The sequence below is a fragment of the Tenacibaculum sp. AHE14PA genome (assembly GCF_019278465.1).
GTDB classification, from domain to species: Bacteria; Bacteroidota; Bacteroidia; order Flavobacteriales; family Flavobacteriaceae; genus Polaribacter; species Polaribacter bernardetii.
The window spans coordinates 1-57671 of the sequence record NZ_CP058983.1 but is presented as its reverse complement, the minus strand read 5'-3'; the positions used below and the strand labels follow the sequence as shown (position 1 = coordinate 57671).

Genomic DNA, 57671 nt, shown 5'->3' with positions numbered 1-57671 from the left:
AAAACATTATTAGTTATATCTGGATTGATACTAACGGCATACGGTGTGTATAAAGTTATAGCACCTGAAGCAACAGTAGATATTGGTATTGCAGAATTTAACTCTCAAGACAATAAGAAGGCTTATATTTCTTTAGCTGTTGGTATAGCTATACTAGTCATTTCTGGTTTTGTAAAAAAGAAATAAGTAAAAACTGCAACACATGGTGTTGCTTTTTTTTTGTTATTTTATGGAGCAACTTTTGTAAATATCCTCATAAATAGGTAATATTTTTTCTAAGGAAAATAACTTAATATGTTCTTTAGCATTTTCTTTAAACTTATTTAAAACTACATCATCTTTTAGTATTTTAATAGCATTTTTAGCCATATCATCCACATCACCTAAATTACTTAAATACCCGGTTTCACCATGAATATTTACTTCTGGTAAACCTCCGCAATTGGTTGAAATAACTGCTGTGCCGGCTGCCATAGCTTCTAACGCTGCTAAACCAAAACTTTCTGTTTCTGATGGTAATAAAAAAACATCCGAATAACACAGTATTTTAGCAACTTCATTAGAGTTACCCATAAATAATACTTTATCTTCAATGTGTAGTTTTTTTGCTAATTTCTCAGCTTTTAAACGCTCAGGGCCATCTCCTACCATTAATAATTTTGAGGGTACTTCTTTTTGAATTTCATTAAAAATTTTAATCACATCATTGGTACGTTTCACTGGGCGAAAATTACTAACATGCGTTATTATTTTTTCTTCTGGTGTAGCTAAAGCAATCCTTTTACATTCATCTTGATGCGCTTTATCATATTTATCGCCATCAATAAAGTTATAAACTACTTTAATATCTTTCTCGATATTAAACAAACGTAAAGTATCTTCTTTTAAACTCTTAGAAACAGTGGTTACTTCATCTGATTTATTTATACTAAACTCCACAGCTGTTTTATAAGTTGGGTGACTACCCACTAAAGTAATATCTGTACCATGTAATGTGGTTACTACTTTTATGGATATACCTTTGTCTTCTAGCATTTTTTTAGCCATATACGCTGCATAAGCATGCGGAATAGCATAGTGTACATGTAAAACTTCTAGTTGATGTTTTTCAACTACTTCTACCATTTTACTAGACAATGCTAATTCATATGGCTGATATTGAAATAGTGGATATTCTTCTAAAACTACTTCGTGAAAATGTAAACGGTGCGAGAAAAAATCTAATCGAACAGGTTGATTATAAGTTATAAAATGTACTTCGTGTCCTTTATCTGCAAGTGCCATACCTAACTCTGTTGCCACTACTCCACTTCCTCCAAATGTAGGATAACATACAATTCCTATTCTCATATTTATGTTTAATTATTACAGCAAGATTACTGACGTAAATTTACGGTATTACTTACGCTTATTTGTGAATAAAAACATAAAAAAAACGTCATTACGAACGAAGTGAAGTAATCTTATAACTTAAGATTGCTTTCATACTTCCTCGCAATGACGTTTATAATATAAACTCTGAGTTTATTTTTTTAATAGTCTCCTAGTGTTTCTGGGTTTTGAGCCAATGAAGAAGCTAATTGCTCATCATTTGGTGCCTTACCATGCCAAGCATGTGTGTTCATCATAAAATCGATACCGTTACCCATTTCGGTGTATAATAACACACAAACTGGTTTTCCTTTACCTGTACGAGATTTTGCATCTGCCATTCCACTTAAAATAGCTTCCACGTTATTTCCCTCTCTTACTTCTAATACATCCCAACCAAAAGCTTCAAACTTTGCTTTTAAGCTTCCCATTGCTAGTACTTGATCTGTTGTACCGTCAATTTGTTTTTCATTTACATCAATAGTTGAAATTATATTATCAACTTTTTTTCCTGATGCATACATTGCTGCTTCCCAGTTCTGACCTTCTTGTAATTCACCATCACCATGCAATGTGTATACAATTTTATCATCTCCGTTTAACTTCTTTGCTTGCGCAGCACCAATAGCCACACTCATACCTTGTCCTAATGATCCTGATGCTATACGAATACCTGGTAGGTTTTCGTGTGTTGTTGGATGCCCTTGTAAACGAGAATCTAATTTTCTAAATGTTGCTAACTCTGCAACAGGAAAAAAACCACTATGTGCTAAAACACTATAATAAACTGGCGATATATGTCCGTTTGATAAAAAAAATAAATCTTCGTTATTTCCGTCCATTTTAAAATCAGTAGAATAATCCATGATTTCTTGGTATAAACAGGTTATAAACTCTGCACATCCTAAAGATCCTCCCGGATGCCCTGAATTTACTGCATGTACCATTCTTACGATATCTCTACGAACTTGTTGTGTAAAATCTTGAAGCTGTTGTGTTGTTGGCATTGTTGTTTTGTTTTGTATGAGCAAAAGTAACTGTTTAGAAAACAATTGCCAATTACTTTATTTAAGTTTTTTGCTTTTTCTTTTTTGCGGCAGGAAATAACACATTATTCAAAATTAAACGATATCCTGGTGAAGTTGGATGTAAATCTAACTCCGTTTTAGGATCTCCTACTCTATGCTGATAATCTTCCGGATCATGACCTCCATAAAAAGTAAACATACCTTTTCCTTTGGTTCCGTGAATATATTTACCTTCTCCGTTGGTTTTATTTTCTCCTAAAATCATTACGGTAGATTTAACAGTACTACGATCAAAAGAAGTTGTTTGTCCCATAAATGCTTTTACCAATTGTGTGTGATTTTGCGTTAACATGGTTGGCACTTGATCCCATTTTGCTGAAAACTCTCCTAATGTAAAATAATCAACCTCTTTTTTAATTCTGCGTTTACGAGTCATATCAATAGACGAAAACTCGTAAGTTGTTGGATTACGAATCAATTCAAAATCTTTAAAAGCAAAGGTTTTATTAAAATCTATTTTAGATTGATAATTTGGTTCTGAAGCATCGCCATCAAACATTCCTTCTGCAATATCTACTCCATCTGCAGCCAAGGCAATATCAAAACTATCGGTTGCAGAGCACATGGCAAACATAAATCCGCCACCAACTACGTAATCTCTAATCTTTTTTGCTACTGCTCTTTTTTCTTCTGATACTTTAGTGTAGCCTAATTTTTTAGCCAGTGCTTCGGCATCTTTTTTCTGTTGAATATACCAAGGTGCCGTTCTAAAAGCACCGTAAAAACGACCGTACTGACCAGTAAAATCTTCGTGATGTAAATGCAACCATTCATACAGTAGTAATTTATCATTTAATACTTCTTCATCATAAATTACATCAAACGGAATCTCCGCATAAGACAGTACCATTGTTACAGCATCATCCCAAGGCATTTTTCCTTTTGGTGAATACACGGCTATTTTGGGCGCTTTTTCTAAAGTTACTGCTTCTTGATTTTTTGAAGGCGATGAAATTTCTTCTAAAATTAATGCTGATTTAGCATCTGAGATTATTCGATAAGAAACTCCGCGTATTTTACATTCTTTTTCTACAGATTCATTGTTTTCTATTAAAAAAGCACCTCCATCGTAATTTAACAACCATTTTGCTTTTAACCCGTTTTGCAACGCGTAATACACAATTCCGTATGCTTTTAAATGATTTTTCTGATTTTCATTACTCATCGGAACATAAATAAAAGATGCCCAAATTGAGTTTGAAAAAAGAATAAAAGTAAGTAGATATAATATTTTCTTCATAATTAAAAACTAAAATACACAATTACTCAGTAGCAATTGTGTATTTATTATAATTTATAAATTGTTTAAGTTTTAAAACGGAACATCATCATCACTTGGTCCGAAAGCATCTTCTGGTGATGCAAAATTACTAGAAGCTACATCAGTATTAAATCCAGATTCTGCACCTGAGTTCATACTCGATTGAAACTCACTACTAATACCTTCTTCTAAATCTGAGAATAAAGCTAAATGCCCTGTAAATTTTAAACGGATATTATCCATTCCCCCGTTACGGTGTTTTGCAACAATAAATTCTCCTTGCCCTTCACATGGTGAATGATCATCATCATCCCACTCTGTCATACCATAATATTCTGGTCTAAAAATAAACGATACAATATCTGCATCCTGCTCAATTGCTCCAGATTCACGTAAATCTGATAATAACGGACGCTTAGAGCCTCCACGAGTTTCTACCGCACGAGATAACTGAGATAATGCAATAACCGGTATACTTAATTCTTTTGCTAATGCTTTTAAGTTACGCGAAATAGTTGATATTTCTTGTTCACGGTTTCCTCCTGCTCCACCAGCGGTCATTAATTGTAAATAATCAATTACAATAATTTTTACATTGTGTTGCGATACTAAACGACGTGCTTTTGCACGTAAATCGAAAATTGAAAGTGCCGGAGTATCATCAATAAAAATAGGAGCATCAGAAAGTCTTTTAACCTTTACATTTAGCTGTTCCCATTCATGTGGTTCTAAATTTCCTTTACGTAGTTTTTCTGATGTTAACCCTGTTTCAGAAGAAATCATACGCGTAATTAACTGTACTGATGACATCTCTAATGAAAATACCGCCACTGCATGATTAAAATCAATCGCCATATTTTTAGCCATCGAAATTACGAAAGCAGTTTTTCCCATACCTGGACGGGCTGCTATAATTATTAAATCGGATGGTTGCCACCCCGATGTTAGAGCATCTAATTTAGTAAACCCGGTAGCCAAACCACTCATTCCTTCTTTACCAGAAATCTCTTGTATTTTACTAATAGATTGTTGCACTAAAGAATCGGCTCTTTCAGCCCCTTTCTTAAGGTTTCCTTGTGTTACTTCGAATAATTTACCCTCGGCATCGTCTAATAAATCAAAAACATCAACGGTTTCGTTGTAAGCACTTTCTATTATTTCAGATGAAATTGTAATTAATTTTCGCTGAATATATTTTTCTAATATAATTCTTGCGTGAAACTCAATATGCGCCGAAGAGGCTACTTTTTGAGTTAAACCTATTAAGAAAAAATCACCTCCTGCTAAATCTAATTTTCCATTTTTCTTTAACTGATTAGATACTGAAAGTAAATCAATCGGTTCTGAATTTTGAAAAAGTGTATAAATAGCATCATACACCTCTTGGTGCCTTTTATCATAAAAAGAATCAGGCTTTAGGATATCAATTATCTCATCGATACCTTTTTTATCAATCATCATTGCACCTAAAACAGCTTCTTCTAATTCTAAAGCTTGTGGTGGTAATTTTCCTTTTTCAAGGCTAATAATTTTAGCCTTGTCAGTTTTAGTTCCTCTAAGAGATTGAGTTCTTTCCATAACTGCAAATGTAATTTTTTAAGCTGATATTTCTAGGAGCTATCTTTAACTTTCTTTATGCACAATTTTTGTAAACAAAACTGTTATTAACTTGTTGATAACGTACTAACTTTCTTATTTTTGATGTTATGGAGTACAATAAAAAACAGCTTATAATAGCTTTAACTTTACCTTTTCAAATATTATTTGTGCATTTCTTTAGCCAAAAACCTCAATGGGTAGAGCAATATTATAGCACAGGAATATATCCTTATATTTCTAATTTTTTTCGTTTTATTTTAGGGTGGATTCCTTTTTCATTTGGTGATTTTTTAGGTTTTTTATTGATATTCTTGTTCATTAAAGCTATTTATCAATTAATTAAAAACCGATTTAAAAATAGTATCCTGTTGCTTCTAAAGTTTATAACGACTTTATCTATTGTTTATTTTTGCTTTTATGTTTTTTGGGGATTCAATTATTTTCGCGAGCCTTTGGCTAAAAATTTAGGCTTGCAACAATCAACATACACAACCGAACAGTTGGTTGAAACTACGCAACAAATTGTGTTAGAATTGAATAAAACACATTTACAAATTACCAAAAATGATTCTGTAAAAGTTATCGTTCCTTATTCTCAAAAAGAAATTTATCAATTAGCTACCAATGGCTATAAAAACTTAGCTTTTATGTATCCGCAGTTAGCCTATAAAAACCCGTCTATAAAAAGCTCTTTAGTAAGTTTGTTTCAATCTTATAACGGTACCGCAGGTTATATAAATCCGATTACAGGCGAAGCACAAATAAATGATATGATTCCTAAAACCGGATATCTATCAACGACCTGTCATGAAATGGCGCATCAAATTGGTTGGGCTGCAGAAAATGACGCAAATTTTGTTGGGTTCTTAGCTGCTATTAAAAATGACGATTTATACTTTAAATATTCTGGATACAGAATGGCGTATAATTACTGTATCGGTCAAATTTATAGGCGAGATAAAAAGTTGGCATCAGAAATTAAGAAAACGGTAAATATCGGCATTTACAAAGATTATAGAGATAGTTATTTACATTGGAAACAATTTAAAAATCCTATTGAGCCTTATTTAAAAAAAGGTTATAATTCTTATTTAAAGGCAAACAATCAATCAAAAGGAATAAAATCTTACAGTTATGTAGTAGATTTGTTAATCGCTTATTTTAAACATCAGAAATAGAAAAAAAATGAAAAATATCGTAACTGTTTTAGTGTTAATTTTAATGATTTCTTGTAATTCATTTCCCGATTTAAAAGAAGAGTTTCCTTGTAAAGAAACTAGTTTTTATGATAATCTTAAAAAAAGTGAAGACGTTAGAAATATGTTTAGTGTACAGTTTCCAGAAAACTGGAAGGTAAACTTATATTATGACAATACTAAAACATCCATCTATGCTGCCGATACAACTATTAGTGTAACAAAAACAACACTTATGGATGTTACTTTGGTGCATAAAACTATTTTTTTAGACAATACTTTTAAGCAGAAAATTACGGATGACAATAAAAAAATGGGCTTATCAGAAATTAAAACAAATGATGTAAATATTCTTAACAAACCTTCTTATTACAGTTATGCTGAAGGAAAAAAAGGCAATTATTCGTATCATATATTAAACACATTTACTAAAATAAACGATGACAACTTCTTACATATTAAAACTGAGGTTTATGGAGACTCTTTAGTAGATGAACGAATTTGCAAAGCCCTAAATTTAATTTACAAAACACAACTGAATTAGTTACTTTTGAAATGCTAAAAATTACAACAATGAACAAACAACATATCATCAATCGATTTATAAAATATGTAACTATTGATACTGAAAGTGACCCAAATAACCCCGCTTTTCCGAGTACCGAAAAACAATGGGATTTGGCAAGAGTTCTTGAAAAGGAATTGGTAGAAATAGGAATGGAAGACGTTGATTTAGACGAAAACTGTTACCTAATGGCTACGCTTCCTAGCAATTTAGATTACGAAGTGCCAACTATTGGTTTTGTGGCACATATAGATACAAGTCCTGATTTTACTGGTGCGAATGTAAAACCACAAATCCATGAAAATTACGACGGAAAAGACATTATTTTAAACAAAGAGCAAAACATTGTATTGTCTCCTGATTATTTTGATGACTTGTTACAATACAAAGGGCAAACTATCATTACTACTGACGGAACAACACTATTAGGAGCCGATGATAAAGCTGGTGTTACCGAAATTGTTTCTGCGATGGAATATTTAATTCAGCACCCAGAAATTAAACACGGTAAAATTAGAGTATGTTTTCCTCCGGATGAAGAAGTTGGTAAAGGTGCTCATATGTTTGATGTTGAAAAATTTGGAGCTAAATGGGCGTACACCATGGATGGAAGTCAGATTGGTGAGCTAGAATATGAAAATTTTAATGCAGCTGGTGCTAAAATTACAATAAATGGTAAAATAGTTCACCCAGGATATGCAAAAGGAAAAATGATTAACTCGATGACAATTGCTAGCGATTTAATCAACGCAATGCCTGCGAATGAAGTACCTGAAAAAACGACTGGTTATGAAGGTTTTTTCCATTTACACCACATGGAAGGAAAGGTTGAGCAAACAGTTTTACAATATATTATTAGAGATCATGATATGGAGTTGTTTAAAAATCGTAAGCAAGCCATGTTAGATTTAGTTTCGGTAATGAATACGAAACTAGGTAAAGACTTAATTGAAATTGAAATTAAAGATCAATACTACAATATGAAAGAAAAAGTAACTCCGGTTATGCATATTGTTGATATTGCTGAAGAGGTTATGAATGAAATGGGAATTAAACCATTAATTAAACCAATTAGAGGTGGTACAGATGGTTCTCAATTATCTTACAAAGGGTTACCTTGCCCGAATATTTTTGCAGGCGGACACAACTTTCACGGACGTTACGAATATGTACCTGTTGAAAGTATTTTAAAAGCTACCGAAGTAATTGTTGGTATTGCAGAAAAAGTATCGGTAAAGTTTAAATAAACTTAAGTATATAAAAAACAAAAAACTCTAGCTAATGCTAGAGTTTTTTTTACGATATTATCTACCCCTACAGAAAATATCGTAAAGATTGAAATAAAGCCCCTTAATTCTTTATTTCATTACAAAAATGACACTTTTTTTGTGTATAAATGAAAGGAAAAACACCTTTTATTAAATATAAAACACTTAAATACAACACACGTTACTACTTATAACTTATACAAAGCGAAAGCTCTAATGCTATGCACTAGAGCTTTCTTACAATGATATTATCACCCCTTATAGAAAATATCATTCAATTTGAAATAAATCCCCTTATTTTTATTTCACTACAAATATGTGATTTTTATTAGTATCTTTTTTAGGAAAACCACCTTTTACCCCCTGATAAAACCCTTTTTTTTTACAAAAAAACTAGATTTGTATATTTTTTATAAATAATTTGCTGAAAAAAATTGCTTCTCTACATTTGGTGCTTCTAATAACTAATAAAATGAATAGAGAAGAATTAATAAATTTAGCAACAAAGCACGGATCACCTCTTTATGTATATGATACCGAAAGAATAATACATCAATATAAAACTATTACAAGTGCTTTTTCTAAAGTTAAAAATTTAAAGATAAACTACGCTGTTAAAGCATTATCTAACGTTAATATCTTAAAGGTTTTTAATACATTAAAAAGCGGACTAGATACCGTTTCTATTCAAGAAGTTAAACTAGGTTTACATGCTGGTTTTAAACCCAAGGACATAATTTATACACCAAACGGAGTTTCTTTACAAGAAATTGAAGAAGTAGCTAAATTAGGCGTTCAAATTAATATTGATAATTTATCTATACTTGAGCTATTTGGACAAAAACACCCAAAAGTGCCTGTTTGTATTCGCATAAACCCACATATTATGGCTGGTGGAAATAGTAATATTTCTGTTGGACATATCGATTCTAAATTCGGAATATCAATTCACCAAGTTCCTCACATAAAAAGAGTTGTTGAAAATACCGGAATGCGTATTAATGGTATTCATATGCATACTGGTTCTGATATTTTAGATATTGATACTTTTTTAAGGGCTACCGAGATTTTATTTGATGTAGCCAAAAAATTTAAAAATATTGATTTTATTGATTTTGGTAGCGGATTTAAAGTCCCTTACAAAAAAGATGATATTTCAACTGATATTATTGAGTTAGGAGAAAAATTATCTATTAGATTTAATGAGTTTTGCAAAGAGTATGGTAAAAACATTGCTTTAATGTTTGAACCTGGAAAATATTTGGTGAGTGAATCTGGTTATTTTTTAGCAAAAGTTAATGTTATAAAACAAACAACTTCTACTGTGTTTGCTGGTATTGACAGTGGAATGAATCATTTAATTCGTCCGATGCTTTACAATGCATATCATCATATAGAAAATCTCTCTAACCCGAAAGGAAGAGAACGTTTTTATAGTATTGTAGGTTATATATGCGAAACTGATACCTTTGGCTCTAACAGACGAATTAATGAAATATCTGAAGAAGATATTTTGTGTTTTCACAATGCCGGTGCTTATTGTTATTCAATGGCTTCTAATTACAATTCAAGATTTAAGCCTGCAGAAGTTATGATTTATAAAGGTAAAGATTATGTTATTAGAAAAAGAGAAACTATGGATGATATTCTAAGAAATCAAGAAGAAGTTAAACTATAAAAAAACTCTGATCTTAACAGATCGGAGTTCATCTAAAATATAATCAACCCCTCAAAAGACTATATTTTAAAGTACTGTAATAAAGTCCCCTAACTTTAATTACAGTACAAATATCAACAATTCTTATAGTAAAACCTGTAGGTAAATCTCCTTTTTTAGCATTAAATCTATTCAACTCTTTTTTGTCATAGGTTTTTAACCATAAAAAAAGCCTACTCGAAATGAGTAGGCTTCTTATTATAATTGTTTTAAAGTATTACTATTCAGCAACAACTTCAAAAACGATATCAGCAACAACAGCTCTGTGTAAACGAACAGCAGCGTTATATTTACCTAATCTTTTTACACTACCTCCAGTAACTTTGATATATTTCTTATCAATTACAGTACCAGCTTTAGCTAAAGCTTCAGCAACATTAATGTTGTTTACTGAACCAAATAACTTATCACCAGAACCTACTTTAGAAGTAATTTTTAATTCGTATCCTTTAATAGTTTCAGCTATTTCACTAGCGTCTTCTACTAATTTAGCTTCTTTAAAAGCACGTTGCTTTAAGTTTTCAGCTAATACTTTTTTAGCTGAAGAAGTAGCTAATATTGCATATCCTTTAGGAATTAGGCTGTTACGACCATAACCATTCTTTACAGTTACAACATCGTCTTTAAAACCTAAATTTTCTACGTCTTGTTTTAGTATCAATTCCATGTCTCTACTTCTTTATTATTTTAATAAATCACCAACGTATGGCATTAAAGCTAAATGACGAGCTCTTTTAATAGCCTGTGCAACTTTACGTTGATATTTTAATGATGTTCCTGTTAAACGTCTTGGTAAAATTTTACCTTGTGCGTTTACTAAATACATTAAGAAGTCTGCATCTTTATAATCGATGTACTTAATATCGTTCTTTTTAAAACGACAGTACTTTGCTTCTTTTTTTGTTTCGATATCAAGCGGAGTTAAGTAACGTACTTCACCTTGCTTGTTTCCTTTTGATTGTTGTTCTATTGTAGTTGACGCCATTTCTTACTTTTTTGCAGATTTAACACGTTCTCTTCTTTTTTCAGCCCACGCTTCAGCATGCTTGTCTAACCTTACAGTTAAATAACGCATAACACTATCGTCTCTTCTGAATTCTAATTCAAAAGGAGTAATAGCATCTCCAGCTACTTTGTAGTCTAATAAGTGGTAAAATCCACTTTTTTTCTTTTCAATTGGGTAAGCTAATTTTTTTAAGCCCCAATCTTCTTTAGAAATCATTTCTGCACCTTTAGATAGTAAGTAGTCCTCAAACTTCTTTACTGTCTCCTTTATCTGAGTTTCAGATAAAACGGGATTCAAAATGAAAACAGTTTCGTAATGATTCATAATTAAATTGTTTAAAATTTATTTTAAGTTTGCAAATATACTGTTTTTCATCGGGTAAACAATCTATTGCTGCTAAAAATAATATGTGTTTTTTTATGTATTATTGTAATTAAACTAATTTCATGCAAATTCCTGATATCCCTAACTTAATTCACTACGCTATACCTTTTTTTATACTAACGGTTATTATTGAAGTAATAATTACAGTTAAGGTTAAGCTAGAAGGTTACGAATTTAAAGATGCCGCTACTTCTATAACAATGGGTTTAGGTAATGTAGCTATTGGTTTAATTACCAAAGGTGTTGTATTTGCTATTTTTACTTTATTATACAATTACAGAGTATTTACAATACCTTTTATATGGTGGTCGTGGATTCTCTTATTATTTGCTGAAGATTTTGTGTATTACTGGAATCATAGAATCGCACATGAAAGCAGATTGTTCTGGGCAAGCCATGTAGTGCACCACTCTTCTACCAAATATAATTTAAGTACTGCTTTACGCCAAACTTGGTCTGGGAGCTTTTATACCTTTATTTTTTGGGCTCCGTTAGCGCTTATTGGTTTTCATCCGTTGATGATTTTAACACAAATGAGTATTAGTTTACTATATCAATATTGGATTCATACCGAGCTTATTAAAAAATTACCTAAATGGTTTGAAGCTGTTTTTAATACACCTAGCCATCACAGAGTACATCACGCTACGAATCCACAGTATTTAGATAGAAATCATGCTGGAATTTTTATTATTTGGGATAGACTCTTCGGTACTTTTGAGCCTGAAGTTGAAAAACCTGTATACGGATTGGTTACCAACATAAATACCCATAACCCTATTAAAATAGCATATTTAGAATGGTATAACCTATTAAAAGATGTTTTTACAAGTAAAACATCTTTAGGTAAAAGAATTTTATATTTTTTAAAACCTCCTGGATGGAAACACGACGGATCAGGAAAACTTTCTGGTGATTTACGCCAGGAATGGGAAGAAAACAAAAAAGGAGAAGTTTAAAACTTCTCCTTTTTTGTTAATTAATATCAAATCGCAATCCTAATGAAAGATTTCTTGTTTCCGTATTTTTAAACAACGGATTCAAATCATATTTTGCGTATAATCCGCAACTTTTATAAGCAAAATAAGCACTTAATCCGTAATTAATAGTATTTGTATTAAAGCTGGCTTTTTGAAGTTCTTCTACATTTACTCCTTCTGCATTTTTGTATTCTAAATATTGACGGGTCCCTAATTTAAAACCAAAGAAACCTCCTAGTCCAATACGAACAGCTTTATGTGTTCTATCAACAACTTTATTATCCGCATATTTTTTATTTTTTGATAAATCGAATTCTAAATGCATCGGAAAAGTCATTTGTACATGACGCAACCTACTTTCACTTAACTTATTTGGATGTTCAATTAAAACCGTTTCGTTTCCGTTTACACTATGATACATATTATTTTCAGCTCTTAAATTATTCCAAAGAAAAGAAAGTCCGTATTTAAAATATGTTTTTGAGGGTTGTTTAGAAATTCGTGTTTTCCAGGTAAAACCAACTTCATAAAAATGCGATTGCCAAAACTTATAATCCGAATTATTTAATGAATTAAATTCATTATTTGTTAAAACATTATTTACACCCATTGCAAAAACAAATTGAGTTGTTGTTCTCTTACTTTTTCTATATTTTCTTTTCTTTTTTCCTTTTTCAGACAAACTTAACTTAAAAGTTGCCCCTCCTATTTTAAAGGTATTTTTCTCATCAACATCATCATTACTTACAACTTTTCCTTCAGTTTTATCTTGTACTAATTGTTGCAATATTTGTTCTTGAAAACTTACATGTTTTTCAATTTGCGAAGCATGATATACTGCTGCTTCCTTTTTTAAAGAAGTAGCTTGAGTATTTGTTAGTTCATTTTCTGTTAATTTAAAATTGATTTCTTTTATTTTAACTTTTAACGAGTCTTTTTGTTCTTTTGTTATTTTATCTATTTTTCTAGATATTTTTTGCACTTCGTTTTCAAATGTTTTTACTTGAGATTGGGCAATAGTTGTTACTAACAACACTAAAAGTAGTATTCTTTTCATGGTTTTAAGTTTTAAATTAAACGGTAAAATTGGTTAATTTTAATTATCGATAATTGGTAAGCGCTTATTTATTTCTATCTGCAATTGCAACAATTACATCTGACATTTTTGATTTAAATTTCTGCATAAAGTTTTGCTTAAAATCAGCTTCTTCAATGTCGTACTCTACTTCTGCTAAAATTGTTTCAGGGTTTATTTTTAAGTTAGATCTTCTCAATTCTTTCTGAATCGTATCCAACATATCTTTTCTTTTTATTCTATAGGCAGCGTAATATTCTTTTACTTCTTGTTGTGAATGCGTTACAGCAAACAATAAAGCATCACTATTAACCTTTATTCTTGGTCTTACAACTTTATTTTTTTGAATATTTACAACCGATATAACTTCTCTTTTCCCATCTATTAAAGCATCTTTTTCTTTATCTAAAGAAATCTTTTCTAGAATTGCAATTACACTTTCTGTAGCCCTTCTAGACTTCTTAACTACCAGTTTTTCAATTCTTTTTGATGGAATTTCGTTATCTATAACTGTTTTATCTTTATTAACAATAGCTTCTTCAATTGGCGATATTTCATGTAAATTAATATCCTTTATTTTTAGCGTATCTAAAGAAGCGTTAACTATTGTTTTTTCGATATTCACAATATTATCATTGCTTTCGTAAAAAAAAACAATACCAATTAACACCGCAATACTAGCAGCATAACTTAAATAGATAAATCGTTTCCTTTTTTTCTTTTGTTGCTCTTTATCTAACTGAACACTCAAACGTTCCCAAGCTGATATTGATGGATTTATTTCTCTATCCTTTAACTTATCAGCAAAATGTGTATCTATATTATTTTTCTGCATTTTTAATCTGATTTGTTGTTATATAACTTTCTTGCAACCATTTTCTCGCTTTAAATAATTGCGATTTAGAGGTTCCTTCAGTAATATTTAATTTTTTTGATATTTCAGAGTGCTTGTATCCTTCGATAGCATATAAATTAAAAACTAGTTTATATCCTTCAGGTAATTTGTCTATTAATTTTTGAATATCATCTACCGAAGTATTCTCTAAACTTTCGGTAGCTGCATCATTAAAAACAAATTCTTCATCTGTTAATTGAATAGGATTTTTTTTACTCAAATACGTAAGACATGTGTTAACTATAATTTTACGAATCCAGCCTTCAAAACTTCCTTCATTTTTAAAAGTGTGTAATTTTGTAAATACTTTTAAAAACCCTGAAAGCATTAAATCTTCCGCATGATGTATATCTTTTACATATTGCCTGCAAACACCTAACATTTTAGGCGAATACTGTTCAAACAACAACTGCTGAGCTTCTCTATTTTGCTCGCTTGCTCTTTTTATTAGTACAGCTTCTTTTTTATGTAACTGGATAATTTTCAACTCAAATTGTTTATTTACTTGTCTACAAATATAAAGACTAGAAGATTGTAAAAAAGGTTGCCTGAAAACAAAAAAAATCTCCGACTTTATAAAAAAGTCGGAGATTCAAATATCATATTGAATGATACCTCAGGGGGACTTATATATTATAAAGTCTTATTACCTCTGAATTACACTACAAATATATCTTTTAAAATCTGTACTAGTTAGAGGAAAAACACTCAACATATTATAGTCTTACCACTTTTTTATTGTTATAAATCTACCTTACAAAAAGTAAAATAGTAAATAAAATAACAGCTTTAATATCATATAATGATTAATAATAAACATTTCTGATGAAAACTTGCTCAGTAAAATACTTTACACTATTTTTATTTTGAAACATATCTAATAAAAGAGCTTTAAGCGTATGAGTTATAATGCAACGATAGAAGAAGAAAACAAAGAAATAGCCCACAGATATAAAGATTTATTAAAAGGAACTTACCAAACATTATCCGAAGAGGATAAAAAACTAATACGTAAAGCGTTTGAAATTGCTGTAGAAGCACATTCTGAACAACGTAGAAAAACTGGCGAGCCATATATTTTTCATCCAATAGCAGTTGCTAAAATTGTTGCTTATGAAATTGGTTTAGGAGCTACTTCTATTGCTGCTGCCCTACTTCACGATGTTGTTGAAGACACACATTATACAATTGATGATATGGAGCGCTTATTTGGCGAAAACATAGCGCGTATAGTTAGTGGGCTTACAAAAATATCTAGCTTAAAAAAAGAACAAGATTACTCGATACAAGCAGAGAATTTTAGAAAAATGCTTTTAACCTTGCATGATGATGTACGGGTTATTTTAATAAAAATTGCCGATCGTTTGCACAATATGCAAACAATGGATGCAATGCCGCCTCATAAACAAGTAAAAATAGCTTCTGAAACTTTATACATATATGCACCTTTAGCACACCGATTAGGATTGTATAATATTAAAACAGAACTTGAAGATTTAGGTTTAAAATATACAGAACCTGAGGTTTATAAAGATATTTTAATCAAAATTAAAGACAGTAAAGAAGAACAACAAAAATATATTGACACCTTTACAGGCATACTTAACGAAGCTTTAGATAAAGAAGGTTTTAAATATGAGATTAAAGGTCGTTTTAAATCAATTTTTTCTATTAGACGAAAAATGCGAAAACAAAACGTAAGCTTTGATGAAGTATATGATAAATTTGCTATTCGTATTATTTACGAACCAACTTCTGATGATGAAAAATTTGATGCTTGGAAGATATACTCTATCGTAACCGATTTCTTTAAACCCAACCCTGCGCGTTTACGTGATTGGATTTCTCAACCTAAATCAACAGGTTATGAAGCATTACACATCACAGTTATTGGGCCGCAAGCAAGATGGGTTGAAGTACAAGTTCGTTCTGAAAGAATGGATGAAATAGCCGAAAAAGGTTATGCAGCTCACTTTAAATACAAACAAGGAGAAGTACAAGAAAACGGGCTTGAAGGCTGGTTAAATAAATTAAAAGAAACTTTAGAAAATCACAGTGCAGATGCTGTTGATTTTGTTGAGGATTTTAAACTTAATTTGTACGCTAAAGAAATATATGTTTTTACACCAAAAGGTGATTTAAAATCATTACCAAAAGGCGCTTCTGCGTTAGATTTTGCTTTCTCTGTACATACTGATGTTGGTTTAAAATGTCGTGGTGCAAAAGTAAACGGAAAATTAGTTCCTTTAAGCTATGCTCTAAAAAGTGGAGATCAGGTTGAAGTACTTACAGCTAGCAACAACAAACCTAATGTACGTTGGTTAGATTTTGTTTTAACCGCAAGAGCGCGCACCAAAATTAAATCGGCCTTAAATGCAGAAGAAAAAATAATTGCAGAAGAAGGTAAGGCCATTTTATTAAGAAAATTACGCCATTTAAAAATAGGTTCAGGAGAAAAAGTTATCAACGAACTTGCTAGTTATTTTGGTTTAAAAACGAGTTTCGATTTATTTTTTAGAATCGGTAACGGTGCTATTGACAATACCCAATTAAAAGAGTTTGTTTCTCAGAGAAGTGGCCTTATTATCGGCTTTATTAAAAATACTTTTCGTAGAAATCCTTCAAAAGGAATTTCCGAAAAAGAAGAAGTTACCCATAAATACGATGCTTTAGTTTTTGGTAAAGACGAACAAACATTAGATTATACATTAGCAAAATGCTGCTCTCCTATTCAAGGCGATACCGTTTTTGGTTTTGTTACGATAAATGAAGGTATAAAAGTGCATAAAAACAACTGCCCTAATGCCATTTCTTTACAATCTAATTATGCGTATAGAATTATGCCTGCAAAATGGATAGATTCTACCAAGCAAGAGTTTACGGCTGTTATACTTTTATCAGGGATAGACAATAAAGGTATTGTGAACAACATTACGCGTCTTATTTCTAATAGTATGGATGTTTTTATTCATAGTATTAATATCTCTGGAGATCATGGTGTGTTTGAAGGTAAACTCTCTTTAAGTGTTAAAAACAGAGCGCAGTTAAATAAGCTAATCGATAGTATGAAAAAACTAGAAGGAGTACAAAAAGTTGAGCGTGTTAATACAATGTAAATATCATTTTAATATCCTTGTTTTTTTATCAATAAATAACTGTAAATTTGTCCGTCCGTAAATTTTTAAATAACAATGAGTAATTCAGCCGAAAATCAAGAAATTGTAAAAAAAGTTTTCACTACTTTTTTAGAAGAAAACAAGCATCGTAAAACGCCAGAGCGTTATGCTATTTTACAGGAAATATATGTTGCTGAAGAACATTTTGATATAGAATCTTTATATATTAAAATGAAAAATAAAAACTATCGTGTAAGTAGAGCAACGCTTTACAATACGATGGATTTACTTTTAGACTGTGGACTGGTTCGTAAACATCAATTTGATGGGCAATCAATGGCGCGTTACGAAAAAAGTTATTTCGATAAGAATCATGATCATCTAATTATGACAGACTCTGGTGAAGTAAAAGAATTTTGCGATCCAAGAATTCAAATTATCAAAAAAACTATTGAAGATGTTTTTGATATAGATATTCACAACCACTCTCTTTATTTCTACGGAACAAAACGAAACACAAAATAACAACAACAACAAACACACTTAATAACACACTAAATGGCAGTAGATTTATTACTCGGATTACAATGGGGAGACGAGGGAAAAGGTAAAATCGTAGATGTATTAACAGGAAACTATGATATTATTGCACGATTTCAAGGGGGTCCAAATGCTGGTCACACCTTAATTTTTGATGGTAACAAACATGTTTTACACACAATTCCTTCTGGAATTTTTCACAAAACCGCTTTAAACGTAGTTGGTAACGGTGTGGTAATTGATCCCGTTATCTTTAAAAAAGAATTAGAAAATTTAGACGTTCATAAAATCGATTATACTTCTAAATTATTAATTTCTAGAAAAGCACATTTAATTTTACCAACTCACCGTTTATTAGACGCTGCTTCTGAAACTTCAAAAGGAAAAGCTAAAATAGGATCTACTTTAAAAGGAATTGGACCAACTTATATGGACAAAACTGGTAGAAACGGAATGCGTGTTGGAGATTTAGAATTAGACAACTGGAAAGATAAATATCGTGCATTAACAAAAAAGCATTTAAGCATGCTTGATTATTTTAATGTTCAGGTTGAGTATGATTTAGATGAATTAGAAGCTGAATTCGATTTAGGTATCGAAAAATTAAGAACTTTACAGTTTATAGATTCTGAAGAATATTTAAACTCTGCAATAAAAGAAGGTAAAACAATTTTAGCAGAAGGAGCACAAGGATCTTTATTAGATATCGATTTCGGAACGTATCCTTTTGTAACTTCTTCAAATACAACTGCCGCTGGTGCTTGTACTGGTTTAGGAATTGCTCCTAACAGAATTGGCGATGTATTTGGTATATTTAAAGCGTACACAACACGTGTTGGTTCTGGACCTTTCCCTACTGAATTATTTGATAAAGATGGTGAAGAAATGGCTAGAATTGGTCACGAATTTGGTGCAACTACAGGTCGTGCTAGAAGATGTGGTTGGTTAGATTTAGTTGCTTTAAAATATGCTGTTGATGTAAACGGTGTTACAAAATTAATGATGATGAAAGGAGATGTTCTTTCTGGATTCGATACCTTAAAAATATGTACTTCATATAATTATAAAGGTGAAAAAATAACACATTTACCTTATAATATCGAACCTGAAAATATTTCAGTAAATTATACTGAATTTAAAGGATGGAAAGATGATTTAACTAAAATGACTGCTGCAGATCAATTACCTAAAAACTTATTGGACTATGTTGCTTTTATTGAAAAAGAAACTGGAGTTCCGGTAACAGTTGTATCTGTAGGACCCGATAGAAAACAAACAATTAATAGATAAATTTAAAAGGAGCTCATAAAGAGCTCCTTTTTTTGTGCTTTATGATAGAAGAATATTTAGAGAATATAACCAAGCAATTTAAATCGTATAAAGAAGTAGCCGATAAAACTATAGATCAGTTACAAGAAAAAGAATTGCATTTTAAATACAATGAAGAAAGTAATAGCATCGCTTCAATTATAATACATGTTTCTGAAAATATGTTATCGCGTTGGACCGATTTTTTTACTTCGGATGGAGAAAAAGATTCTAGAGATAGAGATGCTGAGTTTGAAATTCAAAATTTATCAAAAGATGAATTATTAACTAAATGGGAAAACGGATGGAACTGTCTTTTTACGGCTTTGAATTCGTTAAATGAAACTAATTTCGAGCAACCTATTTATATCAGAAATAAAAAACATAAACTTATAGAAAGTATTACTAGGCAAATTGCTCATTATCCTTATCATATTGGTCAGATAACTTATGTAGGTAAAATGATTTTAAATGATAAATGGCAAACAGCTTCTATTGCCAAAGGAAAATCAAAAGAATACATGAAACAAGCATTTCAAGAAAATTCAAAATAAAAAAGGGAGCTCTTTAAGAACTCCCTTTTTATTTATATCTTTAAAATCTCTTCTCCGAATTTATGACACAAGGCTAATGTTTCATTTACATCATCAATTGTTGTTTTCGGGTTAATCAAACACATACGTAATACTACTTGTTTGTTTAAAATAGTAGTAACTAAAAGTGCCTCTTTAGAATCCATTACTCTTTTAGAAATCTCTTGATTCAAGCTATCAATTTCTTTTTCTGATAAATTTAATCCAATAGGATTGTATCTAAAATTAATAATAGCCAAAGTTGCAGGAGATATAATTTCCCATGTTCTGCTTTTTCTTAATTGTTTTTCTACATCTTCTGCTAACTTAATATTATAAGTTACCGCTTTCTTAAAAGTATCTAAACCATACGTTTTAATAGACATATAAAATTTTAAAGCTCTAAACCTACGTGTTAATTGAATTCCGTAATCATAAAAGTTTATTTCAGATTCATTTCCTTCAATATCACGTAAATATTCAGGTGTTTCGCTAAAAGTACTGCTTAACCAAGATGAGTCTTTAACTAATAAACAACCTATTTCATAAGGTTGATAAAACCATTTATGAGGATCTACTGTTAACGAATCTGCTCTTTCGATTCCTCGTAAAGCTTTTTCTCCTTTTTTTGCTAAAATTGCTGCTCCTCCGTAAGCTCCATCAATATGAAACCATAAGTTTTCTTCCTCACAAATATCCGCAAGTTCATCTAACGGATCTACAGTTCCTGTATTTGTTGTTCCTGCAGAAGCTATAAAACAAAAAGGCTGTAATCCTTCTAACCTATCTTTTGCTATTGCGTTTTTTAATTTATTGATGCTTATTCTAAACTCAATATCTGTTGGTAAAATTCGAATTTGTTCTTTTTTAAATCCTAAAACACGAATCGCTTTAATATTAGACGAATGCGCTTGATCTGATAAATAAATAACTGCTTTCGAAAAATCATCTCCACATTTAATACGTCGAGCTGTAGCTAAAGCTGTTAAATTTGCCATAGAACCACCACTTGTAAAAATACCTCCACCTTTTTCAACAGGAAAATTAAACATTTTTAACAACCAGTTCATTGTTACAATTTCTAACTCTGCAGCGGCAGGTGACGCTACCCAACCACCAGAAAATATATTAAAACCTGTTGCTAAACTATCAGCCATTGTGCTAATAAAATTACTAGGTCCTGGCACAAATGAATATGCTTTTGGGTGTGAAATAACGGTACTATTAGGAATTACGTTTTCCATAACAAAGTCTAAAACCTCGTTTGCATTCATACCTTTATCAGGTGCTTCTTGCAAAAATAAATTGTCCATTTCTATACGTGAAGCAGAAGTAACTGGTTTTTTATCTTCTAGTGTATCCCAATGTTCAGCAATCAAGTCTACTATTTTATAGCCATAAGACTTCATTTCTTCTAGAGATAAATCAAAATGGGCGCTCATAAAATTCTTTTTAAATGTTTATGCAAAATTAATCATTATAAAAACGACACTCACTTATTCTTCTTATAATTTTATTGATTTATTAAGAAATATGGCAGGTTCTTTTCATTATTTTTGTTGTCTAAAATATTATTACTTTGAAAAATTTATTTCTTATATTTTTTTTATTGCTTGCTATTTCTAATTATTCTCAAGCAAAAAAAATAAAAATACTTTCTACTCAACAAGCAACTGCCGATGAAGAGAAGTATCCTGGAGCAACGATACTTATAGGTAAAGTAAAAATGGAACATGAAGGTGCTACTTTAGATTGCCAAAGAGCATTGCTTTATAAAAAAGAAAATATTTTTAAAGCCTTAGGTGAAGTTGTAATCGAACAAGGTGATAGTATTATTCAATATAGTGATTTTGCCATTTATAATGGAGATACTAAAAAAGCAAAATCTTGGGGAAATGTTGAAATTAATGATAAAGAAATGAAACTTACCACAGATACACTTCATTTCGATAGAGTAAATCAACTTTTGTATTATCCTAACGGAGGAACAATTCGCGATAAAAAAAACACGCTAAAAAGTATTAAAGGAACTTATTTTTTAAAGGATAAAAAATTTACAGCAAAATCTAAAGTTACCGTAGTTAACCCTGAAAACAACTTAGAATCTGATCATTTAGATTATTACACAAATTCTAATTTAGCATACTTATACGGCCCAAGTACGGTTACTAACTTAAAAGATAGTACTAAAATTTATTCTGAAAGAGGTTTTTATGATACCAATACTGATATTTCTTATTTCGTAAAAAATGCCAAGCTCTTTCTAAAAGAACGCACAATATTAGCTGATAGTTTATACTATGATAAACGCAAAGGTTTTGCTTCTGCAACTAATCGTATAAAAGTAATTGATACACTTCAGAAAATGGTTACCAAAGGTAATTATGCCGAATTATATGAAAAGGAAGATTCGCTTTTTATCATCAACAAAGCTGTGGCAATTTCTGTACTTGATAAAGATTCTATGTATGTTGCTGGAGATAAAATTTTATTAACCGGTAAACCTGAAAAAAGAATCGTTAGAATTTTTAGAAATGTAAAAATATTTAAATCTGATTTACAAGGAAAATGTGATTCTATTCACACAAGTCAAACTACAGGACTTACAAGAATGTTTAACAATCCTGTTTTATGGTCTGGTAAAAGTCAAATTACCGGTGATAGCATTCAATTTATTACTGATAAGAAAACAAATAAACTTGATTCTTTAAGAGTCTTACAAAACGCCTTTATGATTCAGAAAGATTCCTTATCTGATGATGATTATAATCAAATAAAAGGACGAAATATTTATGGTAAGTTTCAAGAAAATGATCTGAGAACAATGCTTGTTAAAGGAAACGCCGAATCGTTGTATTATAATAGAAATGATGAATCTCAGCTATTAGAAACAATAACAAAAGAAATAGCTAGTGATATTGAGTTTACTTTAGAAAATAACGAAATTATACAAACAAAATACTTTAAAAAATCCGAAGGAAAGACATTTCCTCCTTCTGAATTCCCTTCTGAAGAAAAAAAATTTAAAGGTTTTATTTGGCGAGAAGATGAACAGCCAAAAACAGTTGAAGACATTTTTATTAAAGATAAAACGACTAATATCACTTCTCCTGAAAAAAATAATTCTGCAGTAAAAAAAGCTAAAAATCAGTTCTTAAAAGAAACTGTAAAAAGACAAGATTTGAAAAAATCAGTAAAACTGAAGCCTTCTTTAAAATCAAAAAAAATAAAATAACAAGAATTAGTGAAAAACGATTTTTTAAAATATCAAGGGCAAACAACTCCTCATCCTTTAGCTATTGAAATTTCTCATGCTAACGGAAGTTATATATACGATGCTAACGGAAAAAAAATGTTAGATTTTGTAGCCGGAGTTTCCGCAAATAGTTTGGGTCATAATCACCCAAAAATTAACGACGCTATAAAAAATCAATTAAATTCCTATACACATGTTATGGTGTACGGAGAATTTATTCAGAAACCTCAGTTAGAACTTTGCAAGGCTTTAGCGAATACGTTACCTGAAAATTTATCTGCTGTTTATTTGGTTAATTCAGGAACAGAAGCAACTGAAGGAGCTTTAAAACTAGCAAAACGTTTTACAGAAAGAAGTGAAATAATAGCTGCCAAAAACGGATATCATGGTAATACCCAAGGAGCTATGAGCGTTTGTGGAGCAGAACAACAAAACCGTGCTTTTCGCCCGTTAGTTCCTGGTGTTAAATTTATTGAGTTTAATAATGAAATAGATTTAAATAAAATCACTACAAAAACCGCTGGTGTTATCTTAGAAACTATTCAAGGTGGCGCAGGTTTTATAGTGCCTAAAAACGATTATTTATCAAAAGTAAAAGAACGTTGTAAAGAGGTTGGGGCTTTATTAATTTTAGATGAAATTCAAACCGGTGTCGGGCGTACTGGTAAATTTTGGGGATTTGAAAACTACAATGTTGTTCCTGACATTATTATAGCCGGTAAAGGTTTAGGCGGCGGAATGCCAATTGGCGCTTTTATTGCTTCTTTTGATGTGATGAGTTGCCTTAAAGAAAATCCGAAATTAGGACATATTACTACTTTTGGTGGACACCCTATAATTGCTAGTGCTGGGTTAGCTACGGTAAAGGAAATTACTTCAACAAACCTCATTGAAGAAACATTAAGAAAAGAAATACTTATAAGGAATAAGTTTAAAAATCATTCTGCTATTAAAGAAATTAGAGGACGTGGATTAATGTTGGCCTTATTAGTTGAATCTCCTGAAATTGCGTCAAAGATTATCTTAAACTCTTTAGAGAATGGCTTAATTTTATTTTGGTTACTTTTTGAAGGAAGCGCCATTAGAATCACACCTCCATTAACTATTTCTGATGAAGAAATTAACGAAGGTTGTGATTTAATTTTAAATGAATTAAATAATCTTTAAACTACTTTTCGCTTCTAAAAATTATATATATTTAAAACAATGCTTTTGCAATTGCCTTGATATTATCACTTTTACCCATAGAGTAATAATGTAATAGCGGCACTCCGGCTTCTAATAATTCTTTAGATTGTTCAATGCACCATTCTACACCAACTTGCCTAACCTCTTTGTTGCTTTTACAGTTATCTAACGAATTAATTAATATTTCTGGTAAATCTATTTTAAAAACTTGTGGTAACAATTGTAAATGGCGTTTTACCGAGATTGGTTTAATTCCTGGAATAATAGGTACTGTAATTCCTATTTCTCTAGCTGCATTTACAAATTCAAAATATTTTTGATTGTTAAAAAACATTTGAGTTACTACATAATCAGCACCTGCATCAACTTTTTCTCTTAACCTCTTTAAGTCGGTTTGTAACGATGGTGATTCTAAATGTTTTTCGGGGTAACCCGCAACACCTATACAGAAATCTGCTTTGTGGTTTGCCTCAATTACTTCGTGTAGATATTTCCCTTTATTTAAATTTTCAATTTGATTTACCAACTCTATTGCATATTGATGGCCATTTTTACTCGCTTCAAAGTATCGTTGATGACTCATCGCATCACCACGCAAAGCCATCACATTCTCTATTCCTAAATAATGACAATCAACCAATAAATACTCAGTTTCCTCTTTTGTAAAGCCTCCACACAAAACATGTGGTACAGTATCAACATCATATTTGTGTTTTATTGCCGCACAAATACCTACTGTTCCTGGTCGCATTCTGGTTATTTTTCTATCCAATAATCCGTTTCCTTTGTCAATATATAAATGTTGCTCTCTAGATGTTGTTACATCAATAAAAGGTGGATTAAATTCCATTAACGGATCTATATTATTATATAAATCTTGAATATTATTTCCTTTTTTTGGCGGAATTATTTCAAAAGAAAATAATGTTTTTCCGTTTGCTTTTTTAATATGTTCTGTTACCTTCATAAAGTTATTATAAAGGCGTATTTAACTATATAAATGATGCCGCAAATAATGATACTGCAAACATTATTAGCAACTGAACTACAAACCTAATTTCTAAACGATACTTTTTCATTTGTTTTTATTTTAGTTTTATTATACTTCAATATTACTGCTGTTTCTTTGCCTGTATCTTATCTAATTTATAACTTATTGTTAATTAAACACGCTCGTTTTTATATTTTTAGTTATTTGTTAGTTATCAGCTATCACTGGATGCAGCCACTTTCTAGCTTTTCCTAACGAGATACCTTTTCTATTTGAAAAATCAAGTATTTGATCATTAGTTATTTTACCTAACCCAAAGTATTTGGCTTGTTCGTTTGCAAAATAATATCCTGAAACTGCTGCTGCGGGCCACATGGCTAGACTTTCTGTTAGTGTTACTCCTATTTTTTCTTCAACCTTTAATAAATCCCAAATCGTTTCTTTTTCTAAATGATCAGGACAGGCAGGATAACCTGGTGCAGGACGAATACCTTTATAAGTTTCCTTTATTAATTCATCATTTGATAATGTTTCATCAGCTGCATATCCCCAATGTTGAGTTCTAACCCTATGGTGTAAATATTCTGCAAATGCCTCTGCAAAACGATCTGCAATTGCTTGTACCATAATTGCATTGTAATCATCTTCTTTTTCTTTATATGTTTTTGCTAGTTCGTCTGCTCCAAAAATAGCCGTACAAAATGTTCCCATATAATCTTGCTTTTCAGCTTCTTTTGGTGCTATAAAATCTGACAAAGCAATACTTGGTTTTCCTTCTCTCTTTTTTAGTTGTTGACGTAAGGTTCTAAAAACAGCAATTTCTTCCCCTTTTTTCTGAATAGAAATATCATCATCATTAATTGTATTTGCTTCAAATAACCCAAATACTGCTTTTGGCTTTAATAATTGTTTCGTAATTATTTTATCCAAAATCACTTTCGCATCTTCATACAATTGCGTTGCCTGTTCCCCAACTACCTCATCAGTTAAAATATCTGGGTATTTACCGTGTAAATCCCAACTTCTAAAAAACGGACTCCAATCAATAAACGGTAGCAACACTTTTAAACTTACTTGTTCTAATGTTTGAATTCCTAATTCTTTAGGCTTTATAATCGATGTAGTTTCCCAATTTATTTTAAACTTTCTTGTACGGGCTTCTTCTATAGAAACATATGCTTTAGCTTTTCCTCTCTTTAAAAACTTTTCACGAAACTCATCATAATCTTTTTTCAATTTCGTTACGTAAGCATTACTTGTTTCTTTATTCAATAAATCACTTACAACAGTAACTGCTCTTGAAGCATCATTTACATGCACTACAGCATTTTTATATTGCGTATCTATTTTTACTGCTGTATGTGCTTTTGATGTTGTTGCTCCACCAATTAATAAAGGAACTGAAAAATCTTGACGCTCCATTTCTTTTGCTAAATACACCATTTCATCTAACGAAGGTGTAATTAAGCCAGATAAACCAATTATATCTACATTCTCTTTTTTGGCAGCTTCAATAATTTTTTCTGGCGGAACCATAACTCCTAAATCTACAATCTCATAGTTATTACAGCCTAAAACTACCGAAACAATATTTTTACCAATATCATGCACATCACCTTTTACTGTAGCCATTAAAACTTTACCTAAAGCTTGTTGTTTTTCTCCTTTCTCTGCTTCTATAAATGGGTTTAAATACGCTACCGCTTTTTTCATTACTCTTGCTGATTTTACTACTTGTGGTAAAAACATTTTCCCTGCACCAAATAAATCACCAACCACATTCATTCCAATCATTAAATGACCTTCTATTACTTGAATTGGTTTTTCAGATTCTTGCCTTGCTTGTTCTACATCTTCAATAATAAATTCATCTATTCCTTTTACTAAAGAATGTGTAATTCTTTCTTGTAAAGGAAAACTTCTCCATTCTAAAACTTTTGTTTCATCTTGTTTTTTAACGCCTTTTACCGTTTCAGCAAAATCTAATAAACGTTCAGTAGCATCATCTCTTCGATCTAAAACTACATCTTCAATATGTTCTAATAAATCTTTTGGAATATCATCATAAATCTCTAACAATGCAGGGTTTACAATTCCCATATTCATTCCTGCTTGAATTGCATAATACAAGAAAACAGAATGCATTGCTTCTCTAACAACATTATTTCCTCTAAAAGAAAATGAAACATTACTTACACCTCCACTTACACTTACGTTAGGCAAGTTTTGACGAACCCAACGAGTTGCCTCAATAAAATCAACAGCATTCTTACGATGCTCTTCCATACCAGTTGCTACAGGAAAAATATTTAAATCGAAAATAATGTCTTCAGATGCAAAACCAACTTTATCTACCAAAACTCTATAAGATCGTTCGGCAATTTCGATTCTTCTTTCATAATTATCGGCTTGACCAACTTCATCAAATGCCATTACAATTACTGCTGCTCCGTAACGTTTTATTTGAGTTGCTTCCCAAATAAATTTTTCTTCTCCTTCTTTTAAAGAAATAGAGTTTACAACACATTTTCCTTGAACGACTTGTAAACCTGCTTCAATAATTTCCCATTTCGAACTATCAATCATTAATGGAACTCTGCAAATATCTGGTTCGGCAGCAATCAAGTTTAAAAAACGAACCATTGCTTCCTTTCCGTCAATTAAACCATCATCAAAATTAATATCAATAATTTGCGCTCCTCCTTCTACCTGATGTCTTGCAACGGCTAATGCTTCATCAAACCGCTCTTCTTTTATCAATCGTAAAAACTTACGTGATCCTGCAACATTTGTACGTTCTCCAACATTTATAAAATTGCTGTTTTCATTTAAAGCTAAAGGTTCTAAACCTGATAGTTTTAAATATTTATCTTGTTTTATTTGCATTTTCTTGGTTGATATTTAGCTGCTAATTCTGCAATTGCAGAAATATGCTCAGGTGTTGTTCCGCAACATCCACCTATAATATTGATTAAATCTTTCTTCAAATAATCTTCAATTTGATCTGCCATTTCTTCTGCAGTTTCATCGTATTCTCCAAAAGCATTGGGTAATCCTGCATTGGGATGCGCAGAAATTGCAAATGCTGTTTTTGATGCAATTGCCTCTAAGTGTGGTTGTAATAAATTAGCTCCTAATGCACAATTAAACCCGACGGATAATAGCGGGATATGAGATACCGAAATTAAAAATGCCTCGGCTGTTTGTCCTGATAAAGTTCTGCCACTGGCATCAGTAATCGTACCACTTAGCATTATTGGAATTTCAATTTTACGCTCGTCTTTTACTTCTTCTATTGCAAATAAAGCTGCTTTAGCATTTAGAGTATCAAAAACAGTTTCTACTAATAAAAGATCAGCACCACCATCTATCAAAGCTTCAACTTGTAGTTTATAAGCTATACGTAATTCATCAAAAGTAACCGCTCTATAACCAGGGTCATTAACATCTGGAGACATACTTGCAGTTCTATTTGTTGGACCAATTGAACCTGCTACGAATCTTGGCTTGCGGGGTTCTCTTGCCGTAAACTCATCTGCTACTTCTTTTGCTATTTTTGCAGACTCATAATTTAGTTCATATACCAAATCTTCCATTTGATAATCGGCCATTGCAATAGTAGTTCCTGAGAAGGTATTCGTTTCTACAATATCAGCACCTGCTTCAAAATATTTTGCGTGTACTTCTTTAATTGCATTAGGTTGTGTTATAGACAATAAATCATTGTTTCCTTGTAATGGTGTTAGATATTCTTTAAAACGCTCTCCACGAAAATCTGCTTCTGTGAATTTATAGGCTTGAAGCATCGTTCCCATAGCCCCATCGAGCACGAGAATACGTTTTTGTATTTCTTTATAAATGTTTGGCATTCCTGATATTGTATTGTAGAAGTTATCAGGAAAAGAGGAAAGTTCTTTCCGTTATCTCTCTTAAGTACTGTTGAATTAGTATTTAAGTAGAATTTAGCACCTTCTTTGTTTGCACAAAGGGTTGCTAAGGTTTCATAGGGTCTAATCCCTCCACCTTTCTTGATAACATTCATATTAAATTAATGAACTAAAGCACAAATAAACAAACTTTTTTTGTTTTTATACCATTTTTTAATAATTATATAAATTAGAAGATAAATATCGGTCACCAATATCACAGATAATTGCGACAATAATACCTTCTTCTATTTTCTCTGCAACTTGAAGCGCAACATGTACAGCACCTCCACTACTCATTCCTCCAAAAACACCTTCTTGACTCGCTAATTTACGTGCCTGATTTCTTGCCTGATTTTCACTTACCTCAATAATTTCATCAACTTTTGATCTATCAAAAATCTTTGGCAAATACTCTTCCGACCATTTTCTAATTCCTGGTATTCTTGAACCATCAGATGGTTGTGCTCCAATAATTTGAATATTTGGGTTTTGTTCTTTTAAATAGGTAGAAACTCCCATTATGGTTCCTGTAGTTCCCATAGCTGATACAAAGTGAGTTACCTCCCCTTCAGTGTCTTTCCAAATTTCTGGGCCAGTGGTTTTATAATGCGCTTTCCAATTATCATTGTTTTCAAATTGATTCAACATAAAGTACCCTTCTTTATATCGTAGCTTTTGTGCTAAATCTCTAGCTCCTTCGATTCCTTCTTCTTTAGATGTTAATAAAACTTCAGCTCCGTAAGCCTTCATTGTTTTAACTCTTTCTTCAGTTGCATTTTCTGGCATTACCAATGTCATATGCAATCCGAGTACTTTAGAGATAAAAGCTAAAGCTATTCCTGTATTTCCACTGGTTGCTTCAACTAAATGATCTCCTTTTTTTATATTTCTTCGGTTTAAGGCCTCAAAAATCATATTATAAGCAGCCCTATCTTTAACACTTCCTCCTGGATTGTTGCCTTCTAGTTTTAAAAACAAGCGCACTCCTTTTTTACTAAGTATATTACTTACCTCTATTAAAGGTGTATTCCCTACAAAGTCGGTTATTTTTTTTGCTTTCATAATTTATTTTTCTTCTAGTGAAACAATTTTATTTTCTGATTGATAGATTACTAAGCTTTTTGGTGGCACTGATTCAGTGACGCATACATTAGCTCCTATTATACTATTTTCACCTATTACAACTTCACCTCCTAAAATAGTAGCATTTGCATAAATAGTTACATTATTTTCTATTGTAGGGTGTCTTTTTGTTTCTGCTAAACTCTTTTTAACTTGAATACCTCCTAACGTTACTCCTTGATATATCTTAACATTATTTTTTATCAAAGTAGTTTCTCCTATAACAATTCCAGTAGCGTGATCTATAAAAAAAGAATCCCCTATAGTTGCTCCTGGATGAATATCTGTACCTGTTACCCCATGCGTGTACTCACTCATCATTCTTGGTAAAATAGGTATGTTTAATTTCACTAATTGATGACTTAAACGGTAAACTGCTATCGCATGAAAGCCTGGATATGCTAAATAAACCTCAGCTAAACATTTTGCTGCAGGGTCTGTTTTTTCAAAAGCAATTGCATCTAAATTTAATTTTTGTCTTATTTCTTTGAATGTTGTTTTATATATACTCCAAATAGTAGTTCTGTCTTTTACTTGTAACTTTTCTGTTATCTTAAAAAACAATTCCGCTATCTCATTTATATTTTCTTGATAATAAATCTCATCAAAAAGTGCGTAAAATAATTTCTTTGTAAACTCTTCTACTGTATCTTTTAAAGTAAGCGTATAATTATTCAATGACATATTACATTTCAGGTGCTAATTCAACTTCTAATCCTTCTAATTCTGGCTTCACTTGAATTTGACAACCTAAACGACTGTTGTTTTTTACATAAAAAGCTTCTGCAAGCATCATATCTTCATCAACTCCCATTTCTGTTAGTTCATGTTCAGATTTCACATAACATTGACACGAAGCACACATTGCCATACCACCACAAACACCAACAGTACCTTCTTCTGCTAATTCGTATGAACGAATTACTTCCATTAAATTCATTGCCATATCTGTAGGCGCTAAAATTTCGTGAAGCACTCCTTCTCTATCTGTTATTTTTATGTTGATATCTGACATTATATTATTATTAAATCGTTTTATTGAATCGCTTTTACAACTGCTTTTGGTGCTTCTTTTTTAGTTCCGTCAAAACCTTCAACTCCACCTACAGTAGTATATTTCATTACATATTTTTTATCTGGATGAATACGTTTATAAGCACTCTGACACATTAAGGTTGCCTCATGAAATCCACATAAAATTAATTTTAATTTTCCTGGATATGTATTTACATCACCAATAGCATAAATACCAGGAATATTTGTTTGGTAGTCTAAAGCATTATTAACCTTGATGGCATTTTTTTCTATCTCCAATCCCCAATTTGAGATAGGTCCTAATTTTGGTGATAAACCAAATAATGGTATAAAATGATCTGTATCAACAATAAAAGGTTCTTCTCCTTTTTTCTCTACAGTAACACCAGTAACATGTTCATTTCCTAAAATTTCTTTTACTTCTGCCGGAGTTATTAAATTAATCTTTCCTAAGTTTTTTAGCTCTTGTACTGTATCCACACTATCTAAAGCTCCTCTAAACTCATTTCTACGGTGAATTAACGTTACTTCAGATGCTACGTCTGATAAAAAGATTGCCCAGTCTAAAGCAGAATCTCCTCCTCCTGATATTACTACTTTTTTATCTCTATATAATTCTGGATCTCTAATAATATACTCAACTCCTTTATCTTCAAAATCAGCAATATTAGGGATCGGTGGTTTACGTGGTTCAAAACTACCTAAACCTCCTGCAATAGCAACTACTGGTGCTTGATGTTTTGTTCCTTTATTGGTGGTTACAATAAAAGTTCCGTCTTCTTGTTTTTCAATGGTATTTGCTCTTTCTCCTAAAGTAAAATCAGGTTTAAACTGTTTTGTTTGTTCTATTAATTTATCAGTTAAATCTCCTGCTAAAATTTCTGGATATGCTGGAATATCATAAATAGGTTTTTTAGGGTATATTTCTGAACACTGCCCACCTGCTTGTGGTAACGCATCTATTAAATGACATTTTAATTTTAACAATCCTGCTTCAAAAACGGTAAATAATCCTGTTGGGCCTGCGCCTATAATTAATATATCTGTATGTATCATTGGTAATCGTATTATCCCTGTGAAATAGGAACGAACTTTAACTCTTTTATTTCTTATTTTATAAAAGTTGTAATCTTTTAACTTATTAAACTTTTTGTTAATTGATTTAACTGTACTACTTTATTTTCAAAACTCCCTTTAATTGTTTTTCTATATTTATTTAAATTCTGAACTAATTCGTTAATGTCTTCTGGAATTATTTCTTCAAAGAATTGTCGTAATCTTTTTGCCGTAGTTGGTGATTTCCCATTGGTAGAAATTGCAATTTTCACATTTCCTTTTGTTACAATACCTCCCATAAAAAAATCACAATATGGTGGGTTATCAGCTACATTTACTAAAATATTCCTTTGTTTGCAGTCTCTATAAACTTGCACATTTACATCAACATTGTCTGTTGTTGCAATAACCATGTGTTTATTTTTTAAAAAAGAGCTATCATATTTAATGTTAATCATTTTTATATCAAACTTATTTGCTAACGCTTCTGTTTCTTCTCTAAAAAAAATAGAAACCATTGTTACTTTAGAATTCGGACTTGATTTTAATAAAAACGTTAATTTTTCTAAAGCGACAAAACCTCCCCCTACAATAAGTATCTCTAATTGTTGGGTTTTTAAAAAAATTGGATATAATTCGTTTTGTTCCATTATACAGCTATTAAATCTCTTGAATATTCTTCTTTTGCCTTTTTTAAAGCTTCTCTATGTTTTACAACTTCGCCTAAAACAATAATTGCAGGGTTACTTAGCTCATTTTCTTTTACAATATCTAAAATAGTATCTACAGTTCCAATACCTACCTTTTCTCTTGAAGTTGTTCCGTCTTGAATTATAGCTACTGGTAATTCATTTTTACCTTCTTTTTGAAATAATGCTACAATTTCAGCTAGTTTCCCCATTCCCATTAACACCACTACTGTAGCTTTAGATTTTGCTGCTAAAGCTACATCGTTAGATAGTTTATGTTCTTTTGTTGTACCTGTAATTACCCAAAAACTTTCTGCACTTCCACGTTTTGTAACAGGTATATTTTGATATGCTGGTACTGCTAAAGAAGATGAAATACCTGGAACCATTGCTGTTTCTATATTAAAAGCTGCTGCAAACTCCATTTCTTCTGCACCTCTTCCAAAAATAAAAGGATCACCGCCTTTTAAACGAACTACATGTCCATGAGTTTTTGCTCTTTCAACAATTAACTCATTTATTTGTTCCTGTTGATATTTATAACAACCTCTACGTTTTCCTACAAAAATTAATTCTGCATTCGGGTTTATAAAATCTAATAACTCTTCATTAACCAAGGCGTCATATAAAACAACATCAGCAGTTTTTAAAACTTTAATAGCTTTTAGCGTAATTAAATCTACATCTCCTGGACCAGCGCCAACAACGGTTAATTTCGGAATCTTATTATACATTACTTACTGCTGTTTTTCTATAAGCATCAATCTTTTTATAAAATGCTTTCGCATCGTTTAAATAGCTCTCTGCAAATATTTTTGTTGGTGCTTCTTTCTTTATTTGATATACAAAATCTTCAAAACTAGTATCTAAACTAACTTTATCGGTAGCTATAAAATGCTCTTGAAAGCTAGTAATAATACCTGCTTGTGTATTTGTTTTTACATTTTCTGCAATTAATAATGCTTTTGCTGTATTAACCAAAGATGTATATGAATGATAAATACTATCAGAAAATAAACCTTCCTTTAATGCTTCTTCTGAATTTGTAATTTTTTCTTCACTTTCAAATAAAAGTGTTGCTATTAAATCAATTACTACTCCTGCACATTCTCCTACTCCAATTGCTTTTACATAATTTTCTGAATGTCCCCAATCAATAAAATCACTTGGCGCTAAGTTTGATGTATCAGATAATCCTTTTAACAAATCATAAAAATATGTTTTTCCTTGACTATCATAATACGCTAAAAAGGTTTCATTTTCTTGCTGATTTGCCTCTACATCATTTAATAAAATACGTAATGCTTCTGGACCTCTTTTACTTGGTACTTTAACTAATTTATCAGAAAAACGCCCTTTTCCATCACCTAAAATACCGCCACCTATTAAAATTTGTAATGCTGGTGCTTGTAAAGCGCCTACTTTTATAGACATTCCTTGAAAACCAATGTGTGCCATATTATGTTGCCCACAAGCATTCATACAACCACTAATTTTAATAGCGATTTCTTTATTATTCAAGTACTTCGGATATTCTTCTTCTAATACCTTTTCTAGTTCTACCGCAATTCCTGTGCTGCTAGAAATTCCTAAATTACAAGTATCAGTACCTGGACACGCTGTAATATCAGCTGTAGAATTATACCCTGATTTTGCAAAACCTAATTTTTGTAGCTCAACATAAAAAAATGGTAATAATGCTTCTTTTACATGGCGAATTAAAATGTTTTGACGTAAGGTTAAACGAATTTCATTTGCTGCATATTTTTTAACTAAATCTGCTAACAAACGTGCTTTTGGTGTGTAAAAATCACCTAAATGAATTTTAAGCCCTATTGCAAATAAACCTTCTTTTTTTTGTTTGATTACATTGGTTTCTTTCCATTTTTTATACGCTGATTCATCTTCAATTTTTACTAAAGGAATTTCGATATCTTGAAAAACAATTGGTTGTTCAAACTCGGTAGTATCTACCTTAAATGTTTTATTCTCTAAAGCATTAACTTCGTCAGAAACTAATTGCAAAAAAGCTTCAACACCTAATTCTTTAACTAAAAACTTTAACCTTGCTTTTGCTCTTTTTGCACGCTCTCCAAATCGATCAAAAATTCTTAAAACACCTTCAATTGTTGGTATTAAAACATCTTCTTCTAAAAAGTCGTAAATAACATCAGCATGTCTTGGTTGCGATCCTAAACCACCACCTAACAACACTTTAAATCCTTTTTTAGTAACTCCGTTTTCAGTTTTTATTTTTGCAATAAACCCTAAATCATGAATAAAACTAATTGCTGTATCATCATCTGTACCCGAAAAAGACATTTTAAATTTACGTCCCATTTCTTGACAAATTGGGTTTCTTAAAAAGAATTTAAACGTAGCATCTGCATACGGCGAAACATCAAAAGGTTCGTTTACATCGATTCCCGCAGTTTCTGATGCTGTAATATTTCTTACTGCATTTCCACAAGCTTCTCTTAAAGTAATATCGTCTTTTTCTAATTGCGCCCATAATTCTGGCGTTCTATCTAAACTTACGTGATGTATTTGAATATCTTGTCTAGTAGTAATATGTAATCTTCCACGAGAATACTCATCTGAAACGTCTGAAATTCTATGTAATTGTTCGCTAGTAACTTTACCGTAAGGTAATTTTATACGAATCATTTGTACTCCAAATTGACGCTGACCGTAAACTCCTCTTGCCAAACGTAAACTTCTAAAACGTTCTTCGTCTATTTTTCCTTCTTTAAATAGTTGGATTTTTCTCTCTAATTCTAGAATATCTTTTTCTACAATTGGGTTTTCTATTTCGGTTCTAAAACTTTGCATTACTCTATATCTTAAAGCTCGTAAGCGTTACTTTTAATTATGTAAGAATTTTTGTTTTGCCAATAATTCTTCTTCTGTTTCTACATGGTTGTCATCTGGTAGACAACAATCTACTGGGCATACAGCCGCACATTGTGGTTCTTCATGAAACCCTATACATTCTGTACATTTATCAGGTGCTATAAAATAATATTCGTCAGATACAGCTTCTTGTGTTTCATCTGCATCTACTTCAATACCATCTTTTAACTTTATACTTCCTGTTAATGAAGTTCCTTCACTATATTTCCAATCTTCAGCCCCTTCATAAATAGCTGTATTTGGGCATTCTGGTTCGCATGCCCCACAATTGATGCATTCGTCGGTTATTATAATTGCCATACTATTCTGAATTACTTAATAAAGCCAACTCCGGCTGTATTATTTGTTTTTGGGTTGATTAAAATAAAAGTTCCATTTGCTTTATTTTTATCATAAGAATCAAAAAATAATGGTTTACTTAATTTTAAAGTTACATCTCCAATTTCATTTAATGTTAATTGTGATGGGTTTTCTTCTGTTCCTGAAAAATCAGTTTTTATAATGGATGATAATGACATTATTTTTGCTTGCACATCGTTTACTCCATGTTTTACATAATACTTATTAGAAGCTTCTAAAGGATCTTTATCCATCCAGCAAATAGTTGCATCTAATTCTTTAGCAACTGTTGGTTGTTCATTTGTTTTCACCAACATATCACCTCTACTTACATTTACATTATCTTCTAAAGTAATTGTTACCGAACTTCCTCTTTTAGCTTCTAAATACTCTTTATCAAAGAAGTGAATACTCTTTATTTTAGATGCTGTTGCTGATGGTAATACGGTTACCGAATCTCCTACAGCTAAATCTCCTCCATAAATTTTACCTGCATATCCTCTAAAATCATGATATTTATCTGTTTTAGGTCGTATAACAGTTTGTATAGGAAAACGTGTTTGAGACTTTTCTTGTAAATCTTCAGAAACTAAACCTTCTAAATGGTCTAATAATGTTTCTCCTTTATACCAAGGTGTATTTTCTGATTTTTTAACAACGTTGTCTCCTTGTAAAGCTGACATAGGTATAAAAGTTAATTTTTGACTTTTATAAGAACTTTTGCCTGCTAAATATTCAATTTCATTTTTTATTTGATTAAATTTTTCTTCTGAAAAATCAACCAAATCCATTTTATTAATAGCTATAACTACGTTTTCAACTCTTAATAGTGTATTTATAAAAAAGTGACGGTAAGTTTGCTCAATTACTCCATTACGTGCGTCAATTAACACAATTGATGCTTGTGAGTTTGAAGCTCCTGTAACCATATTTCGTGTATACTCAATATGCCCTGGAGTATCAGCAATAATAAAACTCGTTTTTGGGGTCGAAAAATAGATATGTGCTACATCAATCGTAATACCTTGTTCTCTTTCTGCAACTAAACCATCTGTTGCTAATGAAAAATCTAAATAATCAAAACCTCTTTGCTTACTTTTTTCTTCAATTGCTTCTAGCTTGTCATCTGTTAATGAGTTAGTGTCATATAAAATACGTCCGATTAAGGTACTTTTACCATCATCTACACTACCTGCTGTTGCTATTTTTAATACATTCATTTGTTTATGCTTTTGGCTCATAGCTATATTTTACTATTTACCTATATTTAAATTACTAAAGACTAAAATGCTTTAGTTAAATGGAAAATTCACTTTAGTGAATTTTAAAAATACCCTTGTTGCTTACGTTTCTCCATTGCTGCTTCTGATCGTTTATCATCTATACGAGCACCTCGCTCTGATATAGTTGATACTTTAATTTCATCTACAACTGTATTTATATCAACAGCATCAGAAAGTACAGCTGCTGTACAACTCATGTCTCCAACAGTTCTAAAACGCACCATTCTTTCTTCTACCTCTTCATTTTCATCTCTATAAACAACATCGTCTTCTGCTGACCATATTAATCCATCTCTTAAAAAAGTAGCTCTTTTATGTGCAAAGTAAATTGATGGAATTTCAATTTCTTCACTTTTAATATATGACCAAACATCTAACTCTGTCCAGTTTGAAATAGGGAAAACACGTACATTTTGCCCTAAATCAATTCTTCCATTTAGCATGTCAAACAATTCAGGACGTTGATTTTTTTCATCCCATTGACCAAAATCATCACGAACAGAAAAAATACGTTCTTTTGCTCTTGCTTTTTCTTCATCTCTACGAGCGCCACCAATACATGCATCAAAACCAAACTCTTCAATTGCATCTAATAATGTTTCGGTTTGTAGCATGTTTCGGCTAGCGTACTTACCTGTTTCTTCTTTTACTCTTCCTTTATCAATATTGTCTTGAACGTTTCTAACAATTAATTCAACACCTAATTCTTTTGCTAAACGATCTCTAAATTCAATTGTTTCAGGAAAATTATGTCCTGTATCTATATGCATTAAAGGAAACGGAATTTTAGCTGGATAAAATGCTTTTTGAGCAAGTCTTACCAATGTTATACTATCTTTTCCTCCTGAAAATAACAATACTGGTTTTTCAAACTGAGCGACTACTTCTCTAAATATATAAATGGCTTCACTTTCTAAAGCGCCTACTTTTATTATTGTACTCATCTTCTAATTCTTTTAAATGTGTAATCCACATTCTCTGTTACTCTCTACTTTTGTTGGGTCGAAATATTTAAACTCATTCGGAAGCTTATTATCGCTTAAATACTCATCTAAATCTTTATCTGACCAGTTATAAAAAGGACTTACTTTTAAAACTCCTTCTTTACTAAATGAAATTACACCAATACTATCTCTAAAAGCTGTTTGTCCTTTACGTAAATTAGTAAACCATATTTCTGGTTGATGTTCAGCCATTGCTCTTTTAAAAGGTTCTAACTTTACTTGTTCTGTAAATTTCTCATGGTTTTCATCTTCTACAGAAGGAAGTCCCATAGTTATATTACGATGAGCCACAGTTTGTTTTGGCACATATAAATGAACATTTAAACTCAGTTTATCAATTAATTCTTCTGCATGTTTATATGTTTGAGGAGTATTATAACCTGTATCACACCAAACAACTTTAATTGAAGGGTTATCTTTAGTTACTAAATGCAAAAGAGCAACTTCATAAGGTCTAAAATTAGTAGTAACTATTGTTTTTTTATTTAATTCAAAAACCCATTCTACAATTTCTTTTGGACTTAATTTTTCTAATCCTTTGTTTAACTCTTCAACATTAAACTCATCTTGTAAACTCATTATTTTCCCCATTTTATTTTGTTCCAAATTCTCTCGTGAAAGAAATACAAAACCATTTTTGTTCCTAATTCTACAGCTCCTATTGAAAAAGCAGTTGTTAACTTCCCTGTAATTATCCAAGAAATTAAAACAGTGTCTATAGTTCCCACAATACGCCAGCTAAATGACTTAACTATACTTCGTATCGGTTTTTCAGATAGTTTATCAATGTTATAATCACTATTTTCTTTTATAAATTGCTCAAGCATTATTTTAATAATATTAAACCTATAGGGTTAGTAGGGTAATTATTTGCAAATATATAATATCCCTTATCATATCAAAGAACATATACTTTTTATTTAAAAATTAATTCTGTATATTAAACTAAATCAGCTAGTGTATTACTGCGAAGAACTTTTAATGTATTATCTCTAACCTGAATCATTAATTTATGAACAGAACAGGCATCTTCATCAGGACAATCACTACATTTTTCATAGTAATTTAAACTTACACAAGGTAACATTGCTATAGGTCCTTCTAGAGTTCTAATAACATCAGTCATTTTTATTTCTGATGGTTCTTTTAACATATAGTAACCTCCACCTTTTCCTTTTTTAGCGCCTAAAAATCCAGCTTTTCGTAAGGTAAGTAATATACTTTCTAAAAATTTATGAGAAATATTTTCGCTCTTAGAGATCGTTGCTATTTGGACTTTATCTCCTTTTTCTTGCCTAGCAATAAATGCTAGCGCTTTTAAGCCGTATTTTGTTTTTTTAGAAAGCATACTACAAAAATACACTTTTATTTAATTGTTAATTCTCTAAAGCTTGTTTTAAATCATTAATAATATCTACTACATTTTCTAAACCGATAGAGCTTCTTACTAAGCCATCTGTAATTCCTACTTCTAACCTATCATCAACACTTAATTTACTGTGTGTTGTAGATGCTGGGTGCGTTACAATTGTTCTTGTATCACCTAAGTTTGCAGACAATGAGCATATTTTAATTGCGTTTAAGAAATTTCTTCCCGCAGTAATACCTCCTTTAATTTCAAAAGCAACAACGTTACCACCTAATTTCATTTGCTTTTTTGCTATTTCATATTGAGGATGTGATTTTAAAAAAGGGTATTTTACTAAATTTACCTTCGGATGTTCTTCTAAAAAGCTGGCTACTTTTAAAGCATTTTCACAATGCCTATCTACTCGAATACTTAATGTTTCTAAACTTTTTGATAAAACCCAAGCATTAAACGGTGACATTGCAGGGCCAGTATTTCTTGAAAACAAATAAATTTCTTTTATTAAATCTTTACGTCCAACAGCTACACCTCCTAAGACTCTTCCTTGTCCATCAATTAACTTAGTTGCTGAGTGCAAAACTATATCAGCTCCAAACTTAATAGGATTTTGTAGGTACGGAGTAGCAAAACAATTATCTATAACCAATAACAAACCATGCTTTTTTGATATCTCACCTAATAATTCTAAGTCAATAATATCAACTGCTGGATTTGTTGGAGTTTCAGCATATAAAATTTTAGTATTTGGTTTAATTAAACTCTCAATTGTATCTACTTCAGTAATATTAAAATAACTAGTTTCAATATTCCACTTTGGTAAATATTTGGTAAATAAACTATGAGTAGATCCAAAAACTGAACGACATGAAACAATATGGTCTCCTGCATTTAACAATGCTCCAAATGTAGAAAACACTGCTGCCATACCTGTTGCGAAAGCATAACCAGCTTCAGCACCTTCCATAGCAACTATTTTATCAACAAATTCTGTAGTATTAGGATTTGAGAATCTACTATATAAATTTTTCTCTTTTTCTTCTGCAAATGATGCTCTCATATCTTCTGCATCATCAAAAACAAAACTAGATGTTAAATATAATGGTGTTGAGTGCTCTGAAAATTGTGAACGTTCTGTTTGTGTTCTAATTGCTATGGTTTCGAAGTTCTTGCTCATATTTGTTAATTTTTTATAGATATTGATTAATCAACATCTAGTATATTTAAATGACGCTTAGTGTCTAATTATTAATTTTTGCTAATCGTAAAACATCACCAAATACACCTCTTGCAGTTACTTCTGCCCCTGCTCCTGCTCCCTGAATTACAATAGGTTGCTCACCATATGATTCTGTAAATATTTCAAAAATAGCATCCGAACCTTTTAAACTTCCTAAAGGTGAACCTACCGGTACCGACACTAATTTAACATCTAACTCTCCTTTTACTTTTGATAAATCGCCATGTAAATCGCCTATATATCGCAACACATGATTTTCTTTTTGAAGTTCTTTTTCATTTTGAAAATGAAAATTTAATTTATCTAAGTTTGCTAAAAATTCTTCAGAAGTAATATTTCTAAATTCATTTGGAATTAAATTTTTAATAGAAATATCTTCAAACTCATTTTCTAAATCTAACTCTCTAGCTAAAATTAATAATTTTCTTGCTACATCATTACCACATAAATCTTCTCTCGGATCTGGCTCTGTAAATCCGCTATCAATTGCTTCTTGTAATACGTTTGAAAACGGAACTTCATCCGAAGAAAACTTATTAAATAAATAACTTAACGAACCTGAAAACACCCCTCTAATACGTGTAATATTTTCGCCAGAATCGTGCAATAATTTAATGGTATCAATTAAAGGTAAACCTGCACCAACATTCGTTTCGTACAAATATGATTTGTTATTAATTTCTAATTTTTTTCGTAGTTTTTTATAGAAATCATGAGATACCGTATTTGCTATTTTATTAGAAGAAACTAAATCGAAACCGTTTTCTATTAATGGTATATAGTTTTCTATAAATTCACTACTTGCAGTATTATCAACAGCTATTAAGTTTTCTAAATGGTGCTTTTTTGCAAAATCTATTACGCTATCAACAATATGAGTTTCCTCATCGTTATTTTTTAAAATTGTTTTCCAATTTTCAACAGCTCCATCACTACTTAACAATACTTTTTTAGAACCTGCTATGGCAAAAATATTTAGCTGTATTTTTTTTCTTTCTAATATAGATTTGGTGTTTTTTATAATTTGATTAATTAAAGTTCCTCCAACTAATCCCTTACCAAATATGGCTATATTTATTTTTTTTGCAACTCCAAAAACTTGCCCATGAATTACATTTAACGCTTTGTGTAATTGTTCTTTTTTAACAACCAAACTTACATTTTTTCCTGAAACTGTATTGTTAAACAATAATGGTACAATTTGATTTTTTATCAACGCATTATACGGATGATGAAACTCACTTAAATCTTGACCTATAATTGATATTACAGCGACATCATCTTTAATTGAAATTTGATTTACATCTTTGGTATAAAAATCGCTTTCAAACTCTTGTTCTAAAGCTTGTACAGCTGCTGTTGCCTTTTCTTTATCAATTACTAAACCAATACCTCTTTCTGATGAACCTTGAGAAATAATACTTACACTAATACCGTTATTACTTAAGGCTCTAAAAATACGTGCATCTACACCTACTTTACCCAACAAACCTCGTCCTTCAAAATTTAGCAATGCTACATTGTCTAAAACCGATAATGATTTTATGCCTTTTGATTTTGATTTAGCAGTGATTAATGTTCCTGAATTATCTTGATTAAACGTGTTTAAAATTCGAAGATTGATGTTTTTTTCTAAAAGCGGTATAATAGTTTTTGCATGTAAAATATTAGCTCCGAAATTTGCTAACTCATTTGCTTCAGTAAATGATAATTCTTCTATTTTCCTTGCATCTGCAACCAAATCAGGATTTGCAGTAAAAATTCCATCAACATGCGTATAATTTTGTAACTCCTCAGCATCTAAATAATTCGCTAATAATGTTGCTGTGTAATTGCTTCCATTTCTACCTAAAGTAGTGGTTTCTCCTTTTAAACTAGATGCTATAAAACCTGTTATAATATTAATAGTATCTCGGTTATGCTTTTTAAAATGCTTTATTACATTTTCTTTAGATATGTTTAAAATTGGTTGTGCATTACCAAAATTTTCATCCGTAATTAACAGTTCTCTAGCATCTGTTACGTTGGCTTTTATCCCTTTTTTATTTAAAAGCACTGAAACTGTTTTGGCTGATAATAACTCACCTTGTGCTAAAACTTCATCTTTTATTTTTTGACTAAAATCCCCTAATAGACTAACACCTTCATAAAGTTTTTCTAAACGAGAAAATTCAGGAGTAAAATCAACTAACGGTGTTAATTGAGATTGTTCATATTTCATTGTTTCGAGTTCATTTTGATAAGGTTTATTTTTTGCAGCTTTTTCTAAAATTTCTTCTAATTGATCTGTAGCATTTCCTCTTGCTGATACAACAACCGCTATATTTTCTTGCTCGTTTACTTTTTTTTCTATAATCGAAATTACATTTGTAATTCCTTTATTCGACAGCGATTTCCCGCCAAATTTTATTATTTTCATTTTGTTATTTTTTGAGTTTAAATTGAATATTGGCGCAATTATTTTTTCTAACTGCTCATATTCAATTAAAAAAGCATCATGCCCGTGAATCGAATTTATTTCATTATACGTAACGTTGGCATGTACTAAAGCTAGCTCTTTTTGAGTTTCTCTATTTTCTTCAGCAGTAAAGAATAAGTCTGAATCTACTCCAATAATGTGAATATCAGCTTCAATTGTTTCTAAAACACTTGAATCATTTTTACCTCTAGTAACATCAATTGTTTTTAATAATTGATTCATTAATTTATAAGATGCTAATTGATAACGTTCTTGTAGTTTATTACCATGGTATAACAACCAACTTTCTACATTAAAAACTTCCGAGTTTTCATTTTTAGAACGATAAAAACGTTCTTTAAAAGATTTAGGAGTTCTGTAACATAACATTGCATGCATACGAGCATCGTGTACAGGATTACTCGAGTTTAATAAAAATTGTTCTTGAATTTGACAATTACCAATTAACCAATCGGTAGCTTTCCAATCGGTTGCTATCGGAATTAAATGTTTTGTTATTTTTGGGTTTAAAACAGCCATTTCCCATGCTATTCCACCTCCTAAAGAACCTCCTATTAAAGCAAATAATTGTTTAATTTTTAATTTTTCTAATCCGATTAAAAATAACTTAGCAATATCTCTTGCTATAAAATCTTTATAATTGTCTATTAAAAAACTATCATGACCATTTCCTGGAATGTTAAAACATAAAACTGAATATTTATTTGTGTCTACTGCCTTATTTTTTCCTATTAAATCTTTCCACCAGCCATTTTTAAAACCTGCTACATTGCTATTTCCTGTTAAAGCATGATTGATTAATACCACAGGTGCAGTTCCTAATTCTTTACCAAAAACCTGATAACTTAATCGTATTTTATTTAGTAAAATATCACTCTCGGTAATAAAATCAATAATATTTATATGTGCTAAATTCTCTGTCAACATTATTTGTTTTTTGATATAAAATCGAATGATTTACATAACCATATTTCCCCTTCAAAGCAAGAATCAAAACATTCGATTTCTCTATGTTTTAAATTTTTGAAAAAGATTCTTTTAAATCATTTATTAAATCCTCTACACTTTCTAACCCTACAGATAAACGAATCAAATCATTCGTTACTCCTGCACTTACTTGCGCTTCTGTACTTAATTGTTGATGGGTTGTACTTGCTGGATGAATAATTAGAGATTTGGTATCTCCAATATTTGCTAATAATGAAAAAATTTTGGTATTGTCTGCTATTTTTTTGGCTGCTTCATAACCACCTTTTACACCAAATGTAACAATACCACTTTGTCCTTTTGGCAAATATTTTTTTGCTAATTTGTTATATGAGCTACTCTTTAAACCAGGATAATTTACCCAAGCTACTTCTCTTTGTTGCTCTAGCCATTTAGCCAAATCTAATGCGTTCTCACTATGTTTTTTTATTCGGATATCTAAGGTTTCTAATCCTTGAATAATATTAAACGCATTTGTAGGACTTAAAGCGCCTCCAAAATCTCTTAGTCCTTCTAAAATTAATTTAAAGGTATAAGAAGCTGCGCCTAAATCATCGTGATATACCAATCCGTGATATCCTGATGACGGCTCTGTAAACTCAGGAAATTTCCCATTTGCCCAATTAAAAGTTCCTGCATCAATAATAGCGCCACCTAAAGAGTTTCCTTGACCTCCAATGTATTTAGTTAGTGAATGAATTACAATATTTGCACCATATTCAATCGGGTTTAACAATGCTGGTGTAGCTACTGTATTATCAACTATAAAAGGAACTTCAGCTTTTTTTGCATGTGCCGAAATTGCTTTTAAATCTAACACATCTAACTTCGGGTTACCTAATGATTCTACGAAAAAAGCTCTTGTATTATCTTGCACAGCTGAAGCAAAATTATGTGGGTTTGAAGCATCAACAAAAGTTGTTGTAATACCCAATCTTGGTAAAGTAACACTTAATAAATTGTAAGTACCACCATATAAACTACTTGATGCTACAATATGATCACCTGCTTTTAACAATGTTAATAATCCTGTTGAAATTGCTGCTGTACCGGATGCAAATACTACCGCTCCAGTCCCACCTTCTAAAGAAGCTAAACGATCTTGTAAGATTTGATTTGTAGGATTGTTTAATCTTGTGTAAATAAATCCTAATTCTTTTAATGAAAAAAGATCTGCTGCCTGATCTGAATCATTAAAAACATATGATGTTGTTTGGTAAATAGGAACTGCTCTTGTTCCTGCCGTTTGTTTTACATCATGACCTGCGTGCAACGCGTTAGTTGCGAATTTTTGTGTACTCATTTTTCTTGTTTTTTTGAGATAATAAAAATTAAAACAAAAGTCAAATGCGTCAAAATTTTGACGAGCCTACTAGAAAAATGTTATGAAGAATGATAGCAATTATAGATGAATAATTACTTTTTGAGTTATCTATCCAACTTTAAATAAATGAATTTAAAATTAAGTAGAATTTAGCACCTTCTTTGTCTTAAACAAAGGGTTGCTAAGGTTTCATAGGGTCTAATCCCTCCACCTTTCTTGATAACATTGTCAATAAGTTATTGAACTTCGTGTCTGCAAATATTCAATTATAAAAAGTTAATATCCTAACTTTTCTTGCTTTTTTTATTCAAAAATATTTTAATCTTCCAAAATAAAAAAGAAAAAAAAACCTAAAAAACTACAAGTCAATACTTTATATATATTATAATAATAAATAAAATATATAAAGGTAACTTCCTATTATTTATTTCTCGTCGAAAGCCTTGAATTTATCGCTCTAGACACTCAAACTTTAATCAAAAGCTATATTATTATGTTTTTTGATAAAAATAAAATACAGAAATAAGAAATATATAGATAGTAATTGCCTCTATTAATAACAGCTTTGCTCATGATTTTGTTAAGGAAAAGCTGCATTCAAGGTTCTAACGCAAAAAACGTTGCAGTTTATTTAGCGAGTCTAAGCTACAAATTTTAGTTCAGAATCTATAATTTCTTTAGGCGTTTTATATCCAATAATTTTTCGAGGTCTATTGTTTAATTTTTCTTGAATAATCATGAGTTGCTTTTTGTTAATTAGATTAAAGTCTGTTCCTTTTGGCAGGTACCTTCTAATGAGTCCATTTGTATTTTCGTTGGTACCTATTTCCCAGGAAGAATAGGGGTGAGCAAAGTAGATTTTCACACCTATTTTTTGAGTTATATTTTCGTGCCTTGCCATTTCTACACCATTATCGTAAGTCATCATTTTTTTTAATATAGGGTTTAATTTATTAAGAATTTTAGAAAAAATTTTAGCTACTTCTCTAGAGTTTCTAGCTTTTAATTTTACAATTAAAGTATAACTAGATTTACGTTCAACGATTGTTCCAATAGCTCATTTTTGATTTTTTACCAATCATTAAATCTCCTTCCCAATATCCAATTTCTTGTCTTAATTCAATATGCTTAGGTCTATTATCAATACTGACTTGGTTGATGATTTTACTACCTATTCCTCTTTTCTTTTTAGTAGGTCTCCTTCGTGATTTTTACGTACAAGTAGATTGATTAGTTTTTTATTTAAACGATCTTGAGATTGCGTATAAATGTATCTATAAATAGATTCATGTGATATTGACATAATTGGGCCATTAGGAAAATCTAGTTTTAATTTTCCTGCAATTTGTTCAGGCGTCCATTGTGATAAAAGTCCTTTAAAAACTTAAATTCTAAGTTTTTTATGAATAGATATTTTATCAGTATTTCTTTTGTTTAAATAGTCGTCTTTAGCATTCCAATTAGCTAATTCTGTAGAGTATTTATCTTTCTCAGTTTGTACCCATTTATTAACTTCTCTAGTGATAGTAGAACGAGATCTATTTAGAGTTTTAGCGATGTAAGATTTAGACTTATTTTCTTTTAAAAGCGTTTCAATTTGAATCCTTTCTTTAAGAGTGAGTCGGTTATTTTTTTTACGTACCATAATAACAAATCTATTAATTTAGATTTGTTGCGTTAAGTTCTTGAGTACGCAAAAGAACGCAGTAATTTACCTTAACTTAAAATAACAAAAGTGGGAGGAAATTTCGAATACTATTTTACCTTAATGAATTATGTACGGTATTAGATTTTTGCCAATTTTTTTTGATTTATAATTTAAACCGCTTTTCTTTGGTTTCTAAGCTTGTACAAATTCAGAAGTTTATTATTCCGCATACTAATTAAAATTCTAATTGTTTTTTTTCCAACAGATATCAATTTAGATGTAATTATTGCTTTAAATTTAGCTTTCTACTTATGCTTATTTATCTCAGTTTTTGTAAAGAAATTTAAATAACAGTTGAGAGAGAACTTAGTTTTTTATTTCTCCAAAAAAAAAGTAACTAAGTAGGTGTGTTTATAATTCATCATAACTAAACTAGTTAAATTTCGCATAAAAAAAAACCTCAATCTAAATATAGATTGAGGTTTAAAAGAAAGGCAACGACCTACTCTCCCACCATTGGCAGTACCATCGGCGCAAATGGGCTTAACTTCTCTGTTCGGGATGGAAAGAGGTGAGCCCCATTGCGATAATCACCTTAAATCGTTCAGTATATTGCAACTGTATAAGTTAACATATTAGTAAAATCATATCGTAAATTATCAAAAGAGTTTGCGTCCCGACCCGAAAGTCGGGAACTATACATAAGCCTATGGGTTATTAGTAATACTCGGCTATGACATTACTGCCTTTACACCTGTATCCTATCAACGTGGTAATCTTCCACGACCCTTTAAAGAAATCTCATCTTGTGGTGGGTTTCGCGCTTATATGCTTTCAGCGCTTATCCCTTCCCAACGTAGCTACTCTGCAGTGCTCCTGGCGGAACAACAGATACACCAGAGGTTAGTTCAACTCGGTCCTCTCGTACTAAAGTCAAATCCACTCAAATTTCTAACGCCCACAGCAGATAGAGACCGAACTGTCTCACGACGTTCTGAACCCAGCTCGCGTGCCACTTTAATGGGCGAACAGCCCAACCCTTGGGACCTTCTCCAGCCCCAGGATGTGACGAGCCGACATCGAGGTGCCAAACCCCCCCGTCGATGTGAGCTCTTGGGGGAGATCAGCCTGTTATCCCCGGAGTACCTTTTATCCTTTGAGCGATGGCCCTTCCATGCGGAACCACCGGATCACTATGCTCTACTTTCGTACCTGATCGACCTGTATGTCTCTCAGTCAAGCTCCCTTATGCCATTGCACTCTACGCACGGTTACCAAACGTGCTGAGGGAACCTTTAGAAGCCTCCGTTACTCTTTTGGAGGCGACCACCCCAGTCAAACTACCCACCACGCACTGTTCTCATTGCTGAGTTAGACTCTAGATAAGCAAAGGGTGGTATTTCAAGGACAACTCCACAACGCCTAGCGACGCCGCTTCATAGTCTCCCACCTATCCTACACATTACTTATCCAAAACCAATACGAAGCTATAGTAAAGGTTCACGGGGTCTTTTCGTCCCGCTGCGGGTAATCGGCATCTTCACCGATACTACAATTTCACCGAGCTCATGGCTGAGACAGTGTCCAGATCGTTGCACCATTCGTGCAGGTCGGAACTTACCCGACAAGGAATTTCGCTACCTTAGGACCGTTATAGTTACGGCCGCCGTTTACTGGGGCTTCATTTCATTGCTTCGCCAAAGGCTAACAACTCCACTTAACCTTCCAGCACCGGGCAGGTGTCAGGCCTTATACATCATCTTTCAATTTAGCAAAGCCCTGTGTTTTTGATAAACAGTCGCCTGGACCTTTTCACTGCGGCCCATCCGAAGATGGGCGACCCTTCTCCCGAAGTTACGGGTCGATTTTGCCTAGTTCCTTAGCCATGAATCACTCGAGCACCTTAGAATTCTCATCCCAACTACCTGTGTCGGTTTACGGTACGGGTTCTTATAATCTGAAGCTTAGAGGTTTTTCTTGGAAGCTTTTAGGCACACTATCAACGCATCCGAAGATTTGTTGTACTATCACACTTCAGCTAGATCTGCGGATTTACCTACAGTCCTAATACCTACATGTTTCAACGAACTATTCCGTCAGTTCGCGGTGCTTTCAATACTCCGTCACCCCATCGCAATTATAAGAAGTACAGGAATATTAACCTGTTATCCATCGACTACTCCCTTCGGATTCGCCTTAGGACCCGACTAACCCTCAGCTGATTAGCATCGCTGAGGAAACCTTAGTCTTTCGGTGAGGGGGTTTCTCGCCCCCTTTATCGTTACTTATGCCTACATTTTCTTTTCTATCCGCTCCAGCATACCTTACAGTACACCTTCGGCGCAAATAGAATGCTCCCCTACCACTTACGTGTCTTTCAACGTAAATCCATAGCTTCGGTAATATGTTTATGCCCGATTATTATCCATGCAAAACCGCTCGACTAGTGAGCTGTTACGCACTCTTTAAATGAATGGCTGCTTCCAAGCCAACATCCTAGCTGTCTAAGCAGTTTCACCTCGTTAGTTCAACTTAACATATATTTGGGGACCTTAGCTGATGGTCTGGGTTCTTTCCCTCTCGGACATGGACCTTAGCACCCATGCCCTCACTGCTGAGTAACATTTTATAGCATTCGGAGTTTGTCAGGAATTGGTAGGCGGTGAAGCCCCCGCATCCAATCAGTAGCTCTACCTCTATAAAATTTTCGCTCAACGCTGCACCTAAATGCATTTCGGGGAGTACGAGCTATTTCCGAGTTTGATTGGCCTTTCACCCCTACCCACAGGTCATCCAAAGACTTTTCAACGTCAACTGGTTCGGTCCTCCACTGTATGTTACTACAGCTTCAACCTGCCCATGGGTAGATCACTCGGTTTCGCGTCTACTACTACTAACTATGGTCGCCCTATTCAGACTCGCTTTCGCTTCGGCTCCGGACCTTAAATCCTTAACCTTGCTAGTAACAGTAACTCGTAGGCTCATTATGCAAAAGGCACGCCGTCACACAGTAAATGTGCTCCGACCGCTTGTAGGCGTACGGTTTCAGGTTCTATTTCACTCCCTTACTTAGGGTTCTTTTCACCTTTCCCTCACGGTACTAGTTCACTATCGGTCTTTCAGGAGTATTTAGCCTTACCGGATGGTCCCGGTGGATTCATACAGGATTACTCGTGTCCCGCACTACTCAGGGTACTGCTATATCTTCTTCGCTTACCTATACGAGACTATCACTCTCTTCGGTTTGTCTTTCCAGACAATTCTAGTTCACTTAGATTCTAATGTCGCAGCCCTACAACCCCAATACTGCCGTAACAGTATTGGTTTGGGCTAATCCGCGTTCGCTCGCCACTACTAACGGAATCACTATTGTTTTCTCTTCCTCCGGTTACTTAGATGTTTCAGTTCACCGGGTTTGCCCCTCTTACGAGGTGATATGTCTTCAACATACCGGGTTGCCCCATTCGGAAATTAACGGATCATAAAATATGTGCTTCTCCCCGTTACTTATCGCAGCTTATCGCGTCCTTCATCGCCTCTGAAAGCCTAGGCATCCGCCATACGCCCTTATTTAGCTTATTGTACTTTTTGCTCTAAATATCTCTATTTAGAACGAGCTCTTTATAATTATTTTTATAAAAAATATTGTGTTAATCTTTCAATTAACTCTCTATCTTGATTTCTTTACGATATCATTTTACCAATATGTCAATGAACATGGCGAATCGCCATTGATAAGTATTTTATCAACTTAAATTCTGCAATACTCTTGGAATAAATTTAATTATCCCTAGGCATTGCCTAGTGGAGAATATCGGAGTCGAACCGATGACCTCTTGCGTGCAAGGCAAGCGCTCTAGCCAACTGAGCTAATCCCCCATTATTAAACTCTAGATTACTATCCAGATTTGAATGTCGAATCCTCTTGTTTCCAGAATTTCCTTTCTAATAACTTGCCTTTTTGTAGTCTCAGGCAGACTCGAACTGCCGACCTCTACATTATCAGTGTAGCGCTCTAACCAGCTGAGCTATGAGACTATAATAGCTTGTTATTAGTGTATTTTAAAATTAACAGCAAAGAGTAAAATTTCCCTTTTGTAACTCACCATCTTTCTCTAGAAAGGAGGTGTTCCAGCCGCACCTTCCGGTACGGCTACCTTGTTACGACTTAGCCCTAGTTACCAGTTTTACCCTAGGTCGCTCCTCTCGGTAACGAACTTCAGGCACCCCCAGCTTCCATGGCTTGACGGGCGGTGTGTACAAGGCCCGGGAACGTATTCACCGGATCATGGCTGATATCCGATTACTAGCGATTCCAGCTTCACGGAGTCGAGTTGCAGACTCCGATCCGAACTGTGATATGGTTTATAGATTCGCTCCTATTCGCATAGTGGCTGCTCATTGTCCATACCATTGTAGCACGTGTGTAGCCCAGGACGTAAGGGCCGTGATGATTTGACGTCATCCCCACCTTCCTCACGGTTTGCACCGGCAGTCTCGCTAGAGTCCTCAGCATTACCTGTTAGCAACTAACAATAGGGGTTGCGCTCGTTATAGGACTTAACCTGACACCTCACGGCACGAGCTGACGACAACCATGCAGCACCTTGTAAATTGCCCGAAGGAAAAACTATCTCTAGTCCTGTCAATCTACATTTAAGCCCTGGTAAGGTTCCTCGCGTATCATCGAATTAAACCACATGCTCCACCGCTTGTGCGGGCCCCCGTCAATTCCTTTGAGTTTCAGTCTTGCGACCGTACTCCCCAGGTGGGATACTTATCACTTTCGCTTAGTCACTGAGTCGAAACCCAACAACTAGTATCCATCGTTTACGGCGTGGACTACCAGGGTATCTAATCCTGTTCGCTCCCCACGCTTTCGTCCATGAGCGTCAGTATATACGTAGTAGACTGCCTTCGCAATCGGTATTCTAAGTAATATCTATGCATTTCACCGCTACACTACTTATTCTATCTACTTCCGTATAACTCAAGTCAACCAGTATCAAAGGCAGTTCCATCGTTGAGCGATGGGCTTTCACCTCTGACTTAATTGACCGCCTGCGGACCCTTTAAACCCAATGATTCCGGATAACGCTTGGACCCTCCGTATTACCGCGGCTGCTGGCACGGAGTTAGCCGGTCCTTATTCTTACAGTACCGTCAAGGTGCTACACGTAGCACGGTTTCTTCCTGTATAAAAGCAGTTTACAACCCATAGGGCAGTCATCCTGCACGCGGCATGGCTGGTTCAGAGTTGCCTCCATTGACCAATATTCCTCACTGCTGCCTCCCGTAGGAGTCTGGTCCGTGTCTCAGTACCAGTGTGGGGGATAATCCTCTCAGACCCCCTACCTATCGTTGCCATGGTAAGCCGTTACCTTACCATCTAGCTAATAGGACGCATAGTCATCTTGTACCTATAAATATTTAATATAAAAGAGATGCCTCTTCTATACATTATGGAGTGTTAATCTTCATTTCTAAAGGCTATCCTCCTGTACAAGGCAGATTCTATACGCGTTACGCACCCGTTCGCCGGTCGTCATCTGTGCAAGCACAATGTTACCCCTCGACTTGCATGTGTTAAGCCTGCCGCTAGCGTTCATCCTGAGCCAGGATCAAACTCTTCATTGTATATTTTAAATAATATTAATGAATAAGTTTCAAAAGAATTTGTTCTAACGAATTAGAACGTGGTTATTCTACTCTTTGTTTACGCTGTCAATTTCAATATTTTCAATGAACTTTTAGGGTATCGCACTCATGCTGTAAAACACTCGTTATAAATCCTAATTTTGTAGAAACGCTAGATTCGAACTAACTGATTTTTATTACCAAATCATTCCAAAATTTCTCTGATCGTTTCGCTTTCTTAAAGCGGTTGCAAATCTATAAACTTTTCTAAAACTGACAAAACTTTTTGAAGCTTTTTTTAAGTTTATTTTTACAACATTTTAATGAACTACTTACCTTAAATCGGACTGCAAAGATACTCTCTTTAATCTGTACTAAACAAGTAATATTTAACTTATTTTTTACACTTTATTAAAACTATCTTAACCAGTATTTTTTATGACCTTTTAAAGCATCTCACTCATGCTCTGTAGCACTCGTTTTCCCCTTAGCGGGTGCAAATATAGATTCCTTTTTCAACATAACAACTACCTTTTTATCCTTTTCTTTTAAGTATTTTTTTTTACCCTGTTCCTTAAACACTTAACTCTAATATTAATCCCATATTTTAGTAGTGTACTATTGATTACTAACTAAAACTAGCTTAAGTTGATAGTGTATTCGCTTATTTTTCAACTTATGTATACTATAAAACTATTCACTATTATGCTCTTTTTTACTTCGCTGATGATTATAAATTATAATAGCACCATGCTAATTTTTCTGAATATTGACTTAATTATAATAGCAGTACTCTTATATACTATTTAAAAAAGTTTGTTTTAAACTCTATAAAGCTTTTGATCAAAAATATTTGATCCTCTTTTTATTCATTTTTCCTTTCCGTATGAGCTCTTTTTGTGATTATAGTATATTCTTTTTTTATTTGAATAATCTATACTCTTATATAGCAGTAATTAACTCGTTTTAAAAACATTTTCTAGGAATTATCTTTGCTTAAAAAAGTGTTTTTTCAATAAGTATTAAGACTGGTTGACCTTTGATGAATTGATAATCTTTTAATTTTACTCTTCACCTTTTACCCTCATACCTTTGCCCATTTTTCTTATTTTTTCATTTGAGTTTAGAGCAAAAAAAAACCTCAATCTATAAAGATTGAGGTTTAAAAGAAAGGCAACGACCTACTCTCCCACCATTGGCAGTACCATCGGCGCAAATGGGCTTAACTTCTCTGTTCGGGATGGAAAGAGGTGAGCCCCATTGCGATAATCACCTTAAATCGTTCAGTATATTGCAACTGTATAAGTTAACATATTAGTAAAATCATATCGTAAATTATCAAAAGAGTTTGCGTCCCGACCCGAAAGTCGGGAACTATACATAAGCCTATGGGTTATTAGTAATACTCGGCTATGACATTACTGCCTTTACACCTGTATCCTATCAACGTGGTAATCTTCCACGACCCTTTAAAGAAATCTCATCTTGTGGTGGGTTTCGCGCTTATATGCTTTCAGCGCTTATCCCTTCCCAACGTAGCTACTCTGCAGTGCTCCTGGCGGAACAACAGATACACCAGAGGTTAGTTCAACTCGGTCCTCTCGTACTAAAGTCAAATCCACTCAAATTTCTAACGCCCACAGCAGATAGAGACCGAACTGTCTCACGACGTTCTGAACCCAGCTCGCGTGCCACTTTAATGGGCGAACAGCCCAACCCTTGGGACCTTCTCCAGCCCCAGGATGTGACGAGCCGACATCGAGGTGCCAAACCCCCCCGTCGATGTGAGCTCTTGGGGGAGATCAGCCTGTTATCCCCGGAGTACCTTTTATCCTTTGAGCGATGGCCCTTCCATGCGGAACCACCGGATCACTATGCTCTACTTTCGTACCTGATCGACCTGTATGTCTCTCAGTCAAGCTCCCTTATGCCATTGCACTCTACGCACGGTTACCAAACGTGCTGAGGGAACCTTTAGAAGCCTCCGTTACTCTTTTGGAGGCGACCACCCCAGTCAAACTACCCACCACGCACTGTTCTCATTGCTGAGTTAGACTCTAGATAAGCAAAGGGTGGTATTTCAAGGACAACTCCACAACGCCTAGCGACGCCGCTTCATAGTCTCCCACCTATCCTACACATTACTTATCCAAAACCAATACGAAGCTATAGTAAAGGTTCACGGGGTCTTTTCGTCCCGCTGCGGGTAATCGGCATCTTCACCGATACTACAATTTCACCGAGCTCATGGCTGAGACAGTGTCCAGATCGTTGCACCATTCGTGCAGGTCGGAACTTACCCGACAAGGAATTTCGCTACCTTAGGACCGTTATAGTTACGGCCGCCGTTTACTGGGGCTTCATTTCATTGCTTCGCCAAAGGCTAACAACTCCACTTAACCTTCCAGCACCGGGCAGGTGTCAGGCCTTATACATCATCTTTCAATTTAGCAAAGCCCTGTGTTTTTGATAAACAGTCGCCTGGACCTTTTCACTGCGGCCCATCCGAAGATGGGCGACCCTTCTCCCGAAGTTACGGGTCGATTTTGCCTAGTTCCTTAGCCATGAATCACTCGAGCACCTTAGAATTCTCATCCCAACTACCTGTGTCGGTTTACGGTACGGGTTCTTATAATCTGAAGCTTAGAGGTTTTTCTTGGAAGCTTTTAGGCACACTATCAACGCATCCGAAGATTTGTTGTACTATCACACTTCAGCTAGATCTGCGGATTTACCTACAGTCCTAATACCTACATGTTTCAACGAACTATTCCGTCAGTTCGCGGTGCTTTCAATACTCCGTCACCCCATCGCAATTATAAGAAGTACAGGAATATTAACCTGTTTATCCATCGACTACTCCCTTCGGATTCGCCTTAGGACCCGACTAACCCTCAGCTGATTAGCATCGCTGAGGAAACCTTAGTCTTTCGGTGAGGGGGTTTCTCGCCCCCTTTATCGTTACTTATGCCTACATTTTCTTTTCTATCCGCTCCAGCATACCTTACAGTACACCTTCGGCGCAAATAGAATGCTCCCCTACCACTTACGTGTCTTTCAACGTAAATCCATAGCTTCGGTAATATGTTTATGCCCGATTATTATCCATGCAAAACCGCTCGACTAGTGAGCTGTTACGCACTCTTTAAATGAATGGCTGCTTCCAAGCCAACATCCTAGCTGTCTAAGCAGTTTCACCTCGTTAGTTCAACTTAACATATATTTGGGGACCTTAGCTGATGGTCTGGGTTCTTTCCCTCTCGGACATGGACCTTAGCACCCATGCCCTCACTGCTGAGTAACATTTTATAGCATTCGGAGTTTGTCAGGAATTGGTAGGCGGTGAAGCCCCCGCATCCAATCAGTAGCTCTACCTCTATAAAATTTTCGCTCAACGCTGCACCTAAATGCATTTCGGGGAGTACGAGCTATTTCCGAGTTTGATTGGCCTTTCACCCCCTACCCACAGGTCATCCAAAGACTTTTCAACGTCAACTGGTTTCGGTCCTCCACTGTATGTTACTACAGCTTCAACCTGCCCATGGGTAGATCACTCGGTTTCGCGTCTACTACTACTAACTATGGTCGCCCTATTCAGACTCGCTTTCGCTTCGGCTCCGGACCTTAAATCCTTAACCTTGCTAGTAACAGTAACTCGTAGGCTCATTATGCAAAAGGCACGCCGTCACACAGTAAATGTGCTCCGACCGCTTGTAGGCGTACGGTTTCAGGTTCTATTTCACTCCCTTACTTAGGGTTCTTTTCACCTTTCCCTCACGGTACTAGTTCACTATCGGTCTTTCAGGAGTATTTAGCCTTACCGGATGGTCCCGGTGGATTCATACAGGATTACTCGTGTCCCGCACTACTCAGGGTACTGCTATATCTTCTTCGCTTACCTATACGAGACTATCACTCTCTTCGGTTTGTCTTTCCAGACAATTCTAGTTCACTTAGATTCTAATGTCGCAGCCCTACAACCCCAATACTGCCGTAACAGTATTGGTTTGGGCTAATCCGCGTTCGCTCGCCACTACTAACGGAATCACTATTGTTTTCTCTTCCTCCGGTTACTTAGATGTTTCAGTTCACCGGGTTTGCCCCTCTTGCGAGGTGATATGTCTTCAACATACCGGGTTGCCCCATTCGGAAATTAACGGATCATAAAATATGTGCTTCTCCCCGTTACTTATCGCAGCTTATCGCGTCCTTCATCGCCTCTGAAAGCCTAGGCATCCGCCATA

45 protein-coding genes, 2 tRNA genes, 5 rRNA genes and 2 riboswitches (1 of these 54 running past the window's edge) are annotated in these 57671 nt (G+C 33.1%); of the genes, 12 read left to right on the top strand and 40 right to left on the bottom strand.

Features of this window, described 5'->3' with window-relative positions; translation table 11 throughout:
* Positions 1-186 carry the 3' portion of a hypothetical protein gene (locus H0I30_RS00255; RefSeq protein WP_218772312.1) on the top strand. It extends 15 nt beyond the left edge of the window, so 186 of the gene's 201 nt are visible here — the last part of the coding sequence; the start codon falls outside the window, past its left edge; it ends in the stop codon at positions 184-186.
* A gap of 36 nt (positions 187-222) precedes the next feature.
* Here H0I30_RS00255 and bshA read toward each other — a convergent pair whose 3' ends face one another.
* From bshA to dnaB, 4 genes are all read right to left on the bottom strand, one after another.
* Complete coding sequence (bshA, locus tag H0I30_RS00250) at positions 223-1350, bottom strand: N-acetyl-alpha-D-glucosaminyl L-malate synthase BshA (RefSeq protein WP_218772311.1); 1128 nt, start codon at positions 1348-1350, stop codon at positions 223-225.
* Between the two features lie 182 nt (positions 1351-1532).
* Positions 1533-2378, bottom strand: a complete 846-nt coding sequence (locus tag H0I30_RS00245; RefSeq protein WP_218772310.1) for a transketolase — start codon at positions 2376-2378, stop codon at positions 1533-1535.
* A gap of 61 nt (positions 2379-2439) precedes the next feature.
* Positions 2440-3699 carry an asparagine synthetase B gene (locus tag H0I30_RS00240; RefSeq protein WP_218772309.1) on the bottom strand — a complete coding sequence of 420 codons (1260 nt, stop codon included), beginning with the start codon at positions 3697-3699 and terminating at the stop codon, positions 2440-2442.
* 72 nt (positions 3700-3771) lie between these two features.
* Positions 3772-5298 (bottom strand): replicative DNA helicase, encoded by a 1527-nt coding sequence (gene dnaB, locus H0I30_RS00235; RefSeq protein ID WP_218772308.1) that lies wholly within the window; start codon positions 5296-5298, stop codon positions 3772-3774.
* Between the two features lie 128 nt (positions 5299-5426).
* Here dnaB and H0I30_RS00230 point away from each other — a divergent pair, with 128 nt between their 5' ends.
* The 4 genes from H0I30_RS00230 (at position 5427) to lysA (ending at position 10026) form a co-directional block, all read left to right on the top strand.
* Complete coding sequence (locus H0I30_RS00230) at positions 5427-6497, top strand: DUF3810 domain-containing protein (RefSeq protein WP_218772307.1); 1071 nt, start codon at positions 5427-5429, stop codon at positions 6495-6497.
* 7 nt (positions 6498-6504) lie between these two features.
* Positions 6505-7059, top strand: a complete 555-nt coding sequence (locus H0I30_RS00225; RefSeq protein WP_218772306.1) for a hypothetical protein — start codon at positions 6505-6507, stop codon at positions 7057-7059.
* Between the two features lie 29 nt (positions 7060-7088).
* Positions 7089-8327, top strand: coding sequence for a peptidase T (gene pepT, locus H0I30_RS00220; RefSeq protein WP_218772305.1), 1239 nt, complete (start codon positions 7089-7091; stop codon positions 8325-8327).
* A gap of 493 nt (positions 8328-8820) precedes the next feature.
* Positions 8821-10026: a diaminopimelate decarboxylase gene (gene lysA / locus H0I30_RS00215; RefSeq protein WP_218772304.1), complete on the top strand. Its 1206-nt coding sequence runs from the start codon at positions 8821-8823 to the stop codon at positions 10024-10026.
* Between the two features lie 259 nt (positions 10027-10285).
* Here lysA and rplI read toward each other — a convergent pair whose 3' ends face one another.
* From rplI to rpsF, 3 genes are read right to left on the bottom strand one after another with little or no spacing between them, the layout of a single operon-like run.
* The gene (gene rplI / locus H0I30_RS00210; RefSeq protein WP_218772303.1) at positions 10286-10732 is read right to left on the bottom strand and encodes a 50S ribosomal protein L9; all 447 of its coding nucleotides are present in this window, start codon (positions 10730-10732) and stop codon (positions 10286-10288) included.
* 15 nt (positions 10733-10747) lie between these two features.
* A complete protein-coding gene (gene rpsR, locus H0I30_RS00205) occupies positions 10748-11050 on the bottom strand; it encodes a 30S ribosomal protein S18 (protein ID WP_218772302.1) in 303 nt (100 codons plus the stop codon).
* Positions 11051-11053: 3 nt separating this feature from the next.
* A complete protein-coding gene (gene rpsF / locus H0I30_RS00200) occupies positions 11054-11395 on the bottom strand; it encodes a 30S ribosomal protein S6 (RefSeq protein WP_218772301.1) in 342 nt (113 codons plus the stop codon).
* A 122-nt stretch (positions 11396-11517) separates the two neighbouring features.
* On the opposite strand from rpsF, the gene H0I30_RS00195 reads away from it, so the two are divergent.
* Positions 11518-12414 carry a sterol desaturase family protein gene (locus H0I30_RS00195; protein ID WP_218772300.1) on the top strand — a complete coding sequence of 299 codons (897 nt, stop codon included), beginning with the start codon at positions 11518-11520 and terminating at the stop codon, positions 12412-12414.
* Positions 12415-12430: 16 nt separating this feature from the next.
* Here the strand turns inward: H0I30_RS00195 and H0I30_RS00190 are convergent, their stop codons facing one another.
* The 3 genes from H0I30_RS00190 to H0I30_RS00180 all read right to left on the bottom strand — a co-directional run bounded on the left by H0I30_RS00190 (position 12431) and on the right by H0I30_RS00180 (position 14892).
* Positions 12431-13492, bottom strand: a complete 1062-nt coding sequence (locus H0I30_RS00190; protein WP_218772299.1) for a hypothetical protein — start codon at positions 13490-13492, stop codon at positions 12431-12433.
* Positions 13493-13556: 64 nt separating this feature from the next.
* Positions 13557-14345 carry a hypothetical protein gene (locus tag H0I30_RS00185; RefSeq protein WP_218772298.1) on the bottom strand — a complete coding sequence of 263 codons (789 nt, stop codon included), beginning with the start codon at positions 14343-14345 and terminating at the stop codon, positions 13557-13559.
* A complete protein-coding gene (locus H0I30_RS00180; RefSeq protein ID WP_218772297.1) occupies positions 14332-14892 on the bottom strand; it encodes an RNA polymerase sigma factor in 561 nt (186 codons plus the stop codon). The genes H0I30_RS00185 and H0I30_RS00180 overlap by 14 nt, the downstream gene beginning before the upstream one ends.
* 412 nt (positions 14893-15304) lie before the next feature.
* Between H0I30_RS00180 and H0I30_RS00175 the strand changes: the two genes are divergently transcribed.
* From H0I30_RS00175 to H0I30_RS00160, 4 genes are all read left to right on the top strand, one after another.
* Positions 15305-17521, top strand: coding sequence for a bifunctional (p)ppGpp synthetase/guanosine-3',5'-bis(diphosphate) 3'-pyrophosphohydrolase (locus H0I30_RS00175; RefSeq protein ID WP_218772296.1), 2217 nt, complete (start codon positions 15305-15307; stop codon positions 17519-17521).
* A gap of 75 nt (positions 17522-17596) precedes the next feature.
* Positions 17597-18046, top strand: a complete 450-nt coding sequence (locus H0I30_RS00170; protein WP_218772295.1) for a Fur family transcriptional regulator — start codon at positions 17597-17599, stop codon at positions 18044-18046.
* Positions 18047-18079: 33 nt separating this feature from the next.
* Positions 18080-19351, top strand: coding sequence for an adenylosuccinate synthase (locus H0I30_RS00165; protein ID WP_218772294.1), 1272 nt, complete (start codon positions 18080-18082; stop codon positions 19349-19351).
* 41 nt (positions 19352-19392) lie between these two features.
* Positions 19393-19923, top strand: a complete 531-nt coding sequence (locus tag H0I30_RS00160; protein WP_218772293.1) for a DUF1572 family protein — start codon at positions 19393-19395, stop codon at positions 19921-19923.
* Between the two features lie 32 nt (positions 19924-19955).
* On the opposite strand, the gene H0I30_RS00155 is transcribed toward H0I30_RS00160, so the two are convergent.
* Complete coding sequence (locus H0I30_RS00155; RefSeq protein WP_218772292.1) at positions 19956-21383, bottom strand: aspartate aminotransferase family protein; 1428 nt, start codon at positions 21381-21383, stop codon at positions 19956-19958.
* 137 nt (positions 21384-21520) lie between these two features.
* Between H0I30_RS00155 and H0I30_RS00150 the strand changes: the two genes are divergently transcribed.
* Both H0I30_RS00150 and H0I30_RS00145 read left to right on the top strand, forming a co-directional pair.
* Positions 21521-23176, top strand: coding sequence for an OstA-like protein (locus H0I30_RS00150; RefSeq protein WP_218772291.1), 1656 nt, complete (start codon positions 21521-21523; stop codon positions 23174-23176).
* 9 nt (positions 23177-23185) lie between these two features.
* Positions 23186-24364 carry an aspartate aminotransferase family protein gene (locus H0I30_RS00145; protein WP_218772290.1) on the top strand — a complete coding sequence of 393 codons (1179 nt, stop codon included), beginning with the start codon at positions 23186-23188 and terminating at the stop codon, positions 24362-24364.
* 31 nt (positions 24365-24395) lie between these two features.
* Here the strand turns inward: H0I30_RS00145 and metF are convergent, their stop codons facing one another.
* From metF to H0I30_RS00005, 29 genes are all read right to left on the bottom strand, one after another.
* Positions 24396-25352 (bottom strand): methylenetetrahydrofolate reductase [NAD(P)H], encoded by a 957-nt coding sequence (gene metF / locus H0I30_RS00140; protein WP_218772289.1) that lies wholly within the window; start codon positions 25350-25352, stop codon positions 24396-24398.
* 231 nt (positions 25353-25583) lie between these two features.
* Positions 25584-28262 carry a methionine synthase gene (metH, locus tag H0I30_RS00135; protein WP_218772288.1) on the bottom strand — a complete coding sequence of 893 codons (2679 nt, stop codon included), beginning with the start codon at positions 28260-28262 and terminating at the stop codon, positions 25584-25586.
* Entirely contained in the window at positions 28253-29245 is a 993-nt protein-coding gene (locus H0I30_RS00130) for a homocysteine S-methyltransferase family protein (protein WP_218772287.1), read from the bottom strand. Before H0I30_RS00130 ends, metH begins: the two co-directional genes overlap by 10 nt.
* A 48-nt stretch (positions 29246-29293) precedes the next feature.
* Positions 29294-29414: riboswitch (SAM riboswitch) on the bottom strand.
* A gap of 62 nt (positions 29415-29476) precedes the next feature.
* Positions 29477-30367 (bottom strand): cysteine synthase CysM, encoded by an 891-nt coding sequence (gene cysM / locus H0I30_RS00125; protein WP_218772286.1) that lies wholly within the window; start codon positions 30365-30367, stop codon positions 29477-29479.
* A 3-nt stretch (positions 30368-30370) separates the two neighbouring features.
* Positions 30371-31111, bottom strand: a complete 741-nt coding sequence (gene epsC, locus H0I30_RS00120) for a serine O-acetyltransferase EpsC (protein ID WP_218772285.1) — start codon at positions 31109-31111, stop codon at positions 30371-30373.
* 1 nt (position 31112) lies between these two features.
* The gene (locus H0I30_RS00115; protein WP_218772284.1) at positions 31113-31442 is read right to left on the bottom strand and encodes a 2Fe-2S iron-sulfur cluster-binding protein; all 330 of its coding nucleotides are present in this window, start codon (positions 31440-31442) and stop codon (positions 31113-31115) included.
* A gap of 20 nt (positions 31443-31462) precedes the next feature.
* Positions 31463-32518, bottom strand: coding sequence for an NAD(P)/FAD-dependent oxidoreductase (locus H0I30_RS00110; RefSeq protein WP_218772283.1), 1056 nt, complete (start codon positions 32516-32518; stop codon positions 31463-31465).
* A 77-nt stretch (positions 32519-32595) separates the two neighbouring features.
* Positions 32596-33168, bottom strand: coding sequence for a bifunctional precorrin-2 dehydrogenase/sirohydrochlorin ferrochelatase (locus tag H0I30_RS00105; protein ID WP_218772282.1), 573 nt, complete (start codon positions 33166-33168; stop codon positions 32596-32598).
* Complete coding sequence (gene cobA / locus H0I30_RS00100; RefSeq protein ID WP_218772281.1) at positions 33168-33941, bottom strand: uroporphyrinogen-III C-methyltransferase; 774 nt, start codon at positions 33939-33941, stop codon at positions 33168-33170. Before cobA ends, H0I30_RS00105 begins: the two co-directional genes overlap by 1 nt.
* Positions 33934-36039, bottom strand: coding sequence for a HEPN domain-containing protein (locus tag H0I30_RS00095; protein WP_218772280.1), 2106 nt, complete (start codon positions 36037-36039; stop codon positions 33934-33936). The genes cobA and H0I30_RS00095 overlap by 8 nt, the downstream gene beginning before the upstream one ends.
* Before the next feature lie 33 nt (positions 36040-36072).
* Positions 36073-36420, bottom strand: a complete 348-nt coding sequence (locus H0I30_RS00090) for a 4Fe-4S dicluster domain-containing protein (RefSeq protein WP_218772279.1) — start codon at positions 36418-36420, stop codon at positions 36073-36075.
* An 11-nt stretch (positions 36421-36431) separates the two neighbouring features.
* The gene (locus H0I30_RS00085) at positions 36432-37679 is read right to left on the bottom strand and encodes a sulfate adenylyltransferase subunit 1 (protein WP_218773441.1); all 1248 of its coding nucleotides are present in this window, start codon (positions 37677-37679) and stop codon (positions 36432-36434) included.
* 104 nt (positions 37680-37783) lie between these two features.
* Positions 37784-38686, bottom strand: a complete 903-nt coding sequence (cysD, locus tag H0I30_RS00080; protein WP_218772278.1) for a sulfate adenylyltransferase subunit CysD — start codon at positions 38684-38686, stop codon at positions 37784-37786.
* Between the two features lie 12 nt (positions 38687-38698).
* The gene (locus H0I30_RS00075; protein WP_218772277.1) at positions 38699-39325 is read right to left on the bottom strand and encodes a phosphoadenosine phosphosulfate reductase family protein; all 627 of its coding nucleotides are present in this window, start codon (positions 39323-39325) and stop codon (positions 38699-38701) included.
* Complete coding sequence (locus tag H0I30_RS00070; protein ID WP_218772276.1) at positions 39325-39573, bottom strand: DUF2061 domain-containing protein; 249 nt, start codon at positions 39571-39573, stop codon at positions 39325-39327. Before H0I30_RS00070 ends, H0I30_RS00075 begins: the two co-directional genes overlap by 1 nt.
* A gap of 113 nt (positions 39574-39686) precedes the next feature.
* Positions 39687-40094 carry an Rrf2 family transcriptional regulator gene (locus H0I30_RS00065; RefSeq protein WP_218772275.1) on the bottom strand — a complete coding sequence of 136 codons (408 nt, stop codon included), beginning with the start codon at positions 40092-40094 and terminating at the stop codon, positions 39687-39689.
* Positions 40095-40122: 28 nt separating this feature from the next.
* A complete protein-coding gene (locus H0I30_RS00060) occupies positions 40123-41289 on the bottom strand; it encodes a PLP-dependent aspartate aminotransferase family protein (RefSeq protein ID WP_218772274.1) in 1167 nt (388 codons plus the stop codon).
* 64 nt (positions 41290-41353) lie between these two features.
* Positions 41354-44758 carry a bifunctional aspartate kinase/homoserine dehydrogenase I gene (gene thrA / locus H0I30_RS00055; protein WP_218772273.1) on the bottom strand — a complete coding sequence of 1135 codons (3405 nt, stop codon included), beginning with the start codon at positions 44756-44758 and terminating at the stop codon, positions 41354-41356.
* An 88-nt stretch (positions 44759-44846) separates the two neighbouring features.
* Entirely contained in the window at positions 44847-46121 is a 1275-nt protein-coding gene (locus H0I30_RS00050; RefSeq protein ID WP_218772272.1) for an O-acetylhomoserine aminocarboxypropyltransferase/cysteine synthase family protein, read from the bottom strand.
* A 122-nt stretch (positions 46122-46243) separates the two neighbouring features.
* A riboswitch (SAM riboswitch) is annotated at positions 46244-46368 on the bottom strand.
* Between the two features lie 414 nt (positions 46369-46782).
* On the bottom strand, positions 46783-47187 hold the full coding sequence (locus tag H0I30_RS00045) for an IS30 family transposase (protein WP_255555923.1): 405 nt from the start codon (positions 47185-47187) through the stop codon (positions 46783-46785).
* Positions 47188-47313: 126 nt separating this feature from the next.
* Positions 47314-47445 carry a hypothetical protein gene (locus H0I30_RS13005; RefSeq protein WP_255555858.1) on the bottom strand — a complete coding sequence of 44 codons (132 nt, stop codon included), beginning with the start codon at positions 47443-47445 and terminating at the stop codon, positions 47314-47316.
* A gap of 81 nt (positions 47446-47526) precedes the next feature.
* Entirely contained in the window at positions 47527-47787 is a 261-nt protein-coding gene (locus H0I30_RS00040; RefSeq protein ID WP_218772271.1) for a helix-turn-helix domain-containing protein, read from the bottom strand.
* Between the two features lie 492 nt (positions 47788-48279).
* Positions 48280-48388: ribosomal RNA gene (gene rrf, locus H0I30_RS00035) — 5S ribosomal RNA — on the bottom strand.
* A 99-nt stretch (positions 48389-48487) separates the two neighbouring features.
* Positions 48488-51372, bottom strand: a 23S ribosomal RNA gene (locus H0I30_RS00030).
* Between the two features lie 223 nt (positions 51373-51595).
* Positions 51596-51669 (bottom strand) — tRNA-Ala (locus H0I30_RS00025).
* An 85-nt stretch (positions 51670-51754) separates the two neighbouring features.
* A tRNA-Ile gene (locus H0I30_RS00020) sits at positions 51755-51828 on the bottom strand.
* 81 nt (positions 51829-51909) lie between these two features.
* A 16S ribosomal RNA gene (locus H0I30_RS00015) occupies positions 51910-53427 on the bottom strand.
* Between the two features lie 1168 nt (positions 53428-54595).
* Positions 54596-54704, bottom strand: a 5S ribosomal RNA gene (rrf, locus tag H0I30_RS00010).
* Between the two features lie 99 nt (positions 54705-54803).
* Positions 54804-57671: ribosomal RNA gene (locus tag H0I30_RS00005) — 23S ribosomal RNA — on the bottom strand.
* The 16S, 23S and 5S rRNA genes sit together here with 2 tRNA genes alongside, the layout of an rRNA operon.

Bases quoted from the DNA above. Each gene is read 5' to 3' on its own strand.
- bshA (WP_218772311.1), bottom strand. From the start codon at position 1,350: ATGAGAATAGGAATTGTATGTTATCCTACATTTGGAGGAAGTGGAGTA.
- H0I30_RS00245 (WP_218772310.1), bottom strand. From the start codon at position 2,378: ATGCCAACAACACAACAGCTTCAAGATTTTACACAACAAGTTCGTAGA.
- H0I30_RS00240 (WP_218772309.1), bottom strand. From the start codon at position 3,699: ATGAAGAAAATATTATATCTACTTACTTTTATTCTTTTTTCAAACTCA.
- dnaB (WP_218772308.1), bottom strand. From the start codon at position 5,298: ATGGAAAGAACTCAATCTCTTAGAGGAACTAAAACTGACAAGGCTAAA.
- H0I30_RS00230 (WP_218772307.1), top strand. From the start codon at position 5,427: ATGGAGTACAATAAAAAACAGCTTATAATAGCTTTAACTTTACCTTTT.
- H0I30_RS00225 (WP_218772306.1), top strand. From the start codon at position 6,505: ATGAAAAATATCGTAACTGTTTTAGTGTTAATTTTAATGATTTCTTGT.
- pepT (WP_218772305.1), top strand. From the start codon at position 7,089: ATGAACAAACAACATATCATCAATCGATTTATAAAATATGTAACTATT.
- lysA (WP_218772304.1), top strand. From the start codon at position 8,821: ATGAATAGAGAAGAATTAATAAATTTAGCAACAAAGCACGGATCACCT.
- rplI (WP_218772303.1), bottom strand. From the start codon at position 10,732: ATGGAATTGATACTAAAACAAGACGTAGAAAATTTAGGTTTTAAAGAC.
- rpsR (WP_218772302.1), bottom strand. From the start codon at position 11,050: ATGGCGTCAACTACAATAGAACAACAATCAAAAGGAAACAAGCAAGGT.
- rpsF (WP_218772301.1), bottom strand. From the start codon at position 11,395: ATGAATCATTACGAAACTGTTTTCATTTTGAATCCCGTTTTATCTGAA.
- H0I30_RS00195 (WP_218772300.1), top strand. From the start codon at position 11,518: ATGCAAATTCCTGATATCCCTAACTTAATTCACTACGCTATACCTTTT.
- H0I30_RS00190 (WP_218772299.1), bottom strand. From the start codon at position 13,492: ATGAAAAGAATACTACTTTTAGTGTTGTTAGTAACAACTATTGCCCAA.
- H0I30_RS00185 (WP_218772298.1), bottom strand. From the start codon at position 14,345: ATGCAGAAAAATAATATAGATACACATTTTGCTGATAAGTTAAAGGAT.
- H0I30_RS00175 (WP_218772296.1), top strand. From the start codon at position 15,305: ATGAGTTATAATGCAACGATAGAAGAAGAAAACAAAGAAATAGCCCAC.
- H0I30_RS00170 (WP_218772295.1), top strand. From the start codon at position 17,597: ATGAGTAATTCAGCCGAAAATCAAGAAATTGTAAAAAAAGTTTTCACT.
- H0I30_RS00165 (WP_218772294.1), top strand. From the start codon at position 18,080: ATGGCAGTAGATTTATTACTCGGATTACAATGGGGAGACGAGGGAAAA.
- H0I30_RS00160 (WP_218772293.1), top strand. From the start codon at position 19,393: ATGATAGAAGAATATTTAGAGAATATAACCAAGCAATTTAAATCGTAT.
- H0I30_RS00155 (WP_218772292.1), bottom strand. From the start codon at position 21,383: ATGAGCGCCCATTTTGATTTATCTCTAGAAGAAATGAAGTCTTATGGC.
- metF (WP_218772289.1), bottom strand. From the start codon at position 25,352: ATGAAGGTAACAGAACATATTAAAAAAGCAAACGGAAAAACATTATTT.
- metH (WP_218772288.1), bottom strand. From the start codon at position 28,262: ATGCAAATAAAACAAGATAAATATTTAAAACTATCAGGTTTAGAACCT.
- H0I30_RS00130 (WP_218772287.1), bottom strand. From the start codon at position 29,245: ATGCCAAACATTTATAAAGAAATACAAAAACGTATTCTCGTGCTCGAT.
- cysM (WP_218772286.1), bottom strand. From the start codon at position 30,367: ATGAAAGCAAAAAAAATAACCGACTTTGTAGGGAATACACCTTTAATA.
- epsC (WP_218772285.1), bottom strand. From the start codon at position 31,111: ATGTCATTGAATAATTATACGCTTACTTTAAAAGATACAGTAGAAGAG.
- H0I30_RS00115 (WP_218772284.1), bottom strand. From the start codon at position 31,442: ATGTCAGATATCAACATAAAAATAACAGATAGAGAAGGAGTGCTTCAC.
- H0I30_RS00110 (WP_218772283.1), bottom strand. From the start codon at position 32,518: ATGATACATACAGATATATTAATTATAGGCGCAGGCCCAACAGGATTA.
- H0I30_RS00105 (WP_218772282.1), bottom strand. From the start codon at position 33,168: ATGGAACAAAACGAATTATATCCAATTTTTTTAAAAACCCAACAATTA.
- cobA (WP_218772281.1), bottom strand. From the start codon at position 33,941: ATGTATAATAAGATTCCGAAATTAACCGTTGTTGGCGCTGGTCCAGGA.
- H0I30_RS00095 (WP_218772280.1), bottom strand. From the start codon at position 36,039: ATGCAAAGTTTTAGAACCGAAATAGAAAACCCAATTGTAGAAAAAGAT.
- H0I30_RS00090 (WP_218772279.1), bottom strand. From the start codon at position 36,420: ATGGCAATTATAATAACCGACGAATGCATCAATTGTGGGGCATGCGAA.
- H0I30_RS00085 (WP_218773441.1), bottom strand. From the start codon at position 37,679: ATGAATGTATTAAAAATAGCAACAGCAGGTAGTGTAGATGATGGTAAA.
- cysD (WP_218772278.1), bottom strand. From the start codon at position 38,686: ATGAGTACAATAATAAAAGTAGGCGCTTTAGAAAGTGAAGCCATTTAT.
- H0I30_RS00075 (WP_218772277.1), bottom strand. From the start codon at position 39,325: ATGAGTTTACAAGATGAGTTTAATGTTGAAGAGTTAAACAAAGGATTA.
- H0I30_RS00070 (WP_218772276.1), bottom strand. From the start codon at position 39,573: ATGCTTGAGCAATTTATAAAAGAAAATAGTGATTATAACATTGATAAA.
- H0I30_RS00065 (WP_218772275.1), bottom strand. From the start codon at position 40,094: ATGCTTTCTAAAAAAACAAAATACGGCTTAAAAGCGCTAGCATTTATT.
- H0I30_RS00060 (WP_218772274.1), bottom strand. From the start codon at position 41,289: ATGAGCAAGAACTTCGAAACCATAGCAATTAGAACACAAACAGAACGT.
- thrA (WP_218772273.1), bottom strand. From the start codon at position 44,758: ATGTTGACAGAGAATTTAGCACATATAAATATTATTGATTTTATTACC.
- H0I30_RS00050 (WP_218772272.1), bottom strand. From the start codon at position 46,121: ATGAGTACACAAAAATTCGCAACTAACGCGTTGCACGCAGGTCATGAT.
- H0I30_RS13005 (WP_255555858.1), bottom strand. From the start codon at position 47,445: ATGTCAATATCACATGAATCTATTTATAGATACATTTATACGCAATCT.
- H0I30_RS00040 (WP_218772271.1), bottom strand. From the start codon at position 47,787: ATGGTACGTAAAAAAAATAACCGACTCACTCTTAAAGAAAGGATTCAA.